Below are 55,319 nucleotides of genomic sequence, written 5' to 3'. Positions count from 1 at the left end.
AGCGGGTCAGGGAGCGGCATTTGGGGCAAGCCGTGCATCCCGGATCGTGACCTTCGATCCGCAGGGGTCCCACGTGCGCCGAGGCCCGGTTTCGCTCACGGCGAACAAGCGGTCAAGCCCTCGGCTAGAGCCGGTCGACGACCTGGACGTGACCCGGCGCGTACGAGGCGAGACGCGCCAGCAGCTGCTGCGGCTCGGGCGCGAAGTCCTTGCAGCGCACCGCGAGATCGAACCCGGCGACCAAACCCTCCGTGGCGCGGTTGGCCTCGCGCAGCACCGAGCGGCCGAGGAACCCGGGCCGGTCGGAGCCGCCGCGTCCGAGGTAGTTGTCGGCGGCGAACAGGAGGTAGGAGGTGCCGCGCCGCTTGGCGCCGACGTGGATCGCGGCGAGCTCCTCGACGTTGCTCCACGGAATGAGGAGGCTCTTGCCGAAACCGGGGCGCACGCGCAGCCCGAAGTGGTTCACCATGAGCTTCGGCGGACGCACGAGCGGCACGAGGAAGCTGGTGGCGCCGATCACGGCCATGACCGTGAAGAACCCCGGGAGAGCCGCGACGGGGTTCGGCTCGCCCGAGTCGAGAGTGCCCGGCTCGGTGCGGACGAGCATGAACAGCGCGAACACGACCGTGGCGCAACCGAGCGAATAGAGGACCAGGGAAGAGATCCGACGGGTGGGTGAACTGCGCTCGACGACGACCCATTCCGAGCTCCTGCGCACCGCTCACCTCCGACACGCAACTTTAGCGAGGCCGGTCGACTCCCGCCACGGGCGCGATCACCATGCGTCGCCGCTTCACCCCGGATGCGCCGGCACACCGGTTCTAAGCTGGCCCAGCATGTACCCCGCACCGACCTCGACCCCGACACCCGACGCGACCCCCGTCCCCGTCGGCCGCCGCATCGCCCGCAAATGGGTGCTCTTCGGAGCCGCCGGCGTCGCGCTCGCGCTCTACGGCGTGCTGAAACTGGTCACGGCCATCATCAACCCGCTCCGAGTCGCGGACCCGATGGAGTCAATCGCGACGGGCGCGATCCTCATGCTGCTCTTCCCGATGCTCGCGTTCGTCTGCCTCCGTCACGCCCGGCGGCGCAGCGACCTCTCGATCAGCACCGACAACGCCGGTCTGTGGATCAGCGACGGCGACGCCCACGCCGTCGTTCCCTGGAACAGCGCGGCCGCGATCGGCCTCCACGAGTACTCGCTCAACGGCGCGACCTCGCCAGCCTTCAGCTACACGTCCTGGTCCATCGAGCTGCGCCTGCACCACCCGATCGACCGCGACGACCCGCTCCTCGAACGGTTCGTCCTGCCCGCCGGCCCACCCCGATACTTGATCCGGCTGCCGCGCGGCACGCACGTCGAGGCGATGGCCGCCGTCGATGCGCGCGTCCCTGAGCTGTGGCACGGCCTGTTCGGCTCGGTCGCCTGACACTTTCGGGTGACATGGCGGCCGCGGGCGCCGGTTCTTGTCGTACCTGCGCGGGAAAGTCGGCGCTACATTCCCCTCTCGTGGTGGGTGGGGGCTAGGGACGGCATGGGTCTGCGAGGCGGTTCGGGGCATCGGGTTTCGGGGCGGCAGTCGTCAACCCGCGCGCAGCCAGACGGCCGCGTCCGGCGGCAGCTCGGCCGGGACGCCCACCGCGCCGATGAGGTCGGCGCTGGCGACCAGCGGGGTGCCCTCCGGGAGCGCCACCGGGTGGTCGGTCAGGTTCACCATGCAGGTGAAGCCGGGGTCGCGCTCGAACGCGAGCACGTCCGGTTCGCTTACCAGCCAACGCATGTCGCCGTCACCCAACGCCTGCTCGCTTCTGCGGATGCGCAGCGCGAGGCGGTACAGCGACAGCATCGAGTCCGCGTCGCCCAGCTGCTTCGCGGCCGTCAGGTCCCGCCAATCCGGCGGCTGCGGCAGCCACGCGCCGCCCTTGCCGAACTCGTACGGCGGCGCGTCGCCGCCCCAGGGCAGCGGCACCCGGCAGCCGTCCCGGCCCAGGTCGCGACCATCGGTCCGGCGGAACACGGGGTCCTCGCGCAGCGCATCCGGCAGGTCGAAGACTTCCGGGAGCCCCAGCTCATCGCCTTGGTACACATACACACTGCCCGGCAGCGCCATGCTCAGCAGCGCCGCCGCCCGCGCCCGCCGGGTGCCCTGCGCGAGGTCGGCCGGCACGTCGTGCACCCGCTTCATGAACGCACTGTCCTTGCGACCGTAGCGAGTCACGTGTCGGGTCACGTCGTGGTTCGACAGCACCCAGGTCGGCGGCGCGTCCACCTTCGCGTGCGCCGCGAGGGTCTGGTCGATCACCGAGCGGAGCGCCTCGGACTCCCACGCGCATTTGAGGAACGCGAAATTGAACGCTGTGTGCAGCTCGTCCGGGCGCAGGTACATGGCGAACCGCTCCGGGTCGACCACCCAGATCTCGCCCACGAAGACCCGGTCGTTCCCATACTCGCCCAACACGAGTCGCCAGTCCCGGTAGATCTCGTGCACCTCCGGGCGGTCCTTGTCGGGCTCGCCGGGCTCGTCGTCGAAGGTCGGCACCCCTTCGAACCGCCCGCGCTTGTCCGGCAGGCCCGCCTGCTTCACCAGGCGCGCCGCGACATCGATGCGGAAGCCGTCCACGCCCCGGTCGAGCCAGAACCGCAGGATCGAGCGGAACTCCTCCCGCACCTCCGGGTGGTCCCAGTTGAGGTCGGGCTGGGAGGCGTCGAACAGGTGCAGGTACCACTGGCCGTCCTCCACTTGCGACCATGCCGGTCCGCCGAAGCGGGACTGCCAGTTGTTCGGCTCGTCCCGGAAGTGGAACCGTTCGCGTGCGGGCGAGCCCGGCTCGGACCGCAGCGCCTCCTGGAACCACGGGTGCTGGTCGGAGGTGTGGTTCGGCACGAGGTCCACAATGATCCGCAGCCCGAACTGATGCGCCGCCCCGATGAGCCGTTCGGCGTCCTGGAGCGTGCCGAACGCCGGGTCGATCGCCCGGTAGTCGGCCACGTCGTACCCGCCGTCGGCCATCGGCGAGACGTACCACGGACTGATCCACAGTGCATCGACGCCGAGCTCCCGCAGGTAGACGAGCCGCGATTCGAGGCCGGCGATGTCGCCGATCCCGTCGCCGTCACCGTCCGCGAAACTGCGCAGGTACACCTGGTAGATCGCCGCGTCCCGCCACCAAGTCACAGTGCCTCCCAGTCGATCGTGCGTCGTTCGAGCCGCGACCGCTCCGCCGCGAACGCCATCCGGTGGCTGTCCAAAGAGGCCTCCAGGTCCGTCGCGGCCGTCTCGCCGCCCTCCAGCGACGTGATGAACGCGTCGATCAGCGCCTCGTCGCCGCCCGAATGGCCCTTGTCGTCCGGCTCCCCCTCGGCGTCCACCAGTCCCGCACTGAGCTCGAACACGCTGTGCCCCAGCGGAGGCCGTGTCTCGTGGGCGACCAACCGCGCCTCCGGCACCTCCGGCAGCACTGCCGTCGGCGAGAACAGGTGCACTTCGACGGTCCCCGTCCGCAGGTTCCCCGCGATCTCCCCCGCCGTCCCGGTCAGCCGCACGGTCCGCGTGTTCTGCCCGGTGAACGCCGAGGTCGAGAGCGTCGCGGTCAGGCCGCCGGGGAAGTCCACGACGGTCTGCTGGTGGTCCACCACGTCGTTGTCCGAGTGGAACACGCACCGCCCGTACGGCCCGGTCCGCAGCGCCGCGAGGCGGCCCTCCGGGGTCGGGTCGTCGCCGAGGAGCGCCACCGGCCAGCCGTCCTCGCCCGCAAGGGCATCGACGTAGTAGCGCGGGGCGTAGAACGGGCAGGATCCGGCGGCCGGGCACCCGTCGAGGCAGTGGTCCGGCGCGCCTTCGGGCGCGTTCTCGGGCCGGAAGTGGGTGAGGCTCCCGGCACTGGCCACAGAGGACGGGGACTCGCCCGCGAACCAGCGGATCATGTCGAGGTCGTGGCAGGTCTTCGCGAGCACCATCGGGCTGGAGGTGGCGAGGTTGCGCCAGTTGCCGCGCACGTAGGAGTGCGCGTAGTGCCAGAACCCGATGTTCTCCTCGACGCGCATGGTCATGAGCCGCCCGATCGCGCCGGCGTCGAGGAGCCTCCGGATCGCGAGCCAGAACTGCTGATAGCGCATTACGTGCCCGATCCATATGCGGGCCTTGCGGTCGCGTGCGGCGGCCGCGAGCGACTCGAGGTCCTCGGAGGTGGTCGCGGCGGGCTTCTCGAGGAGGATCGGCAGGCCGCTCTCGATGGCGGCGAGCGCGGCAGGCACGTGCAGGGCGTCGGGGAGCGCGATCACGATCGCGTCCAGGCCGATCGCGTCGGCGTCGGCGATGAGGTCGCGCCAGTCGGGGTAGCGGTGCCCGATCGGCACGTTCCCGGAGTCGGCGAGCCGTTCGCGCCGGTGCGGGATCGGGTCGGCCACGGCCGCAATGGAGGCGCGGTCGGGGTGGGCGAGGGCCCAGGCCCCGTACGCGTCGGAGCCGCGCGCCCCGGCGCCCAGGATTCCCAGTCGGATCGGCATGCGCCTCAACCTTTCTCTGCGCCGGAGGTCAGCCCGGTGACGAGCAGCCGCTGCGCCAGGAAGAACCCCGCGACCACCGGCACGGTGATCGCGATCGACCCGGCCATGAGCACCGTGGTCGGCACCGAGAACTCGGTGAGCTGCGCGATCCCGAGCGAGACCGTCCACCGCTCCCGGTCGGCCACGAGGAACAGCAGCGCGAACAGGTACTCGTTCCAGGCGATCATGAACACGTACAGGGCGGTGGCCGCCACGCCGGGGAGCGCGAGTGGCAGTACGACGCGGCGGATGAGCGCGAGCCGCCCGCACCCGTCGATCATCGCCGCCTCCTCCACCGAGGACGGCACGGCCATGAGGTAGGTGCGGAGCATGTACAGCGCGACGGGCACGGTCTGCGCCACGTACACGAACACCAGGCCCACCAGCGTCCCGGTGAGTCCGACCCGGCTGAGCAGCACGAACAGTGGCACCGCGAGCACGATCCCGGGGAGCAGGTACACGCCGAGGAAGACGACGTTCACGGTGTTGCGCCCGAAGAAGCGCAGCCGCACGGCCGCGTAGGCGCCGAGGACGCTGAAGAGGATCGCGAGGCCGGCGGTGGCGAGCGCGACCTGGAGGGAGTTCCCCATGTTCCCGCCGAGCCCGTACTCGACCATCGCGGTGGGGTAGGCCTCCATCGTGACCTCGTCGGGGGAGGGGAAGAGGTCCAGCGGCTCGGAGACCACGGACTGGAAGGGCCGCAAGGAGAGCAGGAAGCCGTAGAGCAGCGGCCCGGCAGTGACGAGCACGGCCATAGTGATAACGATCCAGCGGAGTACGCCGAGGACGCGGTCTTCAGTGGAGGGTCTGCTCATGCCTTCTCCCGTTTGATCATCCACGCGTACAGGGCGACCACGAACAGGAGCATCCCGGTCATGAGCAGGCCCGTGGCGCTCGCCGTGCCGATGTTGGCGCGCACCACCAGCTCCGAGTAGACCCGCACCGCGAGCACTTCAGTGCCGCCCGCGCCGCCGGTGAGGAGGTAGATGTCGTTGAAGTTCTGGAAGGACCACAGGAACCGCAGCACCGCGAGCAGCGCCATGACACCGGCGAGCTCGGGCAGCAGCAGGTGGCGGAAGATCCGCGTCTTCCCGGCCCCGTCGATCTGCGCGGCCTCCTCGATGTCCTCGGGCACCACTTGCAGTCGGGCCGTGATGAACAGGAACGCGAGCGGGAAGGTCTTCCACACCTCGAACGCGATGACGCACAGCAGCGCGACCGGCACCGCGAACGGCCCGAGGTCGCGGCTGGTCGTGGTGAGGAACGCGATCGGCTCGGCCCAGCCGAGCCATTCGGTGCCGACCGCGTTCACCAGGCCGTACCCGGGGTTGAGGAGCGTCTTCCAGATCGTGGCGGCCGCGACCACGGGCAGCACGTACGGGATGAGCACGAGCGCCCGGATGAGCCCGCGCCCGCGGAACGGGCGCCGCAGCGCGAGTGCGACCGCGAGCCCGACGAGCACCGCCCCGGCCGACGAGGCCGCCGCGTAGATCACCGTGGTCGTGGCGGCCGACCAGAATCGGGGCGAGCCCCAGACCGCGGCGACGTTCTCGCCGGTGAACTCGAGGTTGTCGATGTACAGGCGCGGGATGTCGACCAGGCGCACGTCGAGGAACGCGAACAGCACCACGGCCAGGAACGGCAGCACCGCGAACAGGAGCACCACGATCACGGTGGGGCTCACGAGGAGTCGGCCGTGGAGGTCCTCCCGCTGCGAGATGGTCAGGGTCCTGCGGCCCCGGCTCTCGCGCTGCGGAGCGGACGGCGCGGGGTCGGGCGGGGCCGCCGTCGCGGTCGGCGCGCCTTCGCTCATCCGCCCAGGTCCTGTTGCGCCGCTTCGACTGCGGCCGCCATCGACGCGGCGACCTCTTCGGGCGGGGCGCCGTCGAAGAGCGCCTCGGCCTCGGTGGCGAGGATCGTCTGCGAGAACACGATCCCGGCCAGTTCGGCGTCGTCGGTGCCCCAGCCCCAGCGCGTGAACTCCTCGGCCCCGGCGGCGAGCCGTTCGACCAGCTGCGGGCCGTAGATCTGCTCGATCGAGACCTCCTGCGTCCGGTCGTTGCCGAACGGCAGCGCCGACCACGCGTCGAGATACTCCGTCGACCCCGCCTCCGGGCCGGGCCGCACCGGGATGCGGCCCTCGGTCGCCGAGGCGAGGTTCTCCACGTAGCCGTCGGTGAGCATGAACTCTATGAACGCCTTCGCGTCCTGGATATTCGCACCGGCCGGGATGCCGTAGTTCGTCGTCTGTCCGTATTCGACCGGCGCTTCGTTCCCGACACCGGTGAACGTGGTCAGGTAGGCGGTGTTCTCGGCCAGGAACCGGGGGTTCTCCGCGCATTCGGGGCAGGTCACCGGGTTGTCGACGTCGAGCCCGGCGACCTCGTCGACGACGTGGGAGGAGAACAGCACCATCGCGGCCGAGCCGGAGAGGTACGCGGCCCGCGCGGCCTCGACGTCCACTTGCGCCGGACCGGCCGCTGCGGCGAGCCGCTGGTAGTGGGCCAGGCCCTCCACACACTCGGGCGAGTCGATCTGGACCGACCCCTCCGTGGCGAGCCTGCACCCGAACGGGAGCAGCATCGACTCGATGCCCTCCTGCGTGTACACATCCCCCGGAGTGGTCCCGATCGCGATGCCCGCCAACCCGTCCGAGTCGAGCGCTTCGGCCGCCGCCGCGATGTCCGCGACCGACGAGGGCGGCTCCAGCCCGGCGTCCTCGAACAGGTCGGTGCGGTAGGCGATGGTGTGGCCCCACCCGTCCGAGGGCACGGCGTGCAGGCTCCCGCCGATCGTGACCATGTCGAGCGCGGCCCCGCTGAAGGTGTCGGAGCCGAGGTCGTCGACGATCTCCTGCGGCGCCTCGTCGTCGAGCAGCCCCTGCGCGGCCCATGCGGCGGTGCTCGAAGGATTGTGCGCGATCACGTCGGGCACGTCGCCCGAGGCCGCCGAGGTCACGAGCGTCTGCCCGGCCTGGTCCGGTTCGAGTGGGACCATCTCGACCTCGATGCCGGTGGCCTCGGTGAACGCGTCGATGACCGGCTGCTGCGCCGCGATCCGCTCAGGAGTGGTGTACGGCGTCCAGAAGGTGATCGAACCGTCGCCTTCCTCGGATTCCTCTGGGCTGCAGGCGGATATGGCGAGCAGCAGCATCGAGGCCGCCACGCAGGTCGTCAATGTCCTCATAGCCGCTCCTAAGGGGCGAATCGGCGCGAACAGCGTCCAATCCGCACTATAGCGGCGATGAGTGGTCGGGCGGTACCCCTGTGTGCTCGCGAACCGAAGGTTCGCGTCGAATACGGCGGCAGGTCAGCGGTCGCCGGTGGCCATGGTGTTGACGATGGCCTCCGCCTCCTCGATGGTGTCGATGCCCTCGAGCTGGAGGATGCCCTTGGGGCTGAGGTTGCTGCTGCTGGTGACCTCGATCGACCGGCCCTCGACCATGATGTGCACGAGCCCGGGCCACCCGTCCTCCTCGGTGGCCGCGGCGGCGGCGGCGTTCCACGCCTCGACGCCCTCCTCGTCGAACACCACGTAGACCGTGGGCAGGCCCGCGGTCCCGTAGTCGAAGTCGAGGTAGTCGACGTGCTCGGCCCTCACGATCGCCGGGGCGAGTCGCACCTCGCCGAGGACGCCGTCGACCTCCGCGCACACGTCGATCGGTTCTCCGGGGTCGGCATCGAGGGTGACCGACTCCCCGTCGGTGTCGGGGTAGCGGGCCTCGCAGTCGGCGCTGGTGGTGCCGAGCGCTTCTTCGGTCATGCGGAACTCGAGCTGCACGCCGTCCTCGACGTTCATGGCGGTGTCGCTCGACGGGGGAGCGCCGCCCGCTTCGACGCCCCCGCACGAGACGAGCGCGGGGGCGACGAGCAGCGCGAGCAGGGGGACGAGTCGTTTCACGGGGGTCCGCCTTTCGGAGGGGACTCCAGAATAGGCAGTGGACCCGCGCGCCTTCAGGCCGCGAGACGGGGTGTGGTCTGGGCGAGGGTGACCTGCCACCGATCGGCGTTCTTGACCATCACCAGGGTGAGGGCGCCGGTGGTGGGGAGGCCGCCGGCTTCGTCCCGTTCGTCGTGGACGGTCTTGATCGCGCTGACGAGCGCCACATCGGAGCGCGGGAAGCGGATGTCCTCGATGTCGAGCGTGGTGCGCACCTGCGCCAGCGGCGACGCGAGCGCGGCCGTCATCGCCTGCGTCAGTTGGTCTTTGCCCAGCACGCGGCGGCCCGCGATGTTGACCACCGCGGTCTGGTCGGTGTGCAGGGCGAGGAAGGGTCCGGGGTCGTTCTGGTGCCGCTGGTATTCGGCGACGGTGGCTGCGATGGCGGTGGTCTCGTTCTCGGCGTTCATCGTGGTGCCTCCTTCAATCTTCTTTAGGAGCGATTCGCTCCGTTTGAATCTATACCGGAGCGATCCGCTCCGCAAGTCCGGGTACCATGACCCGCATGACAGTCGAACGCCGCCGAGCCCCCCGCCAGGCCGAAGCCGAACGCAACGACCAGGCCCTGCTCGACGCCGCCCGCGCCGTCCTCGCCACCGACGGCGCCCACGCCTCGGTCGCCGCCATCGCCAAACACGCGGGCGTGGGCATCGGCAGCCTCTACCGCCGCTACCCGACCAAGGACGCGCTTTTCCTGCGGCTCTTGGACTTGGTCCTCGACCAGTACCTGGAGGCCGCGGAGGCCGCACTGGCCGACCCCGACCCCTGGAACGGACTGGCCGCGTACGTCACCAGGGCCATCGAGTTCGCCGGCTCGCTCAGTCCCATCGCCGGGACGCTGGCCCTCACCGAAGAGATCCAGGCCAAGAACCGCCGCGCCGACACGGCGGTCGCCGCGGTCATCGACCGGGCGCACACGGCCGGGGCCCTGCGCCCGGACGCCACGGTCATCGACGTCGAACTCCTCATCGAGCAGCTCGGCAAGTCCCCGCTCATCGAGCAACTCGCGAAACAGGGCCGAACCGACCTCGCCGAAGCCGCGGCCGCCGCGAGAGCCCGCATCACCGCGATCGCCCTCGACGGCCTGCGCGCAGCGGACAACCCGAAGCTGCCCGGCGAAGCCCCCGGATACGAACTCTTCACCGAACGTTGGAAGCAATGAAAAAGTACGTGCTCTTCGATCACGACGGCGTTCTGGTGGACACCGAAGGCTGGTATTACAAAGCCGGAGAACGTGCTTTGGCGGACGTCGGGTTCACCTTGGACAAGGAGCAGTACATCCGGGACATGAGTCAGGGCTTGGCCACGTGGGCCCAAGCCAGGGCCGCGGGCATCGATGAGCCGACCATCGACAGGCAGCGCGAGGTCCGCAACGAGTACTACCAGGAATACCTCAGGACAGAAGCCATCGAGATCGAGGGCGTCGTCGAAGCTCTCGAGGAGCTGTCGAAATACGTCCGCATGGCGATCGTGACGACCGCAAGACGTGCGGATTTTGCGATCATCCATGAGAATCGCCAGATCAGAAGGTTCATGGATTTCGTCCTTGTCCGCGAGGACTATGAGCTCGCCAAGCCGCATCCGGAACCGTACCTGACCGGATTGCAACGCCTCGGGGCCACCAAAGAAGCGACCTTGGTCGTAGAGGATTCGTCGAGAGGTCTGCGATCAGCCGTAGCGGCCGGCATCGACTGCGTCATCGTCCATAACGACTTCACTGAAGGCCAAGACTTCTCGCAGGCGAGCCATCGAATCGAAACGCTCATCGAGTTGAAGGGCGTCATCCTCGACCGCGTGCTCTGACGGCCGAAGGGGATCGGGACCGGTCCCGGAGTCGGTTCCGCACACTGGGTCTCCGGTCGGTCGGATGGCGAGAGGCGGTGCGTGATGCACGACTTCCGGCGGTTTCCCATCTACAACACGACGTTCGCATCGGACCACACGGCGGGCGCGGTGTTGATGGGCATGCTCGGGATCTGCTCGGGATCGCTCGGCCTCACCGCAGACGGGGTGCCGGTGTGGGCCGCGCTGTTCATCGGTGTCACCGTGTTCGCTTTGACCGGCATATTTCTCGGCCTGACGCGGCAGATGTACACGGGGACCAGTGCCGAGTACCTGACCGTCAGAGGGCTCCTGCGTACAAGGCGGACACCATGGAGCGACATCCAGTCCATCGAGGTCGTCCGCGATCGGCGGGGTCAGGATTGGGTCGTCGTCCGCGACCGGAACGGGCGGAAGACGACGTTGCCGTACCTGACCACCGCGACGGTTCCCGGTGTCGAAGAGGAGGCTTCCAAACTGCGGGGGCTGTGGGTGGAGTTCCGCGGCGAGGACTGGGTCGCGGGTCGACAGGACGAATAGCGGACTGGCCGCGCCCATTTGGGCACAGCCGCCGACCAAGCCCCGGGAAATTGATCGAGCCCTGGGCTCGGTTCACCAGCTGATGCGGTCGATTTCTTCGATGTTCGCCGCGCGGAGGTCGGGGCGCCAGACCACGAGTGAGACCTCGGCGCAGGTGAAGGAGCCGAAGTCGGCGGTGGTGCGGGCGTCGACGTAGGCGGCGACCTCCGGTTCCGGAACGGCCGTGCGCGGCACGAGCAGTGAGACGTGCGCGTTGTCGCGGTACCGATCGCCGTCGCCGCCGGCCGGCCCGAGGTTCCCGAACGGGACGCGGGCGTCGCGCAGACGGCGCCGCAGTTCGAGGAGGGTCGCGTTCGGGTAGCCGCGAACGTACAGGCCGCCCCGCGATCCGCCGAGGCCCTCGAAGCGCGCCTCGATCGGGCCGAGCCCTTCGACGGCTTGCTTGAACTGTCCGAGGTAGTGGTCGATCTGGGCCTGAGGCACCGTGTCCTGGTAGCCCTCAACGCTTCTCACCGTCGAATGGAGGTCCTCCGGGCGATAGTTCAGATGTGTGCCGCGGCACCGCGCGGCGATCGCCTCGGACTCGGCCGCGATCCTGTCGGCGAACGGGCCCTCGGCCCGCACGACGAAGCTCAGCCCGAAACGCGGAACGCCGTCGCGGGGAACGGGATCGACTTGGAAGGTGCCATCGGTGAACGCGGCCTTCCCTTCAGCCCACTGGACTTCGTAGTTCGCTCGCAGCGCGGGGAGGTCGGGTTGGACGAAGGACACGGAACCTCCAGTTCTGAGCCGCTCCCAGGAGAACGCTGTTGAATCGGTGTTCGGCGCTCACATTCTAGTCGCGGCGTTCCCCATAGTGCCCCAGCGACTTTCGGACGCGGAGACTGCCACACTGAGGGCGTGATCGAGCTGCGCGCGCTTTCCAGCGAAGACTGGCGCTTGTGGAGGGAGCTGCGGCTCGCCGCGCTAGCCGAGGCGCCCTACGCATTCGCCTCCCGCTTGGCGGATTGGCAGGGCGACGGCGATCGGGAAGAGCGCTGGCGGTCCCGTCTCGCGATGCCGGGTTCGCACAACCTCGTCGCCGAGGTCGATGGCCGCCCTGTCGGCATGGCGAGCGGTGTGCCAACCGGCGATGCGATGACGCGGGAGCTGATCGCCATGTGGGTGAGCCCCAAGGCAAGAGGCGCCGGCGTCGGTGACGCGCTGATCCTTGGAGTGGCGCGGTGGGCACGCACTTCTGGTGCGGCGCAACTGCGGCTCGCCGTTTACGAGCGCAACGCGGCGGCCAAGGGCCTCTACAAACGGAACGGCTTCATCGACCTCGCTGCGCCATCAGATCCGGATCTGGGTGCCGATCGGGTCATGATGAAGCCGCTCGACGATCGGATCTGATTGGCGGGCAGGAAAACGGCGGTGAATTCGAGGCTCGAGTCTCAGACGAGGCCGCGCTTTTCGCGTTCGGCTTCGAATCGGGGCCTACTGGCGCGGGCCCCGGTCCATGAAGAACTCGGCGAGCGCGTCGGCGAGCGCCTCGGGGTGGGTCAGCGGGATGGCATGTCCCGCACCGGGAATCTCCCGGAGCTGTGTGGTGGTGACGTTGTCGACCACCTGCCGCACGCCCGCGGCGACGTTGGGCGCGGGGTTCGATCCCTGCACCACCAGCACCGGAGCCGTGATCCTGCCGAGCAGGGCCGGGTCCTCGGGGACCGGGCCCACCTGTTGCATCTGCTGCCCGAAGAAATCGAGCATTGCCGGGACGTACCGCGCTGTGGCCCCGAAGTAGCCGATGCGTTCCGCAGTGGCGATGTCGTTGTCGTCGAACACGAAACCGGCGAACGCGCGGACCGCGTCGGCGCCCCCTCCCCCGCCGGCCAGCTCGGCCATGAGGGCGATTGCGGCGCCCATGGCCGCCTGCTCCTGCTCGTTCATCAGGCCCGGCATGCCGGGCTCGACGACCGCCAGCGCTGCCACCGCGTCCGGCCGCGTGCCTGCCGCGGTGAGCGCCATACCGGCGCCGAGGGACCAGCCCACCAGGCCGGTGGCCTGCGGAACGCTCCTAACGTAGGCCAAGAGGTCGTCGACCACTCGGCCGAAGCCGAGGTCGGGATGGTCGCTGCTGCCGCCGCGGCCCCGCAGGCTCGGCAGGTGGCAGGTGAACCGATCCGTCAAATGCGGCACCAGCGCCTGCCAGTCGAGCTCGCCATCACCGATGATGCCGTGCGCGAACACCAAAGGCGGGCCTTCGCCGCTCACGCTTCCCGCGATGGTGGCGCCGTCAGTGGTGGTCACAGTGTGGGTGTGCTGGCTGCTCATGTGCCTTCTCCAGTCGCGCGAAACGATGGCCCCGACCCGGGGTGGCATGACTCCAGCATCGCACCGTGGCGGATGGCGCACGAGTGATACGTGGGTTTTCGGCGCGATGATGGCGCAGGAGTGGTGAAAGTCAAAGTGACCGTTAACTAGACACTTTTGGCACGAAGGGGATCTCATGGCGTGTCGGGGATGCGGTTCGCATGAGTCTCAGGTAACGCTTGTTGCACGCGCAGTGCGCGGAATCCGAACTTACAAGCGAAGAAAGGCGGCCCTGACCAAGGACTGCGAATCGAGCGGCAGGGGGCGGTGCTGGGCAGCAGCAGTGCACCAGAAATCATCTACTTGACCGACGAGGCGGCGCTTCGACGGGTGGTCGGAAGCTTGGAGGTTATGCAGGGGCAATACCGGCAATTGCTGGATCTGAACGAGCGCGACAACATCGATATGCTGGTGATACCGTACGCCGCAGGTAACTACCCGAGCATCCTTGGCCCATACAGGATCATGTACTTCGCCGACGGAGTCTTCCCCACGACGGTCTATCTAGAATCTCTCCACGGGAGCCACTACGAGGATGCTGGCAAGATCGTCAGCCACTGTGAAGGGGCCTTCGACCAGACGAGGCAGGCACCGCCCGCCGTCCCGATAAGGAGTTCATAGATGCAAGCAACCTCCTGGCGTAAGTCCCGTCGCAGCAGCGACAGCGGTGACCAGAACTGCGTCGAGTGCCGCCGGACCTGGCGCAAGTCGAGCCGCAGCAGTAATAGCCGTGCTGACCAGAACTGCGTGGAGGCCAGGACCTTCGAAGGCCAGTTCCAGGTCCGCGACTCGAAGCTCGGCCACGACTCCCCGGTCTTCGACCTCGCCCCGCCGAGTTCGCAACCCTCCTGCGCGCCACCACGACCCGCTTACCGAAGCGCAAGCGAACCGGCCCCCGGCATCGCCGGGGGCCGGTTCGCGCAGATCGGCGTCCGAGTCGTTCAGTCACTGCGGCCTGGGCGCCACTCGGATGCCTCCTTGATCATCGTTGCGGAAGCCCACCACCACATGAGCGCACCGACAATCAGCACAAGCCCGCTGCATGCCAAGAGCAGGCCTGGAGTGATCAAGTTCTGACCCATTGAGGTCAACGGTCGGGTCACCCAGACTCCTACGGCGAACCCGCCTACCGAAGCCATGAACAGGGGCGTCCAGACCGCCAATGCGGCCATGTTCCGAAACACTGTTGTCCGACCGGTCACCGCTACCAGAGGCGAGAGCGCTCGGCTGCTGCGGATGAATTCGCCTGCCGCTCCCACTGCGGCGACACCGGCCAGGACCATCAAACCGATCGCTCCGAACAATCCGACCCAGCGGGCTTGATCGCGATGCGGAACGGCCCCGGTCAACCAGGACTCGCCAGGGGCCTCAACGCTGACCCCCGTCGTGAACACCTTGCCTGCGGATTTGACATCGGCGACCGATACCTCGCCTCCGTTCGGGGTGAACCCGAGCATGAGTGCATCATGTTCTGCCACCACCACCGGGACGTCGGCCTCCTGCACGGTCAGCGAGAGGTCGCCGAAGCGGAACCCGCTGACCCAGTTCTCAAGCCGTTGGTCGACGAGAGTCCCGGTCAGCTGTGCGACCTGCCCCGCCGGAGGGCAAGGCAGGCTGAGCACTTCGAGGCTTTGGCAGTCACCGTAGAAGCTGATCGAAGTGTCCTGCGTGCTGTCGACCGTTGCGGCTACGAAGTCGAGACGGCCCGTCAGATCCACGAGAAAGCGGTCTGCTTGGGGCTCGGTGGGAGCACCATTGGCCGAGACCTGGACCATCTGATAGCCGTATCGGTCCAGGTACTGCTGCGCGCTCACTGCCTGCTCGGAGAAGAGTCCCTGGTACCCGAGGACGAGGCATAGGAGAACCGCGCCCGTCGCGACACCACTGATCTGCCTGGCGGTCGCGCGCGGATGGGCAACTATGCGGCGTCCGATGATCAGCAGCGACGGCTTGTTCCGCGTACGGCCGATGCGCTCGACGCGGCTCGCGAGCCAGGCTGTGCTCACCGCTATCGCTGAAGGAAGGGTCGCTATCACTCCTGCGACACCGATGAGGTTTGAGAGCGCGTAGCCGGGGGTTCCCGCGAACAAAGGCGGCAGAACCGTTGCGACGCAGATGAACACGGGGCACAGCGTCGCCCAGAGGAGGAGCAGGCGAGGCCGGCGTGCTGGTCTCGGACGATTCGAGCGGCGATCGGTTGCTCGCGCGCCCAGGATTGCAGAGACGAGCAAGACCATCGCCCCGGCCGATACAGGACAGAGCACCAGTAGCCACCAACCCTGGAGAAGGTCGCCACGTGCGATGACGAACTCCGCGTAAGGCACGGTGAACTCGAAGGATGAAGCGGCGATGATCGCGATAGCGGAGCCGATGGCGCCGATTGCGACCGGGAGGGCCGACTCACCAAGTGAGATCAGAAATCGACTGCGTCTGTTGCCTCCCAGCACGGTGATCAGATGTTCCCTGCGGTCGCGCAGTGCAGCACCGGTTCGTACCGCGACAACGGTCAGCAGCGCTGAGGGGAGCAGCAGCATCGCGAGCGCAATGGCGATCAGCCCGCCGATGGAGAAGTCCTGTTCGATGAGGAGCCAGTGAACGCCCCAGGCATTTTCCGGGTCTCCGCCTGAGTCGAAACCGACCACGCGCAGCGGGTCCCCGTTCACGGTGTCCAGCCCGCCGACCGGTCGTACGTACGCCAACTGCTCGCCAGGGTCGGCCAAGGAGTCGGTATCGATCAGGCCGCCGAACTCGCCGTACCGGTCGGCAATCCCCTCGTCTGCCCCGGCGGATGCGAGTCGCGGTGAGAGATAGGCCTGTCCAGGCTCGGGCCAGTCGGTGAGCCCAGGAGGCAGCGGTGCATCGGGACCGACCGGGTCGAGATAGAAGACTTGGAACTGGCGGTCGTTCTCCAACTCGTCGAATGCGCTCTCCATGAGCAGCAGACCGGTCTCTGGAGCGTCGGGTTCAGCTAGCGTCGGCACGCCCTCGCCTGCGCGGTCCAGTCTCGCGGCGCTTGCGATGCCGATCGCGGCGATTGTCGCCAACGCGAGGGCCAGCGTGGTGGTGGCGGCGGCGAGTGCGGCGAATCGTATGCGCCCGGCCTCTGCACGGCGGCCTGCGGCGAACCCTATGACCAGAAGTTGCCGGGTGAGTTTGTGCGCGTTGGTCATTGACCTTGCTCGCTCTCGGCAGCCACTTGGAGCGAGCCTTGCGCAATCGTCAGGACTCGGTCAGCTCGGGAGGCCACTGATCGATCGTGGGTCACGACGAGGAGTGCGCATCCTTGTTCAGAGGGAAGACTGAAGAGGAGGTCGGCCACCTTGTCGCGATTTTCCTCGTCCAATGCGCCGGTGGGCTCATCTGCGAGCAGCAGCAGTGGTTTGTTGATCAGCGCTCGTGCCACGGCGACGCGCTGCCGTTCTCCTCCCGACAATGTCTCCACTGTGGGGGAGTCGGGTACACCGAGTCGCTTGAGGAGATCGGATGCCCTGCTCTGGGCTTCGGCTGCATCCCCTCCTGCCAGCATGGCGGCCAGCGCCACATTGTCTTGTGGGCTGAGTTCAGGGAGCAATTCACCGAATTGAAACACCATGCCGATGGCACGTGCCCTGAGTCGAGCCAGTGCAGATATGGACATGTCAGCGATACTCTCGTCGTCGAGTCTCACCACACCGGAATCCATCGGGAACAGGCCGAGGATCAATGAGAGCAGCGTAGATTTGCCAGATCCGCTGGGGCCGAGGATGGACGCCGATTCTCCCTGCGAGAGCGTCAGCTCGAGTCCATCGAAGAGCGCGCGGTTTCCGATCGAGTAGGAGAGCCCGCTGATCGCGAGCACGGGATTCGGCAGTTTGGACATGGTTGGCACTCCCCTTAGTCGCGGGAGTGGGCCAGGATCGCTCCTGGCCCACTGGATTTCAAGCTCCCCCTGATCGGACGGGTGTCACGTGACGATCGCGCCGATCAGATGGTGGCGGCGATCAGGTGTTCTTCCAGTCGGAGCAGTTGTCCGGCGAAAGCGGCCGAACGTTGCAGGCTCGGATCTTCTCGATGCCGTCGTCGTACTTCCCGCTCGTCACCGAGGAGTTCTTCCCCTCGGTCGCCGTGATCGTTCGCATCGTGTTGCTGCCGTTCACGTAGAAGTCGGAGTTGGCCTCATTCGCGTTCTGTGAGGTGTCGGTAACGGTCACCGTCGTGTCGGTTGAGTTGGTCGTGGCCCGGGAGCCCCAGGTCTCCGCGGTCGCCGCCAGGACGGGGGAAGCGGAGCCGAGGATCGCGAGGGCCGCGACTGCGACAGCGGTGCGCTTCGCCCAGGGGTTATTGCTGGTCATGCTATGTTTGCCTTTCTTCGGGGTGGGCCATTGGACTGGCCCTTCCTGTGGGGGGATGGGCGGCTTTGCGGTGCGAAAGCTCTGCCGCTCATCCCGGTCGAACCTACAGAGACCTATTTGGAACATCAAGGTCCTGGCCTGAACCTGCCATCGCGCTTGGGGACGTAGGGGGCCCCACGTTCAACGCAATAGTTGGTAGCCTCTGGTGACGCAGCGCGACTCGGGAATCTCCGACATTTCCGGATTGTGCCTGTCCGGCGATAGCTCGGCGTACTGGCCCGCATCGACGCCTGAACCGATGCAGCGGCTTCGCCGCCAATGGGGCGGGCTTGATCAGGGGCGCTGCGCCGTTGTTGCAGGTGCGGGTCGACGTCCTAACCCATCGGCACTGAGTTCCGGTCGACTTCAATCCTCATGGGTCGCACCATATCCGGACAGTGAACGGCCCCCGGCGAAGCCGGAGGCCGTCGTTGCTTTGTTGGGCGCCTTTGGCCGGCCCTTAGCTGGGCGGCGGCGTCAGTCCGAGCTGGCGCATGAACTCGCCTTCGTCGAAGTACAGATGATGCTCGGTGATCATGCCGTCCTTCACGGTCGCGATGTCGCAGCTGCGGAGCTTGACGCGCTTGCCGGTAGCCGGGATCGTCTCGCCCGTGGGCGTCTTCATCTCCACCGTGTTGGTGCCCTCGAAGTAGCCCTCGTCGACGGCCTTGCCGTCGGCTTCCATCCTGCTGATGTGCTCGTAATGGCCGTCCGGGAAGGCGTCCATCAAGTCGTGCCAGTACGCGGTGATCTCGTCGCGGCCGTGGAGCACTCCCGCGTCGGGAGTCATCACCACGGCGTCCTCGGCGTAGAGGCTCATCGCCCCGTCGAGGTCGTGCTGCTCGATCGCCGTGTTGGTCAGCCTGTCCAGTACATCTCTTGCCTGATTCATCAGTCCCACCCCCTTGAACCCCGATTGTGCACCGCACCATCGAGTGCAAAGGCGCCCTTGGGAGAATCGGTCGAGCGGACCGACCTGAACGCACCTCTGCGGCGCCTGCGAGGTTCGATCGCGGACGCCCGGAAAGTACGGCTATCGGGGGCAACGCGAAGGGGCGCGGGCAATGCCCGCGCCCCTTCGCGAATGCACTTACAGCATCGGGTGGCGGATGATGTTCTCTTCGCGGCCCGGGCCGACGCCGACGACGCTCACCTGGGCGCCGCAGAGCTCTTCGAGCCGCTCGATGTAGGTCTGCGCGTTCGCGGGCAGTTCGTCGAACTTGCGGCAGTGGGAGATGTCCTCGAACCAGCCGTCGTGGTACTCGTAGATCGGCTTCGCGTGGTGCACATCGGTCTGCGTCATCGGCATCTCCTCGACGCGCTGACCGTCCACTTCGTAGGCGACGCAGATCGGGACGCGCTCCAGTTCGGACAGCACGTCGAGCTTCGTCACGAAGAGGTCGGTGATCCCGTTGACCCGCACCGCATAGCGACCGAGGACCGCGTCGAACCAGCCGCAGCGGCGGCGGCGGCCGGTGGTGACGCCGTACTCGCCGCCCTTCTTGAGCAGGAACTCGCCGAACTCGTCGAACAGCTCAGTCGGGAAGGGACCGGAGCCCACGCGGGTCGTGTACGCCTTGATGATGCCGATCGCGGTCGTGATCTTGTTCGGTGCGATGCCGGTGCCGACGCAGGCGCCGCCGGTGGTCGGGTTCGAGGAGGTCACGAACGGGTAGGTGCCGTGGTCCACGTCGAGCATGGTCGCCTGCGCGCCTTCGAGGAGCACGTTCTTGCCCGCGTCCAGCGCCTGGTTCAGGATCAGGCGGGTGTCGGCGATGTACGGCTTGAGGCGCTCGGCGTACTGGAGGTACTCCTCGACCACGGCCTGCGGGTCGATCGCCTTGCGGTTGTAGACCTTCACGAGGATCTGGTTCTTCTCGCGGAGGATCTGCTCCAGCTTGATGGAGAGGATCTTCGGGTCGAGCAGGTCCTGCACGCGGATGCCCTGGCGCGCCACCTTGTCGGCGTAGGCCGGGCCGATGCCGCGGCCGGTGGTGCCGATGCGTGCCCCGCCGAGGTAGCGCTCGACCACGCGGTCGAGGGCCCGGTGGTGGGGCATGATCAGGTGCGCGTCGGCCGAGAGCTTCAGGTTGGAGACGTCCACGCCCCCGGCGATGAGCTCGTCGAGCTCGGCGAGGAGGAACTTCGGGTCCACGACCACGCCGTTGGCGATGACCGGGACGACCCCCGGGGTCAAGATGCCCACGGGCACCAGGTGGATGGCGTACTTCGTGCCGTCAGGGGTGACGACCGTGTGGCCGGCGTTGTTGCCGCCCTGGTAGCGCACGACGTAGTCCATCTCGGCGCCGAGCAGGTCGGTTACCTTGCCCTTGCCCTCGTCGCCCCACTGCGTTCCGACGACCGCGATCGCTGGCATCTGCCCATCCTCCCGGGAAGTTGATCACCCGATTACTTGGTAAGCCTACTTGCATTCATTTATGCGGGGTCTCACCAGGCCTAAGCACTATGAATCGGGTCCCCGTCACACCGTAAGGTGGCGGCTGTGAACGTAGTCGTGTTGACACTCGTGGAGTCGAACTGCGCGAATCCCGGGCCGCGCACCCAGGCGCTGCATCTGGTGGACGAGTTGAAGGCGCGGGGCGCGATCGTGCGCACCGCCGAGGCCTCCAAACCCGAAGAGGTCGACGCCGCTCTCGCGGATCCCAACGAGCGCATCGTACTCGCTGTGGATACGGACGAGCAGGTCAACGCGGTCATGGCGCGGTTGGTGCGCATGGCGGTCCCGGCTCCGAGCAAGCGGCCTGAGGGCCTGCCCGAGGGACGGACCATTCCGGACCTGCCCGCGCTGGCGATCCTGCCGCTGGGCGCCGCGCCGGGGATCGTGGCGCGGCTGGGCCTGCCCGAGAAGCCGGCGGAGGTCGCTGCGGCCGTGGCCGAGGGAGTGGTGAAGCACACTGATCTGCTGCGACACGACGGCGGCGGCGTCGCGGTCGACGGCGTGCGGCTGGGCGGCGGGGACCGGCCTTGGCGCGGGGTCGTGAACATCGACGATGTCGTTCTCGCGGACGGGAGCGAGCAGATTCTCGCCTGTGTGGTCGCGAACGCGGACGGCTACGCGGCGACCGAGGACATGGTGCTGGCCGAGCCCGACCCGGCGGACGGGAAGGTCGACGTCGCGGTGGCGGTGCCGGTGACCGTGGGGCGCTTGCGGAAGAAGCTGCGCATCGAGGTGCGCCGGGCCCGGGGGCGGGCCGTGGCGGTGCACCCGGAGGACACGGTGACGTTCATTCAGGACGGGCTCGTGGGCGAGCTGGGGCGCAAGCGGACTTGGTGGATCGAGCCGGGCGCGGCGGGTTGGTACGTCGGCGCTTAGCGAGTTTGGCGTTTCCTGGCGCTAGCCTTCAAAACGGACATTCACCGCACCCCCGGCGACAACCCTGACGCCGGGGTGTGACAACGCACGGTTTCTGGAGCGGTTCTGCCTGCTCACGGGGGCTGCGATTGAAACGATTCGAGACGGCCGCCACTTTGTAAAACGGGGCGAAAAAGCTGGTCAATGGGGTTGATGCCAACTTCGGCTTCCCGTAGCCTGGAGGGCGCACCCAACCCTCCCCCAGTGAAGGAGCTCCCCGCATGGCGATCGTCTATGGCGGTGACTACAACCCCGAGCAGTGGCCCCGCGAGATCTGGGCCGAGGACATGCGCCTCATGCGCGAAGCGGGCGTCAACCGCGTCAGCGTCGGCATCTTCTCCTGGGCCCTGTTGGAGCCCGAAGAGGGCCGCTACGAATTCGCGTGGTTCGACGAGGTCCTCGACCTCCTCGCCGCCAACGGCATCGAAGCCTGCCTGGCCACGCCAACCGCGTCCCCGCCGCCGTGGTTCGCCGCGACCTACCCCGAAGCGGTCATGGTCGACGCCGAGGGCCGCCAGCTCACCCACGGCTCCCGCCAGGCCTTCGACCCCTCCTCGGACGTCTACCTCGCCAAGGCCCTCGCCATCACCGAGAAGATCGCCGAGCGCTATGCCGACCACCCGGCGGTCGGCCTGTGGCACCTCCACAACGAGTACGGCTGCCACAACGCCCGCTCCTACACGAAGGCCGCGACCGCGAAGTTCCGCATGTGGCTGCGCGATCGCTACGGCGACCTCGACGGGCTCAACGCCGCGTGGGGCACCGCGTTCTGGTCGCAGGCCTACTCGGCTTGGGACCAGGTGTACGCGCCGCTCCCGACGCCGACGTTCGCGAACCCGGGCCAGGTGCTGGACTGGAAGCGCTACTCGTCCTGGCGGCTCAAGCAGAACTACAAGGCCGAGGCCGCGGTCATCCGCAAGTACTCGGACAAGCCGATGACCACGAACTTCATGACCGGCTCGCACCCCGAGATCGACCTGTGGGAGTTCAGCGACGCCGTCGACGTCGTCTCGACCGACCACTACCTGGTCGGCGAGAACGCCCACGTCAACCTCGGCTTCGCCGCCGACTACGCGCGCTCGCTCGGGAACGGCAGGCCGTGGATCCTCATGGAGCACTCCACCTCCGCCGTCAACTGGCAGGGCCGCAACCGCGCCAAGGCCCCCCGCGAGATGCTGCGCAACTCGCTCGCGCACTTCGCGCGCGGCGCGGACGCCATCATGTTCTTCCAGTGGCGCGCCTCGAAGCAGGGCGCCGAGAAGTGGCACTCGGGGATGGTCCCGCACGCGGGCACCGACTCCAAGATCTGGCGCGAAGTCGTCGAACTGGGCGCGCGCCTGGGTGAACTCGCCGAGGTCGAGGGCTCCACGGTGAGCGCCGACACGGCGATCCTGTGGGACTTCCCGAACGCGTGGGCCCAAGAGGACGAGTCGCGCCCGACCAGCGAGATCAAGGCGCAGGCCGTGTTCGACGTGTACTACGCGGCGCTGTGGCGGGCGGGCATCACCGCCGACGTCGCCGAACCCGAAGGGGACCTCTCGAAGTACAAGTTCGTGGTCGTCCCGGCGATCTACCTGCTGTCTCGCAAGGGCGCGGAGAACCTGCGGCAGTTCGTGAACGGCGGCGGCACCGTGCTCGTGACCCCGTATTCGGGGATCGTCGACGAGACCGACACGGTCTACCTCGGCGGCTACCCCGGCGCGATCCGCGACGTGCTCGGCGTGCGCACCGAGGAGTTCTACCCGCTCATCGGCGGTTCGGTCGAGCTCGCTTCGGGCGGGACCGGCACGATCTGGAGCGAGGCGGCGGCATCCACCGGCGCCGAGGTCCGCGACACCTACGCCGACGGGACCCCGGCCTGGCTGGTCAACCGCTTCGGTGAGGGCACCGCGCACTACCTGACGACGTTCCCCGACGACGCCACGCTCGACCGGATCGTGGCCGCCGCGGCCGAGGACGCGGGTGTCGCGCCGGTGGCCGAGGCGCCGGTCGGCGTCGAGGTCGTGCGCCGCGCCCACGAGGACGGCCGCAGCTGGCTGTTCTGCATCAACCACACGGACGAGGACGCGAAGGTCAAGACCGCCGAGGGCGTGATCGACGTGCCTGCGGGCGAGGTCGTCGTGCACCGCGAGCACGCCTAGTCGGATTCGAGGGAGCGAAGAGCTCGCCTGACCTGTTATCGAGGCGCCCACCGGCTTCACCGGTGGGCGCCTCGAACACGTCTAGCCCGATTCGACGGCCGAATCCTGTCGGACCCGGCCTCGGCGACCCTTCCGCCAATTGGCGCAGTGTCCGATTTGCCTAGACCCTCCATTCACGTTCGAACCGTCAAACCTGAAGCGGCAGAAGGGCATTCACCCTTCGACCTCTGTCGTCTCACAGCCGTCCAGACGGCTGTGGCCGTCCTCGCCACCTGATCGAAATCCGATCGTTATCTATATGAGGCACGCTGGAGAACGCCCGCGCCGTCACCGCGGCTGGGCGACGCTCAGCGCAGACGGAGGTGGGGTGCAATGGCGGCGGAGTACTCGAGTTTCGTAGCCATCGGCGACAGTTTCACCGAAGGGGTCGGCGACCCCGATCCGGCCGGCGACGGGTACCGCGGCTGGGCCGACCTGTTCGCCCTCCACGCCGCCGAGCAGTGGCCGGCCTTCGCCTACGCCAACCTCGCCATCCGCGGGCGGCTCTTCGACCGCATCGTCGACGAGCAGGTCGTCCCCGCGATCAAGCAGAGCCCCGACCTCGTCTCGTTCGCCGCAGGCGGCAACGACGCCCTCCGCCCCGGCTTCAACCCCGTGCAGCTCTCGACCCGCGCCCACGAGGTGGTCCGCCTCCTCAAGGCCTCCGGCGCCGAGGTCATCCTCTTCACCTGCGCCGACATCACCCCGCACATCCCCGGCATCTCGGTGCTGCGCAAGCGCTTCGTCGCCACCAACGACGCCTACAAGCGCGTCGCCAAACGCCACGACGCGATCCTGATCGACCTGTGGGCCGACCGCGCGTTCGAGGACCCGCGCCTGTGGTCCGAGGACCGGCTGCACCTCAACACGTACGGGCACCAGCGCGTCGCCTACGACGTGTGCGAGGCGCTCGGCGTCGAACCCGACCCGGCCTGGACCGAACCCCTGCCGAACCAGCCGCGCGTGCGCCGCGAGGTGAACGGCGTCAAGTGGGCCGGCAAGCACTTCGCCCCCTGGGTCAAGCGCCGCCTCACCGGCAAATCGAGCGGCGACACCGTCGACCCGAAGCGCCCCGAACTGACCAAGGTGAAATGATGCGCCTCCCGACCCGAACCGAGGAACGCTGATGGGCCTGCTCTTCAAACTCCTGGCCGTCATGGTCATCATCATGACCTGCGCCTTCTTCTTCGGCATCCTCTTCCGGAAGGGCCGCGGCAAGTAGCGTCCCCAAGCGCTCCTCGCATTCTTCCTCCGCCGCTTCGGGGGTGGGCGTGGCGGATGTCGGACCGACAGGGCATCATGGTTCATTGTGGGACTCCTCCAGCGTCTGTTGGGGCGCCGGGACACACCTGATTCAGTGCCAGATCCCGCCGCCCAACCTGAACCTGCCTCCGAGCCCGAGGCTTCGCCCGAACCGAGCGTCTCCTCTGGTGCCCTAGACGATGCCGCCCCCGAGAACAGCCCGGAACCCTCGCCGGAGGCTGCGGAGGAGGACAGCATCGCCACACAGGCGCCAGCGACCGGCGGCCTCAGGCTCGTGCCCGCGCTCGAACCCGAATACGAGCCGGAGCCCGAACCCGAAGGCCCGATCCTCACGGCCGTGCCCGATCTCGACCCGGAACCCGATCCCGACTCGCACCTCGACGACGAGCCGTCCGGCGCCGAAGTCCTCAAGCAGCCCTCCGAGATCAGGCCCGAACCGGAACTAGAGGCGATCTTCGTGCCCGAGCGGCCCCGCCGTGAACTGCTCACACTGGACAAGCCCGAGCCGCCGCGCCCGCCGACCACCGGCCGGGACGAGATGATGCCGCGCATCGAGGACGACGAGTCCCTCGACATCGCCGGGTCGCCCCGTGCCGAACTGCGCGCCGCCGGGCTCCGCGTCCCCAAGATGCACCAGCTCGTGCGCCGCGGCGACACCGCCATGTGGGCCTTCGCCGTCCGCCCCTCCGAAGCCCTGGGCTGGTGGCTCGACATCCGCCAGTCCGCCGAGCAGACCGGCTGGATGCCCGTCCTCCTCGGCGCGGCCGAGGAATGGCGCGACAACGGCGAGGCGATCATCCACGAAGGCGACGACGAACTCACCCGCGCCGACGAGATCAACGCCGCCGAGCTCCTGCACGACAAGGCCGCCGAAGCGGGCGAGCCGGCCCGCGGCGTCCCGATCCTGCCGCGCCGCGGCGACACCGACTTCGCCACCCCGCAGGAGCAGGGCCTCCTCGGGCTCGTCCAGGCCGACGCGGGCTGGAAGATCCCGGCCATGTTCCCGTGGAAGGGATCCACGAACTGGGAGCTGTACGGCGCCGAGCACGCCGCGGTCCTGCACAGCTGGAACCGCCGCTTCGAAGCCGAACTGGTCGCCATGACCTACGACGTGATCGAGCTCTACGTCCCGCACCCGCCGTCCGCCGAAGAGGCGATCGCGGTCGCGGGCGAGGTCTACGCGTACTGCCCCGAGCTGCTGGACTCCGGAGTGCCTACTTTGGAAGACCTGGCCGAGCACATGATCAGGTCGAAGGCCTGGTACTTCAGGTGGGCATAGCGTGTAGCGCCTTCGCGCGCTGTGCCGACCTCGGCGCAGCGCGAGACCGATCGCACCGGACCCGGTGACGCCGCCCGGCAAGCCGGGCCGGTTCCCGGACCGTTCACGCCGTGAACGCCGCCCCGCCGGTATCGCCGCCGACTGACGCGGCCCCGCCGGGCCGCAAAGGCAGCGTCACCTCCAGGACCCACCGGCCCCCGGCGTCCCGACCCGCCACCACCGCTCCCCCCAGGAGCCGCACCCGCTCCGCCATGCCTTCGAGCCCGCGGCCGTAGCCCCCGCCGCCGCCCGTCACCGGATTCGCGACCCGCAGACCCAACCGGTCCTCCCCGACCTCCACCTCCAGCTCGACGGCGGCCCCCGGCGCATGCCTCAGAGCATTCGTGATCCCTTCCTGCGCAATGCGGTACGCCTCCCGCGACACCGCAGGCGCCACCGACTCAAACTCACCCACCACCATCACCGCGACCACCGTGCCCGCCGCCGCGGCCCGGTCGCACAGCGGCCCCAGGTCCGCGAGGGTGGGCGCCGCAGTCAACGGCGCGGGCTCCTGCCGGAGCGCGCCCAGCGCCCGGTCGAGGTCGTCCAAAGCCGACCGGGAGGACTCCTCGATCGCCGCGAGCGCGAGCCGCGCCGATGCGGGGTCGGTCTCCAGGACCTGCCGGGCCACCGCCGCCTGGATGGTCGAGGTCGTCAGCGTGTGCCCGATGGCGTCGTGCAGCTCCCGCGCGAGCCGGTTGCGGGACGCGACCCGGCGGGCCTCCTCCTCGGCTCCGGCGAGGCGTTCGGCCAGGCCGGGCCCGAGGAGACGCCCGGCGAGTCGGCGCATGAGCGCCGCATACGCTGCGGCGCAGTAGATCAGCGCGACCACCAGCCCGACCGCGACCGCGAGGGTCCAGGCCCCGGCCGTGCCCGGGCGGACCTCCACGGGCACCAGGATCGTGACGGTCTCGCCGCCGTCGAGCCACACCACCGGCAGCGCCAGCCCGACCAGCGCCACCGCCGTGGCGAGCATCAGGGCCGCACCCGCGAAGGTCCACAGCAGGAACCAGGCCTCCGTCGAGAAACGCCGCGCCGCAGCCGGTTCGGGCAGGCCCGCCCGCAGGAGCCGGTTCGCCGTGCGCACCGCCGCCCGCCGCGAAGCCTTGGGCAGCCCGGCCGCTGCGATCGCGGCACACCCGGCCGCCGCGAGTACCGACCCGGGGACGGGACCCGGCCACGCCGCCGCGAGCACGGCCGCGACCAGGACACAGGCCAGGCCCGCCGCCGCCGCGGCGAGGAAGGCGTGCGTCCACCCCAGGAGGGCGATCGGGTCGCGCAAGGGGCGCAAGAGCTGTCGCATGGAGCCGAGTCTGGCATCCGCGGCGCGCGGGCGACTCCCTCCGGAGAGGGAGGCGCGATTCCCCACCGCTCGGGAGGCACGGGCGCGGCCCGGCGGCGAGCGTTGGCGGCGACATCGTTTCGAGAGAGGACCTCCCCGTGGAGTCGAGAACCAAGGGCGTCATCGCCTTCATCGCCATATCGTTCGGCCTTGCCTGGGCCGGCATGTTCGCCTCGGTGCTGCTGTTCGGCCTGTCGCTGGTCAACCCGCTCGTGCAGGTCGCGGGGATCGCGTTCACTCCGGCGATCGCCGCGTTCGTCGTCCGCAAGTGGGTCACCCGGGAGGGCTTCGCCGACGCGGGGATGCGGCCGCGCCTGCGCGAGCAGTGGCGGCTGTACCTGGCCGCGTGGCTCGGCCCCCTCGGGTTCGCCGCCGCCGCGCTGGCGGTCGCGGTGGCATTGGGCGTGTGGGAGTTCGATGCCGCGGCGTTCGCGCTGCTGCCGGGCGTGCCCGCGTGGGCGTCGATCGCGGTGCTCCTGGTCGTGGTCGTGGTGCTGACGCCGGTCTACTGGGGCGAGGAGTTCGGCTGGACGAGCTATCTGCGGCTTCGGCTCCTCCCCGAACGACCGCTGATGTCCACTGTGCTCACCGGACTGATCTGGGCCGTCTGGCACTACCCGCTCGCGTTCCTCGGCTACATCGAGTTCGCGAACGTGACGCTCGGCCTCGCGATCTGGACCGTCTCGTTCCTGTTCCAGGAGGTCATCCTCAGCTGGCTGCGCATGGCGAGCGGATCGGTGTGGACGGCCAGCCTCGCCCACGCGGGCAACAACATGGTGCTGGCGCTGATCGTCGGCATCGCCGTCGGCGAGGACCGGGTCAACACCGGCGCGCTGCTCGGCCTCGTACCGATGGTCGCCGTCGCGGCCTGGCTCCTGCTGAGCGGGCGCCTCGCGGCGGACCGGCCCGCCGACGCACCGCTGGAGCGCGAGCCGGTCGCCGCCGCGCGCTGACCGCGTTCTCGCTCTCACGAGGGAGGCGGACGCGAAGGCGGGGTGGCATCATCGGGCGGTGACCACCCCGCCCGTCTCCGTGCTCATCGCCGACGACGATCCCTTGGCGCGCACCGGACTGCGCACGCTCCTCGCCGCCCAGCCCGGCATCGAGCCGGTCGCCGAGGCCTCCGGCGGGACGCAGGTCCTCCCGCTCGCGAAGCAGTGGCGGCCCGACGTCGTGCTCATGGACGTGCGCATGCCCGACCTGGACGGGATCTCCGCGACCCGGCTGCTGCGCGAGTCGCTGCCCGAGCCGCCGCAGGTCCTCGTCATCACCACGTTCGAGAACGACGAGTACGTCTACGAGGCACTGCGAAGCGGCGCAAGCGGATTCGTGCTCAAACGGGCCGACATCGGCCAGATCGCGCTGGCGATCCGGGTGGTCGCGCGCGGCGACGCGCTGCTGTTCCCCGAGGCGATCCGGTCGCTCGCGGCGTCGCACGCCCCGCCGCCGGGCAACGCGCACGGCCCGGTCGCGCTGACCCGGCGCGAGGCGGAGGTGCTGCGCCTGGTCGCGGAGGGCCTGTCGAACCAGGCGATCGCGACGCGGCTGTTCCTCGGCCTGGAGACCGTGAAGACCCATGTGGGCAGTGTGCTCACCAAGCTGGGGGCGCGGAACCGGACCGAGGCGGTCATCATGGCGTACGAGTCCGGTTTCGTGCGCCCCGGCGACCGCCGCTAGTCCGCTCTGCGGCTGGCCTCCATGCGCGGGGCGAGGCCGTCGAGGAAGCGGTCGACGGCGTAGCGCATCGCGTCATGGCCGGTGATGTTCCAGGCCTGCGGGTCGGAGAAGCGCGCGACGTGCTTGAAGCGGCCTGACGCGATCGCGCGCTCCAGATACGGCCCCTGCGCGCTCCACCATTCCTCTTCGGCGGTCTCGGGGGCCTCGTCCACGCTGTCGCGGATCAGGTACTGGCGCGCGGTGCCGGTCACGATGTTCATCACGGCGGTGACGACGAGGTTGATCTCGACGTCGGGCAGGTCGTGCGCGCTGAAGGCCGCGAGCGAGAAGTCGTAGCCCGCCATCGAGTCCGGGCCGAGCACCGGCCGCTTCTGGTTGATCTCCAGGAGCCACGGGTGCGCTTCGTAGATCCGCCACGTGCCCTCGGCGAGCAGTTCCAGGCCCTCGCGCCAGTCCAGCTCTTCGAGGTCGGGCGCGTCGTCGCCGATCCTGGAGAGCCGGTCGACCATGAGGTCGATGAGTTCCTTCTTGCCCGGGACGTACCGGTAGATCGTCATGGCGCCCACGCCGAGTTCGGCTGAGACGCTGCGCATCCCGAAGCAGCTGCCCTCGCGGTCGGCGACCTTGACGGCGGCCTCCACGATCCGGTCGACGGTGAGCTTCGGCTTCGGTCCTGGCCTGCTCGGCTGCGGCCCGAACTCGCGCCAGAGCAGCTCGAGGCTTCGTGTGGGGTCGCCCGCCCCCGTCTGTGGTGTCGCCATAGGGGCCTCATGGTATCGCGCTTGCTAATCGGGTACGCTGTATGCTATTACTGGGTACAACGTACCCGATTGAAGGGGACCAGTCAATGCCTACCACCACCGTCGAGGCCAACAACCTCGGCAAACGATTCAAAGACACCGCCGCGCTCGACGGCTTCAGCATCACCGCCGAGGCCGGAACCGTCCTCGGGCTCCTCGGCCCGAACGGCGCGGGCAAGACCACCACCGTCCGCATCCTCACCACCCTGCTGCGATACGACAGCGGCACCGCGACCGTCGCCGGGTTCGACATCGCCCGCGACGCCCGCCAGGTGCGCCGCCGCATCGGCCTCACCGGCCAGCAGACCGCCGTCGACGAACTCCTCACCGCCCGCCAGAACCTCGTCCTCTTCGGCAAGCTGTTCCGGCTCGACAAGACCCGAGCCGGCGAGCGCGCCGACCAGCTCCTCGCCCAGTTCGGCCTCGCCGATGCCGCCGACCGCCAGGCCAAGGGCTTCTCCGGCGGCATGAAGCGCCGCCTCGACCTCGCCGCCAGCATGATCCTCGCCCCGCAGGTGCTGTTCCTCGACGAGCCGACAACCGGCCTCGACCCGGCCGGACGCCGCGAGGTCTGGGACGCCGTCTCCGGCCTAGCCGCCGACGGCACCACCGTCGTGCTCACCACCCACTACCTCGACGAGGCCGACCGCCTCTGCGACCGCATCGCCGTGATCGACCACGGCCGCAACCTCATCGACGACACCCCGGCCGGGCTCAAGCGCCGCATGGGCGCCGACCGACTCGAGATCATCGCGACCGACCCGTCCGATCTGCCTGCCCTGCACGGGATCATCAGCGCGGTCGCCGACGGCGAGACCGTCACCGACGAGGGCGCCTCCAGCGTCTCGGCGCCGGTCAAGGAACCGGTCCCGGCACTCACCGCCGCGGCGACCGCGGTGCAGGACAAGCGCCTCACCGTCGCCGACATCGGCCTGCGCCGCCCGACGCTCGACGAGGCCTTCCTCGAACTCATCGGGGAGACCAAGAAGGAGGACCAGCAGTGACCACCCTCGCGCCGCTCCCCGACGAGACCTTCGCTGGGCGTCTGAAATGGACGATCCACGACTACCGGACCATCGTCGGCCAGGAGTTCACCCACCTGGTGCGCCAACCGGTGAACTTCGCCTGGCAGCTCGGCTTCCCGATCGTCATGGTGCTCTTGTTCGTCTACGTCTTCGGCTCCGCCATGGACGTCACCGGCGAAGGCGCCGGGGTCGACTACGTCGCCTACGCCATGCCCGGCATGTTCGCCATGACCATGGCCTTCGGCTTCACCAACACCGCCTGGGCTGTGGCCGAGGCGAAGCAGAAGGGCTTCATCGACCGCGTCCGCTCGATGCCCATGGCCTCCTCCGCGGTCGTGGTGGGGCGCAACATCGCCGACACCATCCACGCCGCCGTCGACCTGCTCGTGCTCTTCCTCATCGCGCTGGTCATCGGGTGGCGCTCGGGCGGTACGTTCTGGGAGACGCTGGGCGCCTTCGCGATCCTGCTGTGGCTGCGGTTCGCCCTGATCTGGGTCGGGGTCTGGCTCGGCCTGCTGGTCAAGAGCGTCGAGCAGGCCGGGAACCTGTTCGCGATCGCCTTCCCGTTCGGCATGATCTCCTCGGTGTTCACCCCGCCCGAGCTCATGCCCGGCTGGCTCGGCGCGATCGCAGCCTGGAACCCGGTGTCCGCCACCGCGACCGCGATCCGCGAGCTCTTCGGCAACCCGAGCGCCGTCGGCGACTCCTGGCCCGAGCAGCACGCCCTGACGGCCGCGATCATCTGGCCGGTGATCATCACCGCGATCTTCCTGCCGCTCGCGGTCCGCAAGTTCCAGAACCTCGGTCGCTAGCCGAGACCACAAGAGCCTGAGGGAAACAGGAAGCGGGGCCGCCCGATGGGCGGCCCCGCATCGCGTTCGTACCGACACCGCCAGTACAGGCGTGCGCACGCTCGCTAGCATCACTGTCCATGACCTTCACCGCCCCCACCCCTGACGCCGGCGTGCCCCAGCCGCCCACCCGTCCCAACGAGGTCTTCCGCTTCGTCTCGCAGCCTTCGGCGATGAAGGGGGCGGCCAAGCACTGGCTCACGGTCCTGCTCCTCGACGCCGGCGTCACCGTCCTCGCCCTCACCGCGATCTTCACGACCGACTACTCCCCGGTCGCACTGTGGATCGTCACCGCCTTGGGCGCCATCGGGTTCCTCATCTTCCTGCTCCTGTGGACCGGTGCCAGGACCGTGCAGGGCTGGACCGGAGACGACCTCATCGACCTCCTGGTCGTGCCCGAAGGCTTCGTCACCCAGGGCGGCCTCGACATCTCCTGGGAGGAGGTCGCGAAGATCGAAGCGGTGAAGTTCTCCCCGAACGCCCCCAAGAAGATGACCCGGGCGGAGGCGGCGGGATACGCCGCCGGCACCGCGATCGTGGACTGGCACGGCGCGAAGACGACGGTCAACATCCACGTGTTCGACGCCAAAGCCCTGATCGAACGGCCGGCCACGAAGACGCAGAAGCTCGCGATCATCGACGCGATCGGCAAACGCGAGGGCTTCGTCGCCACCCAGCTCGGTTTCCGTTCGGGCGAGGAGATGAACCCGCTCCTGCAGTACCTGCGCCAGGCCTGCGCGCAGCATGGCAAGCCGTTCGAGTTCCGCGAGTCCGACACCGGCCTCTGAGCCCGGCACCGTCGACCGCCGCCCCGCAGCACCGGGCCCGCGCCGCCACCTGAGTGAGCGGTTCGGGCCCGCTAGCGTTTTCGGGCACCGGGGCGCAATACGCGCGATTCGCACGGCATCGAAACTCTCGCCTGTCTCAATTTGATATCGAAGTGCGTCCGCGCCGTTGGAGCGTTTCCACCACTGTGCACGGTATCTGTCTTCTGCAAGGACGCTATGGACGGTCATTCCGGATATCGGTGTTCTGTAATCGCCGGCGAGCTGCGATAGCTTGAGAACATCGCGAGACCGCGCACTCCGGCGCGGCGACCCCGCACGTACCCCCGCACTCGCGCACCGGCATTCGGAGCCCGCCCGATGGGAAGGCCCCACCCCTGCAAAAGCACCGACGAGGTGTGTCATCCCTCGAATCGAAAGCTGCATTGAAATGACCAAGAGGCGACATCTACCCGCACTCATCGCCACGGCGGCCCTTGCCACCGCCGCCTGCACCGACGACGAGACCCCGGAGGGCGGCGACGGGGACGACGAGTTCCCGCGCGGCGAGACCCTGTACTCGACCGGCACCGCCTGGGGACCGCCCGGCGACTTCAACCCGATCTCGGCCGGCGGGGTCACCGGCCTCAACGGCCTCGGCTACGAGTACCTCTTCGAGTTCGACACCGTGGCGCAGCGACTCAGCCCCTGGCTCGCCGAGTCCGGCGCCTGGATCGCCGCGCTCGAGTTCGAGGTGCTCCTGCGCAGCGGCATCAAGTGGAGCGACGGCAAGCCGTTCACCGCCGCCGACGTCGCGTTCACCTTCGAGCTGGGCAAGATCGAGGGCGTGTCGTACGGAGGCGTCTGGGACTGGCTGGAATCGGTGGAGGTCGTCGACGACCTGACGGTGAGGTTCCGCTTCCGCGAAGCGCGCCAACAGGAATGGGACAACATCCTGTACACCAACGAGATCGTCCCGAAGCACGTCTTCGAGACCTACACTGCGGACGAGCTGCTGGGCGGCCCGCTCGACGCGAAACCGGTAGTCACGGGCCCCTACGAGGTGCACAGCTTCGACGACGAGCAGATCGCGTGGGTCAAACGGGACGGCTGGTGGGCGACCGAGGCGCTCGACCTCGAGGTGCGCCCCAAGTACATCGTGGACCTCGTGACACCCGCCAACGCCGACATCCTCCACATGCTCGTCGAGGGCCGCTTGGACCTGGCCAACAACTTCACCCCCGGCGTCGACGACTTCCTCACGGGCGACCCGGAACTGAGCACCTACTACGACAAGGCGCCGTTCATGGCGCCGGTGAACACGGCCATGCTCATCCCGAACACCACGCGGAAACCGCTCGACGACCCCGCGTTCCGCCGCGCGATGGCCTACGCGATCAGCCCGGGCGAGATCGTCGACGCCGTCTACGGCGGCATGGTCAGCGAGGCGCATCCGACCGGCCTGCTGCCGATCTGGGAGCGCTACTACGACGCGGAGGCGCTTCGCGAGCACGGTTTCGTCTTCGAGCCCTCCAGCGCGGTCGAGATCCTGGCGGCGGCCGGATACCAGGACGCGGACGGCGACGGCTTCGTCGAGACCCTCGACGGCGAGAAGATCGAAATGCAACTCGTCGTCCCGGCCGGCTGGACCGACTGGGAGGAGGCCGCCCGCGCGATCGCCCGCGACCTGAGCGACGTGGGCATCAATGTCACCGCTTCGTTCATCGACGCCGCCGAGGTCGACGCCGCCCGCGGAACCGGCGACTTCGACCTGCTCATCAACAACTCCAGCTGGGTCACGAACTCCCCGTGGAGCCACTTTCAGTACCTGTTCGAGCTGCCCGTGCGCGACACCCAGAGCCTCTCGAACTTCTCCCGCTGGGAGGACGAGCTCGCCTGGGAGCTCACCCAGGAGCTCGCGACCCTCGCCGCCGACGACCCGCGCTACCCCGAGGTCATCGCCGAACTCCAGCGCATCGCGATGCGCGACCTCCCCGCCCTCCCGATCTGGTACAACGGCGCCTGGTCCCAGGCCTGCAACGCGGTCTGGACCGGCTGGCCCTCCGGCGACGGTGACGAGCCCGGCGTCTACCCGAGCTTCTGGAGCGAGATGTGGGGCCTCGGTGCGGTCCGGATGCTCACCGAGATCGAAAGGGCCGATTGACGACCCGACGCCCCCGTAACCTCGCGGTGGGCCGGGCGAACGCTCGGCCCGCCGCAGGGAGTGACCTAGAACACGACGCTGGTTTCCGGCAGAAGCGATGAATCCGCCCCGCTCGCAGAGTCTGATCATCATCAGCACCATGATCAGCAGGGCAGGGGAACCATATGAGCCAGCTTCTCAGAGTCCAGAACTTCACCGTCTCGGCTGACGGGTTCGGTGCCGGCGAGGGCCAGAGCCTTGAGCGGCCGTTCGGCCACGCCGATCCCGGGCAGCTCATGTCCTGGGCCCTCGCCACGGCGAGCTTTCCCAATCGCACCGACCCCGGCGGGAGCCGCGGCCTCGACGACTACTTCATCCGCGACTTCGCCAACAACATCGGCGCGGAGATCATGGGTGCCAACAAGTTCAGCCCCCATCGCGGCCCGTGGGAGAACTACGACTGGCAGGGCTGGTGGGGCGATGAGCCGCCCTTCCACACCCCGGTGTTCGTCATGACCCACCACCTGCGCCCCTCGTTCACGCTGTCGGACACCACCTTCCACTTCACCGATGCCGACCCGGCCGCCGTGCTCGAACAGGCCGGGGAAGCGGCGCAGGGCAAGGACGTCCGTCTCGGCGGCGGGGCCACCGTGGTCCGCGAATTCCTCGACGCCGACCTGGTCGACACCATGCACGTCGCCGTCGCACCGGTCGAACTCGGCTCCGGAACGCGGCTCTGGGAGTCCCCGGACGAACTGACCGACCGCTTCAATCTCGAAATCGTGCCCAGCCCGAGCGGCGTGACGCACCACCTGTTCTGGCGCAAGTAACCCGGCGCGAGCGCACCGCGCTCGCACGAGGACGGGCCCGCACCGCCACCCGAAAGCGGTGCGGGCCCGCTACTCCTCAAGAAAGGGCGCTTCGTTCGCATACCGGTGCCTGCAAACCGGTCTGGGCTCAGGGCTGTGGTCCGGCTCCGCTGAGCCTCTCGACGAGCCGCCATACCCCGGTTGACGGGTTCAGGTGAGTCTCTCGGTGCCCTGCTTCCAGTTTCTTGGCTCGCTTGATCGCATCCGTTTGGTGAGGATGGAAGTCCTCGCAGCGCAGGGCGCTCTTGTCGTAGTCGGGGAGGTGTTTTTGCGGGCGTCGACGCGCATCCTTTTGATTCAGCTCCGAGCCGCAGTCTTCGAAATGCAGCAGGAGCCATAGCTCAAAGCAAGGGCATGAGACGGCCAGCTGGATCAGCTTTCCTGCGGTTGCGATCGCACGGTGGAAGGTTCCGCCGTCCTTGTAGTCGTCTTCGTCGACGCGTGGTTGACGACCGTGAGCGGATCCTTGTTCTTGGTGACGATCTTGACGTGGGGAATCGTCGGCGAGGACTTGCCCCTGAACTGTTCGAGGTACTGTCGCTCGGTTTCCTCGGCGTCGATGACGACCAGGATCTTGTCTCGACGTTCACGCTGCCGCCAGCGGTCGGGGCGAGTCTTGTTCCGGGGCAAAGGCCTACTCCGTCTTGTTCGCCGCCGCCACGATGTCGACCAGCGATTCAGGATGAATGTCGGGAACGCCGCCATAGCTGCCGCCGAGGTAATGGCGTTCGAGGTTGTGCTCCTTACGGGGCTTGAAGGAGGTCAGCGGGTACAGCTCGCTGGCACCGTCCCCGTGCTTCTCCACGAACCAGACCTCGTCGCGTTTGAGGATCGGCTCACCGAAACTCGTCCCGAGAAGGGTCGCATCGTGGGTCGAGAAGATCAGCTGCGCGTTCTTCGGATTGGTGCGCGGGTCCTGAAAGAGCTCGATGATCCGCGGGATTATGCGCGGGTGCAGGCTCGTATCGAACTCATCGATCACGAGCGCGGCCCCATCACGAAGCGCATCGAGGATACGCGCCATATAGAGCAGAAACGCGATGGTGCCCCGAGACTCGTCGCCTTCCGAAAGGGGAGCGCCTCCCGACCGGTGGATAAACTCGACGCGGCGGTAGCCGGGGAACACTTCCCTCGTGGCGCGGGAGGTGTCGACGCCTGTGGCAAGAGACGTGGCGCTCGGCTGAAGCAGTCTGTAGACGAGCATGTCCTCGGTGGCTTGTGCGGCTGCGGCCCTTTCACCCGACTCCGGGAGGCCATCGAGATAGACGACATGAGCTTCGACAACCCGCATGTCAATGATGCCGAGGTCAGCGACCTTAGCGAGCTTTACTAGCACCGGATGACGTTCGACGGCGTCCGGAAGCTCGTTGTGGAACTTCAGGAAACTTGGGTCGATTCGTGGGTTCGTCGATCGGAGTCCGGTCTGGAGCCACTGCCAGAACGGCTGCCATTCAGTGGCTTTGAAGGTGTCGGCCATGCCGAGTGTCGGCGTATCTGACGGTGTCTCTGACGAGAGCGACTGCAGAGCCGACCGATTCGTCATGCTTGCCCCGATGGTGATCTTCTCGCCGACGCGGTCGAGGAGGACGCGCTTTCGGCCCTGGGGGTAGGCGTTCAGATGCTCGTGTTCGACGCCTTTCGGCGAAACCGAGAGGTGGTACTCATACCGGACGCCGTCCAGTTCACTTTCGATTTCATAGGTCGTCGGCCGATCGATCGAGGTCTGGTCCAGGCGGAACGGCCGGTGCAGTGATTCACTCCAGCGGCCTGCGATGCGATTCGCGAACGAGAGCGCTTCGATCAGGTTCGACTTGCCGGAGGCGTTGGCGCCGTAGACCGCTGCAACCGGCAACGAGGTGAAATCGCTGCCGCTGCGGCTGGGCAGCATCGACAGCTCCTGCGGGTCTCGAAGCGACTTGTAGTTGGACACCTTGAAGCTGATCAGCATGCGAACACCTCCTCCTTCAGAGGCTATCACGCAGAAAAACTGCACAGAATGAATTGAAAGCTCTGAATTCTAGTGGGAGGGCCCGCACCGCCACCCGAAAGCGGTGCGGGCCCTGATTTCCCCGGCTCCGGAGGAAAGTCCTGTTACCAGGCGATCCAGGCCTCGGGGGCGTATTCGCCGCCGAGTCGGTTCGCTTGGAGTCCGGCGTTCGAGAGCGTCCACAGTTGATCGCCGATCACCAGAGAGCGCAGGATCTCCCAGCTGTACGGGTCGCCTCCGGCGGCGCTGTGGTCGATCTGGGCCGCCTCGGTCAGCGTGTCGTCGCCGATGTTCAGCACCACCGCATGGGCCTGGTACTCCCAGTCGAGCACCGGCAGGACCGCGATGCTCTCGTCCTGCCAGTACAGGAAGGCGTGGGGATCCCACAGCACCGACGAGTCGGCGCCTTCGCGGTAGTACTGGTCGAGGACCGTCGCCTCATCGGCGCTCGTGTCGAACAGGCTCGCCTGGAGGCCGGTGGTCTGGCCGTCTTCGGTCGCCTCCTGGCCTACGCCGAGCAGGCGGTCCGGGCCGACCGGGTGGAGGTAGCCGGAGTAGCCGGTGATTTTCAGTTCGCCTGTCACCACGGGGTTCTCAGGGTCGGTGAGGTCGATCGAGTACAGCGGGTCGGTTTGACGGAACGTCACCACGTAGCCGGTGTGGCCGATGAAGCGGACGGCGTAGATCTGTTCGTCCACACCGAGATCGGTCACCGATCCGGTCTCGGTCAGGGCGTCCTCGCCGACCGCGAACACCGTCACCGTCGACTTTGACGGCTCGGCCGCCTCGTCCTCGACCGGGGCGCCGCCCCAGAGGCAGTCGGCGTTCGGCGGGCAGCCGCCCCAGCCCCAGAACTGCTCGTTCTCGGTGGTCGCGATGCGCAGGTGCCCGTCGTACTCGCTCATCGAGTACTGGTTCAGCAGGCTTCCGGCCACCGCCGCCTCGCCCGCCATGCGGGCCTTGCCGTCCTCGAACACGAAGCGGTAGATCTCGCTCTCGCCCTTGGGATCCGACTCGTCCCAGGCGTAGTCGAAGTGCGCGAGGTAGAGGCTGTCGGGAGTGCCGTGGACGGTCTCGCCGTCGGCCATCACCGTCTGCGGCGAGGCCTCGGTCCAGTCGCCGGCGGCGGGCAGCGCGAACACGCTCACCGAGGAGCCGGAGAAGCGCTCAGGGTGCGCGACCTCCGCGCAGTCGACCTGGTGGTCTTGGCCGTTGACGCTGAACTCCGGCAGCCAGTCCTCGATCTCGGTCTCGCGCAAAGCGTTCGCGAGGTCCTCGTCGTCGGCGTCCTCTTCCCACATGGATGCCCACACGGCGTCGATCTGCGGCTCCGAGCCCACGGCGAGGCGCACCTCCCCGTCGACCAGGCGAGCGTCCACCATGGATCCCTCCATGGTGAAGGTGTCGAGCACGTCGAGGGTGGTCGGGTCGAGTCGGTCGAGGCGGAACTCCGTGTAGTAGCCCTTCTCGGCCTCGTCCTCGTCATGGCTCTGCGTGTACATCAGCAGCAGGGAGGACCCGTCGAGGAACAGCTTGTGGTCCCAGGATTCGCTGTCCAGCTCGCGCTCGGCCACCACTTCGGCCGAGCGGGTGTCGGCCACTCGCAGGTTGTTGCCGACGACGCTGTAGACGAAGGTCCCGTCGGTCTTCACGATGTCGGGCTCGTCCACGCCCTCGACGGCGTTGTTGGTCTCGGAGAAGGCGTCGTCGCCGGCGGCCTGCGCCGGTGCCTCGGCGCTGGTGGCTCCGGCATCGGACTCGGCCGCGAAGTCCTCGGTCCCGCCGCCTCGGGCGACGTCGTTGAACTCCCAGTTGCTGAACGCGGCGATGGCCGCGTCCTGGATGCCTTCGAGCGCGGCGTCGCAGTTCTCGAAGGCGGTGAGCTGAGCCGAAACGGGAACCCAAGGGATGGTGCCGATGTCGGGATCAGGGGATTGAGAGGTGCACGCGGCCGCGGCGGCCAAGGACGCCGCCGAGGCGCATGCGATGAGGAGTTTGGTCTTCATGTCTCTTCGGACGCCGGGGCGCGGCGAATGGTTCCCGACCAGAAAAGACGGGCCCGCAGGCGTCCCACCCTCGGCGCTGCTTGCGAGCCGTAGATTGGCAGGGGCCCCGGGCCCGTCCGTGTTCGGACGGCTCACCCTTTAGTGCCGCCCGAGGTCAGACCGCTGATGAGGTGGCGTTCCGCGAACGCGTAGAAGATCAGTGCCGGAAGCATCGCGAGCATGACGAACGCCAGGACCTTCGCGGTCTCGGTCGCATACTCGCCCTGGAACTGCGTCACGCCGAGCGGCAGCGTCTGCCAGGTCGGCTTGCTGAGCACCACCAGCGGCAGCAGGTAGGAGTTCCACGAGCCGACGAGCGCCAGCACCGACACGGTGGCGAGTACCGGCCGCGACATCGGGAGCAGGATCTGGAGGAAGAACCGCCAGGGCCCGGCCCCGTCGATGGTCGCGGCCTCCTCGACCTCGGCGGGGATCTGCCGGAAGAAGCTGCGCAGGATGATGATCGTGAGCGGCAGGCCGAACGCGGCCTGCGGGAGGATCACGCCGAGCGGGCTGTTGAGCATCTCGAAGGTGCGCAGGATGATGAACAGCGGCAGCACGGCCACCGCGAAGGGGAACATCATGCCCGCCGCGAACAGCGTGAAGAGCCCTTCGCGGCCGCGGAACTGGAAGCGCGCGAACACGTACGCGACGGCCGCGGCGGCGGCCACCACGATGAACGTCGTCGCGAGCGCGATGAACACGGAGTTCCCGAGCTGGCGCCAGAACGTCGAGTCGATCATGACGTCCACATAGTTCTGCCAGTTCCAGGGGCTCGGCAGCCCGAGCGAGTTCTCGCGCAGCTGCTGGTTGTCCTTGAAGCCGCCGAGGAGCGCGAACAGGATCGGGGTGGCCACGAAGACCGCCGCGGCGAACGCGGCCACGTAGAACCCGGTGTTGCGCAGCAGTTTCCCGCGTCTGGTGTTGACGCTCATGCACGGCCTCCGTTCGTGATGGAGCCCTGAAGGTCTCGGCCGAGCACGTACCGCTGGTAGATGAGGGCGAAGACGAGGCTGACGAGGAACATGGCGATCGACAGGGCCGAGGCGTAGCCGATCTGGTTGCGCACGAACCCTTGCTCGTACATGGTGATCGCGAGGGTCTCGGACGCGTGGAACGGTCCGCCCTTGGTGAGCACGTAGACGAGGTCGAAGAGCTGCACGGTGCCGATCACCGAGAGGAACACGGTGATGCGGATGGTCGGGCCCATGAGCGGCAGCGTGATGTGCCGGAAGAGCTGCTTGCCGGTGGCGCCGTCGACCTTGGCGGCCTCGTAGAGCTCTTCGGGGATGTTCTGGCGGCCCGCCAAGTACAGGATCATGTGGAAGCCGAAGAACTTCCAGGTGAGGATGCCGAAGAGTACGAAGATGACGATGCCGCGGTCGGAGAGCCAGCCGATGCGCCCGTCGAAGCCGAGCCCGGCGAGGAGGGAGTCGGCGAAGCCGCGGCGCGGCGAGAAGATCAGTCCGAAGAGGACGGCGGTGACGGCCTCGGTGAGGATGTACGGCACGAAGAACAGGAGCCGGAACGCGGTGCGTCCGGGGAAGTTCTGGTGCAGGAGCATCGCGAGGCCGAAGGCGAGCGGCAGCTGCACGGCGATGGAGAGGATCGTGATGAGGGCGATCCGCCACATGTCGCCGAGGAACACCTCGTCGCCGATGAGGGCCTTGAAGTTCTCCAGGCCCACGAACTCGGTGGGCAGGCCGCCGAGCCCGTTCCACCGGAAGAACGCGGTGTAGGCCGCGAACAGGACCGGGAAGAGCACGAAGAGCGAGAAGAGGATGAGGGCCGGAGCGATGAACACGGTCAGCGTGCCGGCGCTGGGACGGCGGCCTCGGCTCTTGTTGCGGGGAGCGCCCCCGGCGCCGGCGGAAGCCGGCGCCGAGGGCTTGGTGCTCACTGCTGTCACTGCTCGGCCGCCCAGGCCTCGTTGACCATGGCGACGAAGTCCTCAGGGGTGAGTTCGCCGAGGATCAGGCCCTGCGAGGCGTCGTTGATCGTGGAGCCGATCGACGGCGGGTACGCCTGGTCGAGGTACAGCTGCGTGTCGGTGGCGGTGGCCATCGCGTCGATCACGGCCTGCTGTTCGTGGTTGGGCTCGGGCAGGACCGCTTCGGGGTTCGCAGCCACAGTGGACATGTTGCCGTCCTTGACCGAGCGGGCCTGGTTCTCCTCCTCGAGGAGGTAGCACATGAAGTCCTCGATCTCGTCGGGCGCTTCCGAGCCGGCCGCGAAACCGCCGCCGCCGCCGAGGAACTCGGTGGCCGTGCCCGGCCCGCCGTCGACGGCGGGGAACGGGAAGAAGCCGAGGCTCTCGCCGATGCCCTCGGTGCCCGAGGCGTCGCGCTGGACCTGCGGGCCCCACTGGCCCATGAGCTCCATGGCGGCGATGCCCTCGCCCATGTGCGCGGCCTGGCCGTCGGCCTCGCCGTACGTGGCTGACTCGAAGCCCTCCTGGAAGGGCTCCATGGCGGCGAGGTCGGCGAGGAGCTGCCCGGCCTCGGCGAACGCCGGGTCGGAGAAGTCCTTGGACTCGGCCGCGGCCGCGAGTCCGTCGAGGCCCGCGAGGCGCATCACGAGGTAGGTCCAGTAGTAGTGGACGGGCCACTTGTCGCCGCCGCCGAGCGCGATCGGGGTGATCCCGGCGTCCTTGAGGATCTGCACGTCCTCGGTGAATTCGGCCCAGGTGGTCGGCGGGGTGGTGATCCCGGCCTGCGCGAACAGGTCCTTGTTGTACCAGAATCCGACGACGCCCTGGTCGAACGGGATCGCGTACAGCTTCCCGTCGATCGTGTAGGCCTCCAAGGCGACCGGGTTGACCAGGTCGAGGCAGTCGAGCCCGGAGATGTCGCGCACGAGCCCGGCCTCCACCTGCTCGGCGAGCACGCCGCCGCCCCAGGTGTTGTAGAGGTCCGGGAGGTCCCCGGCCTGCGTCTGGGTGGCGAGGCGGGTCTTGAAGTCCTCGACCTCGATGGCGGAGACCTCGACGCTCTGGCCGGACTCCTCTGACCACTCGTCGGCCATGGCCTGCCAGGTGGACTTCATCGGGTCTTCGTTCTGGATGTGCCAGAAGGTGACGTCGGCGTCGCTCTCGCCGCTGTCGCCGCACGCGGCGGCGCCAAGTGCGAGCACGGCGGCCGTACCTGCGGCCACCAGCGCTCTCGGCCGGAGCAGGGGATTTCGCATCGTTGCTCGTCCTCTCGAGGGATGAAGGGTGCTCCGAAACTTTCGGGATAAGTATCGGAAACTTTCGATGCGGTCATAGTACCTTCGGGACGGATGAATGTGAAGAGGGTCTCTGTTGCCGCTTCGCAGTCCGGGACAGGACGGGATCAATGCTGCGGAATGCCAGAGTTTTTAAGGCGCAGAACGCGAGAAGGCCGCCCCGGCGAACCGGAGCGGCCTTTCAAGCTTTGGAGCGGGTGACGAGAATCGAACTCGCCTCTCAACCTTGGGAAGGTCGCATTCTACCAATGAACTACACCCGCGAACTCCGCTGAACGGAGCCGATCGAAGTATACAAGGCCGCGGCGGCGGGGCCGGGAGGCCCCGCCGCCGCGGTCATGGTCACAATGTCGCGAGTGCGGCGGTGATGTCGTCGTAGAGGAGTCCGACGTTGGCGTACACGCCCGGGTTGCCGGCCTCGGCGCAGCCTTCGCCCCAGCTGACGACGCCGACGAGCACGCCGTCGGCGGAGACGAGCGGCCCGCCCGAGTCGCCCTGGCAGGAGTCCACTCCGCCGTTGGCGAGGTCACCGGCGCAGATCATGCTGTCCGCGATGAACCCGGAGCCGTAGGCCTCCGCGCATTCGTCGTCGGTGACGTACGGGACGTCCACATAGAGCAGTTCCTGCGAGCCCGAGCCGGACTCGGTGGTGCCCCAGCCGGCCACGGTCAGGGTGCCCCAGTCCTTGGTGTCGGCGTCGGCGAGCGGCACGGTCACGGCGTCCGGGATCGGCTCGGCGAGCTTGACGAGCGACCAGTCGTTGACCATGGTCCCGCCGTCGAAATCGTCGGCGACCTTGATCTCGGCGACCTCGTACACGTCGGTCTGGGTGATGTCGTTGTTGCCGTGGCGGATCAGCATGTCCGCGGCGGCGGTGCCCTCGGTGCAGTGGGCGGCGGTGAGCACGACGTCGGCCTCGATGAGCTGGCCGCCGCAGTAGTTGAAGGAGGGGTCGCTCGCATCGGCGAGCGCGACCATCCAGGGGAACTGGCCTTCGTCGGCGGGCTGGCCGCCGATGATCTTGGCGTCGACGTCGCCGTTGGTGCTGTTGTCTTCGGCGTAGGCGCCGGTCGCGCCGAGGGTGAGGGCGGCGGCGCCGAGGCCTGCCGCGACCACGGCTCCGATGCGGGTGAGGGTCTTTCTGCGGTTCTGCACGCGCAGGTCCTTTCGCGATGGGGTGTCGAGAAGCGGCGGCGTTGTGAGCTGCCTTCCGGTGACCCTACGGGAAAAGCCCTCATATTCATATATTCCCGGCAGAGCCGGTATTTCAGTGAATATGACCGAATTTACGTACCTGTCATGCTAATGGGGACAGAGGAGTGCTAAGCGTCCTTTTCGGTTCGCGGTGGTGATCCACATCGAACGGCATGCGGAAGGGCCGGGGAAACGGAGTCCGCCCGGCCCTTCCGTTCCCGCTATTCGTCGAGGCTCAGCTGCGCGATCGCGAGGGCGATGTCGTCGATCTGGGCGCCGACGCTGGTGTAGACGCCCGGGTCGGGGTCGGCGTAGCAGTCGGAGCCCCAGCTGACGATGCCGGCAAGGACCTTCTGCCCGGCGATCTCGGCCATGAGCGGCCCGCCCGAATCGGCCGGGCAGGCGTTGACCTCTGCGCCCTCCTCCAGGACGCCCGCGCACATCTGGGTCTCGGGGGTGAAGCCCCATTTCCCGGCGAGCTCGGTGCACTCGGCGTCGGTGATGTAGGGGACCTCGGCCCAGCGAAGATTGGACGAGGTGCCGGTGTGGCCCCGGACGCCCCATCCGGCGACCTCGAAGTCCGTCCAGTTGTCGAGGTCGGCGGGCGCGAGCGGGATGGGCTGGGCGCCGAGGATCGGCTCGGTCAGTTTGACGACGGCCCAGTCGTACACGAGGTCGTAGTCGTAGTCGGGGGCCACGATGTAGTCCTCGATCTGATAGGTGTCGGTCTCGGCGTGTTTGACAGAGCCGTGGCGGACCTCGATGGTCTCGGCGCTGCCCTCGTCGAAGCAGTGGCCGGCGGTGAGGACGAGGTCCGGCGCGATGAGCGAGCCGCCGCAGAAGTGCGAGCCGTCCTCGGTCCAGGACAGCGAGACCATCCACGGGTACTGGCCTTCTTCGGCTCTCTCGCCGCCGGCGATCTTCGTCTCGACATCGCCTCTCGGTTCGGGCTCTTCGGCGAAGGCCCCGGTCGTGCTCGCCACGAGGGCGGCGGCGCCGAGTCCGGCGGCCGCGAGCGTGCCGATCCGGACGAGGCGCTTCCTGCTGCTGCGCATGCGCATCCTTTCCAAGTGTTCGGGTCCGACGGAACCGGGCGGGCCGCGTGTCGCACGCGGTCCGCCCGGTCGCTATGAGTGAATCGGACCGCCTGCCATGCGGCCCTGAGGGTTCGGGGCCTCACCCGGCCCCGGGGTGGTTACTCCCAGCCTGCGAGGACTTCCTCGATGGCGTCGTTGAAGTCGGCGACCTCGCCGTACACGCCCGGGTTGCCGGCCTCGGCGCAGCCGTAGCCCCAGCTGACGATGCCGACCAGGACCTGCTCGTCACCGGCGGGGGTCATGATCGGGCCACCGGAGTCGCCCTGGCAGGAGTCGACCCCGCCGTTCTCGATGTCGCCGGCGCACAGCATGGACGCCGCGTCGACCTCGTCGGGGTAGGCCGCCTCGCAGTCGGCGTCGTTGACGAACGGCACCTCGACCCACTGCGCGATCGGCGGGAAGCCCTCGCCGGTGTCGCCCCAGCCGGCGGTCTCGAGGGTCTCGAACTCGGTGGGCTCGGTGCCCAGCGCGATCGGCTCGACGTCGACCGGCTCGGCGAGCTTGAGCAGCGCCCAGTCGTTCGCCATCGCTACGGGCGCGTTGTAGTCCTCGGCGACGTGGAGGTCCGCGACGGCGGTCTCGACGACGTCCTCGGACTCGAGGTCGATCGAGCCGGAGAAGACCACGAGGTCCTCGGCGGCCGAGTCCTCGACGCAGTGAGCGGCGGTGAGAACGACGTCTTCGGCGATCACCGAGCCGCCGCAGAACTGCCGGTCGTACGCCGAGCCCTCACCGGGGGAGCCGAGGCCGACGAGCCAGGGGTACTGGCCCTCTTCGACGGGCTGGCCGCCGATGATCTGTGCCTCGAAGTCGCTCGAGGGCTTGACGGGCTCTTCCGCGTGGGCGGCGATGCCTGCCCACGCGATGGCGGCGGCGCCGGCCACGGCGCCGAAGCCGGTGCCGAGGCGGACCAGGTTCTTCCTCTTCCTGTCCACTGTGAATCCTTTCGGGGTGGATGTGAGGGTTAGGCCGTTTGGCCGTCCTAGACCGAAAGACGCAGTGAGAGAGATTCATGGTTGCTCACGGCTAAAGAACTTTTTCAGCGAATAATGGCAAAAGTCGCTCAGGGAAACGGAAACGGCCGGACAGGCGAACGCCTGTCCGGCCGGAAATCGTTGTCCCGCAAGACCTTCTATCCGCGCTCCGAGCGCAGCTCCTTGCCCAGGTGGAGGGAGCCGTCCGTGCAGGCGTAGTGCCCGAACGGGGTCACGGGGAGGTAGCCGAGGGCTTCGTACATGGCGACGGCCTCGGGCTGGCGCGGGCCGGTCTCGAGGATGACGCGCTTGCGGCCGGCCGCGGCGGCCGAATCCTCAACGGCCGCAACGAGGAGGCGGGCAAGGCCGCGCCTGCGGGCGGTCTCGCGCACGTAGACGCGCTTCATCTCGGCGTCCTCCCCATGAGTGCGCCAGCCGCCGCAGCCGGCGGGCTCGCCGGCCTCGTCGTAGGCCACGATGAAGTCGCCGTTCGGCGGGTGGAAGTCGTCCTCGCCCAGCTGCGTCTCGTCGCCCCCGCCGTAGCGGCGGACGTACTCCTCCTGGATCTCGGCGCAGAGCGTCTGCGCCACAGGGCTGTCGAACCGGGTCCTCGAAAGCGTGTACTGCACGCGTCCAACTTTGACATGGCGGCCGTGACCGCGCCAGCGCCTTTGGTCACGCAGGGTGCGGTCCGGCCGCGGTCCGCGGGCGCGCGCTTACGCGCCACTGCTGCTTGCGCAACGGGGATCGGGTGCCCAGTTCAGGACGGTTCGACACCCTCCGATCGGCCGAGGTGTCAACGGGCCGTTCGGCGTTCGTATCCGGCCGAACGCACAGACTTGGCCATCACCCGTTCGTCGGTGTCCTCCACGCCCGGTAACGCGCCGCGGACCATTACGATCTTCACATCGGCGATGGTCGAATCGGGTCCGGCATTCCGGGCGCCCCATCGACGACGGTCGAAGTCTGGTGCGACGATCCCGGCACCGCTTCGCCCTCGAACGCACGCGGGCGTGCGCATCCCTCCGGCTTCGGCCGGGCGCGCCCGGGGCACGGCCCAGGCCGTGTCCGAATCCGGACCACCCGCGCAGGAGCTTCTGCGAACGCGCGGGCGACCCGGCCGCGATCCGGTAGGAAGGAGGCATTCACCCACATGCGCACAATGCTGCGACGGAGGCCCCAGATGGCACGCGCTGACCGCTGGCAGGGCTGGTCGGCGCCCTCGGTGCGGACGGCGTTCACCGCCGCGTTCGCTGTCGTCCTCGTCCTGGTCGGACTGCGGCTGACCGTGCGCGACGACTCGCATGCGATCTCGTGGCTGGCACTGCCTCCCCTGGCGGCCTCGGCGTTCCTGCCGTGGCGGTGGGTGGCCGGGGTCGGGCTCGCGAGCATGGTGGCGGCCTTCACCTACCTGTGGATCCTGCATGACTTCGCGATGGACGGCGTGGTCTCGCACGGCGTGGACTTCCTGGTCGTGGCCGTGGCCGTGGTGATCTCGGTGGCGGTGGCGATCGTGCGCGAGCGCGACGACGAGCGGATGAAGCGGCTGACGCAGCTGGCCTCGGTGGTGCAGCAGGCGATCCTGCGGCCGATCGGGGAGCGGCTCGGGCCCTTCGACATCGCGGCCCGGTACGTCTCGGCGCGGTCGGGCGCGGACATCGGCGGGGACCTCTACGAGGCCTTGAACACCGATTACGGCGTGCGGATCATCATCGGCGACGTGCGCGGGAAGGGCCTGGACGCCGTGCGGCTCTCCTCGACGGTGCTCGGTTCCTACCGGCACGTGGCGTTCGAGCGGGCCGAGCAGCGGTGCATGGTCAACGACCTTGACCACGCGGTGGCCCGCAACGCCGGCGACGAGGACTTCGTGACGGCGATCCTGCTGCAGGAGCGCGGCGGGACCTTGGAGATCGTGAACTGCGGGCACCCGCCGCCCATGCTGGTGCGCGACGGGGTGGCCACGTACCTGGAGCCCGAATCGATGGCGCCGCCGCTGGGGCTGAGCCCTTCGGCGCGGGAGCTGACGGTGCGGCTGCAGCCGGGGGACCGGATCTTCCTGTACACGGACGGCCTGGCGGAGGCGCGCAAGGACGGCGAGTTCTTCCCGATCCGCGAGCGCGCTTGGAGCCTGATCGGCCACGGGAACGTGGGCGACGGACTGGCCTCGCTGGAGTCGGCGCTGCGCCGCTGGGTGGGCGGCCCGCTGACCGACGACATCGCGCTGCTGCTGCTGGACTACCGACCGGACAGCGGCGAACGCTAGGAACTAGGCGCCCGTCGCCTGCCCGATGCGGCAGCGGCGCAGCCGCTGCATGCGCGAGACCGTGCGGCGGCGCTTGGTGAGCCGGACCGGGAGCCGGCGGCGGAAGTTCACCGGGCCGCCTCTTCGAGGGACACGGCCGCGGGGAAGGGCACGCGGAAGACGCGGTGCAGCACGGGGCGCGCGCGACGGTGGCGGCCGATGTAGGCGGGTCGTGCGCGTGAGGCGATGCGGTCGGCGACGGCTCGGATCATGGGGTGCTCCCGGTGGTTCGCACAGGCGGTCGGTCACACGGTTCAACGAGGCACGGGTGCGCAGGTTACGGCAAACCCGCCGAACTGCCGGAACGCTCACCCGATCGAAGGAACGACCCCAGGCCGGGGCAGTCGGGGATCCGACTGGACTTCCTTGTTTCCGGACTTTTCAACAGACCTTCGGCGCGGAATACTTGAGCTACCTACTGACGGGTAATATGATGGGGGTTACCACCGAGTAATGGAGGACCCGCAATGACGCACTTCCGCCACAACCTCCGAGACCTGGAGTTCAATCTCTTCGAGGTCTTCGGAGCGGACAAGATTCTCGACAATCCGGCCTACGCGGACCTGGACGAGGCGACCGCCCGCGAGATTCTGGCCGAGCTGGCACGCCTGTCCGAGGAGGAGCTGGCAGCCAGCTTCGTCGAAGGCGACCGCAACCCGCCCGTCTTCGACGCGGCCACCAACTCGGTGCATCTGCCCGAGGCGTTCAAGAAGTCCTACAAGGCGTTCATCGACGCCGAGTACTGGCGCCTCGACCTCCCCGAGGTCCTCGGCGGCACCTCCGCGCCGCGCATGCTCTGGTGGTCCCTGGCCGAACTCGTGCTCGGCTCCAACCCGGCCCTGTGGATGTACGCCGCCGGCTCCTCGTTCGCGCACAGCGCCTACCGCGAGGGCACCGACGAGCAGAAGGAATGGGCGAAGCTCTTCATCGAGAAGGGCTGGGGCGCGACCATGGTCCTGACCGAGCCCGACGCGGGCTCCGACGTCGGCGCCGGCACCACCAAGGCGTACCAGCAGCCCGACGGCTCCTGGCACATCGAGGGCGTCAAGCGGTTCATCACCTCGGGCGACCAGGACATGACCGACAACATCATCCACTACGTCCTGGCCCGGCCCGTCGGCGTAGAGGGTGTCGGCGGTCCCGGCACGAAGGGCCTGAGCCTGTTCATCGTGCCGAAGTTCCTGTTCGACCCGGCGACGGGCGAGCTCGGCGAGCGCAACGGCGTGAACGTCACCAACATCGAGCACAAGATGGGCCTCAAGGTCTCCGCGACCGCCGAGCTCACCTTCGGCGAGAAGTCCCCCGCGAAGGGCTGGCTCCTCGGCGACAAGCACGAGGGCATCCGCCAGATGTTCCTCATCATCGAGTACGCGCGGATGATGGTGGGCACCAAGGCCATCGCGACGCTCTCCTCGGGCTACCTGAACGCGCTCGACTACGCCAAGAGCCGCATCCAGGGCGCCGACCTGCTGCAGTCCACGGACAAGACCGCGCCGCGCGTGCCGATCATCAAGCACCCGGACGTGCGCCGCTCGCTGCTCATGCAGAAGAGCTACGCCGAGGGCCTGCGCGCGCTCGTCGCGTACACCGCCTCCTGGCAGGACAAGGCCCTGCTGGCCGAGGCCGACGGCGACGAGGACGCGGCCGAGACCGCGAAGAAGATCAACGACCTGCTGCTGCCGGTCGTCAAGGGCTGCGGTTCGGAGCGGGCGTACCAGCTGCTGAGTGACGAAGCGCTGCAGACGTTCGGCGGATCCGGGTACCTCCAGGACTACCCGCTCGAGCAGTACGTCCGCGACGCGAAGATCGACACGCTGTACGAGGGCACCACCGCGATCCAGAGCCTCGACTTCCTGTTCCGCAAGATCATCAAGGACAACGGCGAGTCGCTCATGGTCGTCGCCGGCGAGATCATGGAGTCCACGCAGGACGGCCACGCGGAGCTCGAAGAGGTGCGCGGCAGGGTGCTGCGCGCGCTCGGCGACGTGCAGGGCATCCTCGAGGCGCTGCAGCCGGCGCTCATGGCCGCGATGGGCGACGAGCCGCGCGAGCTGTACAAGGCCGGGCTGCACTCGCGGCGCCTGCTGCTGGCCGTGGGCGACCTGATGGTCGGCTGGCTGCTGCTGCGCCAGGCCGAGATCGCCCAGAACAACCTCGACGCGGGCGCGGACGACGACTTCTACCGGGGCAAGGTCGCCGCGGCGAAGTTCTTCTCCAAGGAGGTCCTGCCGCGCCTCACCGCCGACCGCAAGGTCGTCGAGGCCGCCGACCTGACGGCGATGGACCTGCCGGACGAGGCGTTCTAACACTTTCGAGTGATAGTGCCGTGGCGGGGCCCACTCGGGCCCCGCCACGGCGCGTTTTCTGTCGGACCCGGCTGCAACGCTCGGCCCCAGACTTCTTTCCCCTCTAGTGGCGGGTGGGGGTTTGTGGACGGCCTTTGTAGCCTGCGCCACGACAAGCCTCAGACCAGCGCACGCAGTTCGCGGACGGACAGAACCGGCCGAAGTCGAATCAGCTCGCGGTCGGGCCGAACTGGCCGAAGTCGAAGTAGACCGGGTCGTCGCCGCTCGTCATCTCCGCGAGCGCCGCGTCCAACCCGTACAGGGTCCCCCGCAGGAACTGCAGGTTCCGCCAGGTCGCCGCGTGGAACTCCAGGTACTGGACCGTGGCGTTCTCGGCCGCGCCCGGCGCGGTCCCGAACGCCGGGGCCCGGCTCAGCGTCCCGGTCGCCAGCACCGGGAGCACCTCGTTCTCCAGCTCCTCGATCAGCTCCAGCAGGAACTGCCGGTACTCGCCGATCGCCTCGGGGTCGAACACCCGATCCGCCATGGTCGCTCCTTCCGACGGCAAGCCGTCTAGTTGTAGGGGTCCTCGTTCGGTTTGGTGTAGCCCCAGACGTTCCCGGTCTCGCGCCGCGCCAGGTTCTGCGGGCCCTCGTCGTCCTTCTCGTCCTTCTTCTTGTCCGAACCCGAACGCTCCGAAGGCTTCCCGCCCCGGCCCGGCGCACCGCCCGCGCCACCGGAAGCTCCGGGGAACAGCCCGCCCTTGGCGCCGCTCGCCGAACCGGTGGTCGTCGGCGTCACCGCCGGACCGAAGAGCCCTTGCGGCACATTGCCTGCGGGGCCCGGCGATCCCGGCAGCATGGGCGCGCGTCCGCCGCCGGAGTACGAGCCGCCCCCTGAACCGGAGCCGAAGCCGCCGCCGCTCGCGAGACCGCCCGACGGCTCGTCCTCGTCGGCTTCCTCGCTCTCCCAAGGCGTCTCCTCGGCGAGCACCGTGCCGTCGCCGTTCGGCGGCACCGGGCTCGGGTCCTCGGTCGTCTGCGGTGCGACCGGGGCGGCGGGCTGCTCCGCCTCCGGCACCGTCAATTCCATATAGGACGTGTCGGCGGCGCTGGGGTACGGCCGGTCGTCGCCCGTGGTCCGCACCGCCTCCAACTCCGCGCTCTGCCCGGCGAGCTTCTCCGCGATGGCCTCGTCGATCGCCGCCTGCCGCTCCACATACGCCGCCAGCTCGGCCGCCACCCGCTCGGCGAAGACCTCCCTGGCCTCCTCGCCCGCGAGCGCCCGCACCTCCGACACCAGCGTCCCGAGTCCCAAGAGCTGCTGGCCCACCCGCTCCTCGATGAACTCCCGCACCTCGGTCGCCAGGCCCGTGTCAGCCCCCGCCAACTCCAGCGCCTTCTCCGCCTCATCGCAGGTCATCTGGATGCAGTCGCCGTGCCACCAGGCCGGGCGCACATGCAGCGCCACGAGGTTCGACCATTCCCCCTCGGTCCCGACCAGCGGTGCGGGATAAGGGATCTCGCCCGAGTCGCCGCCCTGGAGCGTGTAGATCGCCGACTCCCGGCTCGCCAACTCCGCCACCGTCGCCTCGATGTCGTCGAGCGCACCCTCCACCAGGATCCGCGCCTCGTCGGCCTGCGCCGCGAACGCGTCGAAATCCTCCCCGGCCCAGCCCTCGGCGAGCTGAGCCAGCTTCGACTTGAACCGATCCGGCCACGTGCCGACCTTCGACCCGACCTCCTCTGTCCAACCGGTCCGCAAGTGCTGCAAAGAGAACGCGTCGGCGTCCTCGGGCCGGACCGCGGTCACCGCGGCCCGGAAGTCCGCTTCGGTCGGATACGCCATGCCCTCGCACCGCGGCTTGAAGCGCTCCCGCTGCCCCTCCACCGGCACCGCCGAGGCCAACTGCACCCAGTCCTCCTCTGCCGGATGCGCCACCGGGTGCGGGCACTGTGCCGACGAGCAGCCGGCGCGGTCGCCCGAGCCCATCGTCGCGGTGTCGCCGAAACCGAGCGTGAACTCGAACGTCGGCAGCTCCAGAAAACCGGTGTCGGCGGACCCGTCCTCACCGCTGGCGAACAGCTCATCGGTCATCGGCGGCACACCTCCTCCTCGCGTTGCAGACCCGTCCCGGGCCTTCGATTGCGTGTGCGGCCCATGGAAAGCCGAGTCGTCACGAATCCGTCATGGGTTGGTCAAGCTCGCGCCGGGACCGAGCCGTGACGAAGCGCGCGACAGTACTCCTGACGCCGCCGGGCGTCCGCCCGCAAGGGCGTCGACACCTCGTAGAAGGAGGAGCCCATGACCGTGCACATGGACGTTGAAGATGTGCGAACGGGCGGCACCGGCCTGCGCGGACTGGCACCGAACAGCCAAGCCGCATCCAGGCGGGTGGAGCGCCCGGCGGCGACTGCGGCCGAGAAGAACACCGGTTTCGCCACCGGTGAAGCGGGCCGCCGCTGGCAGGCGGCCCTCTCAGCCGTCACCACCGGCGTCGAGCACCGCCTCACCTGGCAGGGCGACCAGGTCGTCGGCAGCGCCGACGACCTCGACACGGCCGACAAGGAGATGAGCTCCCGCTTCGGCGGCATCCAGAGCCAGATCACCCCCGTCCCGAAGCCTTAGGAGGACACCATGCCCAGTTACCAGGACGCGCTCTCGGCCCACCCCTCCGAGTTCCTCACCTACGCCTCGGAGATGACCGCGGCGGCCACCGACCTCGCCACCCAGCAGACCGAATACGGCGCCAAGGTCTCCGAGATCAACAACCACTGGCGGGACACCGCCAACGACGCCTTCAACGGCGAAGTCGGCAACGTCAACGCCCACCTCACCCAGGTCATCGGCGAAGTCACCGCCACCGCGGGCAGCCTTGCCGCCACCGCGGGGCAGATGCTCCTGGAGTGCACCGGCCTCAAAGCCGCCGACGCCGCGCTCAAGGCCGTCGGTTTCAACATCCAGCCCGCGCCGATGGTGACGCTCGGCCCGGCGCAGCGCACCGCGATCGCCATGGCCGGCCCGTTCGGCGCGGTCATCGAAGCCGGACTCCAGGCCCAGGCAATGGTCGGAACGCTCGGCCTCCAAGCCCTCACCTCCCTCATCAACGCCGCCGACTCGACTGCCGGAGCGGCCCTCACGCAGGCGGCCGAACTCCTGAAGCCCTTGGACGACAAGTGGAACCCGGCCGGGGACATGGAGTCCCACAAGGCCGCCGAAGACCATTCCACCGCTGCCACAGAGGGATCCGAAGAGGAGTCCGCCTCTGAAGAGGAGGAGGAGAAGCAAGAAGAGCAGCAGGAAGAAAAGGAGTCGACCGAGCAGCAGGACCAGCAGCAGGAACCGACCTCACCGGAGAGCCAGCAGCCCACCACCCCGGAGACTCCTCAGGGCATGGAGGACATGGCCCAGCCCGAGATGCCCGAAGTCGACAATCCCTGGGACGCTTCCGAACTCGAAGACTCCGATGACCTCTCCGGCGGCCTCGCCTCCGGTGGCGGCGGCCTCGGCGGCGCTCCGGGCGGCGGCCTCGGCGGTATGCAGTCCGGCGGTGCGCCCACCGGCGGCGGCGTGGGCACCGCGACCGTGGTCGGTGCTCCGGCCGGGGGCGCCCCGACCGGCAACGCGGCCAAGGCCGGCGCGGCCGGCGGCATGATGGGCGGCGGTGGCGGCCGCGGAGCGGGTGGCAATACCGGCGACGAGGTCGAGCGCGAATCGTTCCTCCTCGAGGACCCGGACGAGGACGTCTGGGGCATCAAAGCCGCCGACGACCTTTACGAATAAGCGCGCAGATGACGAATCGGTATGAACCCGGAACCGGCGTCAAAGTCGCGGGACGCATCTACGCCGGGCTCGTGGCCTTCGGCTTCGCGATCATCTGCTTCATTTGCGCGGCCAACTCGGGCGGCGACGACGAGGTGACATGCGGCGGTCAGGAGATGGAGGCCGACGACACCTGCGTGACCTTCGGGAACGGGGACTCGTATGAACAGGACTACGACGAGGTGGCCGACGCCGAAGACAGCCCGTTCGATCGAGTGGCAGGCGTGATCGGCGGCATCATCGCCATCGCCTTCGGTCTGTTCGCGCTGTTCGGCCCGGACCCGGACTCGAGCCCGAGCGGTGCAGTCGCGAGAAGGCCATCTGCCCGGAAACCGGCCGAGGACGTGACCGACGCTGAACTCGTCTCACTGGCCGCGGCTTGGCAGAAGCAGTCGGGTGCGCCGCTCCTGCCGATGACCTTCAAGGGCCGCGACATCGAAGTCGTCGTCAGCGGCGCCGACGTCTCGGCTTGGAGCACCGCTCGGCCAACCGGCGGCTTGGCCGAACGCCGTCTCCGGTTCCGGCTCGAATGGAGCGAGATCGCGGCACTCGAATACGACAGGGACGGGACCGGCGCCATGCGCGCGCTCGTCGCGGTCGGCCGCGGCGACGGGTCGCGAGAGCCGCTTGCCGACGCCGTGCAACTCCCCGCGATGCGCATCCACGCAATGGCCGCGGCGATCGAGTCCTACAGCGACGGTCGGGTGAGGCTGAGGTAAGACTCCGCCACGAGTCCGCGTCCCGCACGGGAGCGTCGGTCTCTGACCGGCCATGCGTCAACCGTAGTTGACGATCGAGTGATCGTCAACTACGGTTGACGCATGGAAGATGGATTGACCGCACTGGCGGAGGACGAACCCGACCCCCTGCGGGGCCTGCAAGTCGTGCGGCGCATGCGAACTGAGGCCGAACGCCTCGAATCGGTCATGGTCCGCCGCGCCCGCAACAATGGCTCCAGCTGGGCCCAGATCGCCACGGTCCTGGGCGTCTCCAAGCAGGCGGTCCACAAGAAGCACGGCGGCAAGGGCCGCTAACCGCAATGCCGTTCAGTTAGTGGGGTGGTCGGGTTGTCAAGCCTGGTCTCGCCCGGTAGGTATGGAGCAAGGGGCTCTTGGTAGAACGGTTGTGCTGCAACCATGTTCATCATCCCGAGGAGCCCCTTGCCTGCTCATACTGTCATAACGCGTGTCATTCGTGCTGCGGGCGGGGCCTTCG

Annotated in this window: 54 protein-coding genes, 1 tRNA gene and 1 pseudogene; 24 read left to right on the top strand and 32 right to left on the bottom strand. The window is 68.4% G+C overall.

What is annotated here, in order from left to right:
• Nucleotides 1–124: 124 nt before the first annotated feature.
• A complete protein-coding gene (locus tag ACFO8M_RS09835) occupies nucleotides 125–718 on the bottom strand; it encodes a hypothetical protein (RefSeq protein ID WP_387974048.1) in 594 nt (197 codons plus the stop codon).
• 118 nt (nucleotides 719–836) lie between these two features.
• Between ACFO8M_RS09835 and ACFO8M_RS09830 the strand changes: the two genes are divergently transcribed.
• A complete protein-coding gene (locus ACFO8M_RS09830) occupies nucleotides 837–1,430 on the top strand; it encodes a hypothetical protein (protein WP_387974045.1) in 594 nt (197 codons plus the stop codon).
• Nucleotides 1,431–1,583: 153 nt separating this feature from the next.
• On the opposite strand, the gene ACFO8M_RS09825 is transcribed toward ACFO8M_RS09830, so the two are convergent.
• From ACFO8M_RS09825 to ACFO8M_RS09795, 7 genes are all read right to left on the bottom strand, one after another.
• On the bottom strand, nucleotides 1,584–3,176 hold the full coding sequence (locus ACFO8M_RS09825) for a glycoside hydrolase family 13 protein (protein ID WP_387974042.1): 1,593 nt from the start codon (nucleotides 3,174–3,176) through the stop codon (nucleotides 1,584–1,586).
• On the bottom strand, nucleotides 3,173–4,507 hold the full coding sequence (locus ACFO8M_RS09820; protein ID WP_387974038.1) for a Gfo/Idh/MocA family protein: 1,335 nt from the start codon (nucleotides 4,505–4,507) through the stop codon (nucleotides 3,173–3,175). The genes ACFO8M_RS09825 and ACFO8M_RS09820 overlap by 4 nt, the downstream gene beginning before the upstream one ends.
• Nucleotides 4,508–4,512: 5 nt before the next feature.
• A complete protein-coding gene (locus ACFO8M_RS09815; RefSeq protein WP_387974036.1) occupies nucleotides 4,513–5,361 on the bottom strand; it encodes a carbohydrate ABC transporter permease in 849 nt (282 codons plus the stop codon).
• Nucleotides 5,358–6,359, bottom strand: a complete 1,002-nt coding sequence (locus ACFO8M_RS09810) for a carbohydrate ABC transporter permease (protein ID WP_387974033.1) — start codon at nucleotides 6,357–6,359, stop codon at nucleotides 5,358–5,360. Before ACFO8M_RS09810 ends, ACFO8M_RS09815 begins: the two co-directional genes overlap by 4 nt.
• Nucleotides 6,356–7,732, bottom strand: a complete 1,377-nt coding sequence (locus tag ACFO8M_RS09805) for an ABC transporter substrate-binding protein (protein WP_387974030.1) — start codon at nucleotides 7,730–7,732, stop codon at nucleotides 6,356–6,358. The genes ACFO8M_RS09810 and ACFO8M_RS09805 overlap by 4 nt, the downstream gene beginning before the upstream one ends.
• 123 nt (nucleotides 7,733–7,855) lie before the next feature.
• Nucleotides 7,856–8,446, bottom strand: a complete 591-nt coding sequence (locus ACFO8M_RS09800; RefSeq protein WP_387974027.1) for a hypothetical protein — start codon at nucleotides 8,444–8,446, stop codon at nucleotides 7,856–7,858.
• A gap of 53 nt (nucleotides 8,447–8,499) precedes the next feature.
• A complete protein-coding gene (locus tag ACFO8M_RS09795; protein WP_387974024.1) occupies nucleotides 8,500–8,895 on the bottom strand; it encodes an SgcJ/EcaC family oxidoreductase in 396 nt (131 codons plus the stop codon).
• A 95-nt stretch (nucleotides 8,896–8,990) separates the two neighbouring features.
• Between ACFO8M_RS09795 and ACFO8M_RS09790 the strand changes: the two genes are divergently transcribed.
• From ACFO8M_RS09790 to ACFO8M_RS09780, 3 genes are all read left to right on the top strand, one after another.
• Nucleotides 8,991–9,647, top strand: coding sequence for a TetR/AcrR family transcriptional regulator (locus ACFO8M_RS09790; protein ID WP_387974021.1), 657 nt, complete (start codon nucleotides 8,991–8,993; stop codon nucleotides 9,645–9,647).
• Nucleotides 9,644–10,288 carry an HAD family hydrolase gene (locus ACFO8M_RS09785; RefSeq protein ID WP_387974019.1) on the top strand — a complete coding sequence of 215 codons (645 nt, stop codon included), beginning with the start codon at nucleotides 9,644–9,646 and terminating at the stop codon, nucleotides 10,286–10,288. The genes ACFO8M_RS09790 and ACFO8M_RS09785 overlap by 4 nt, the downstream gene beginning before the upstream one ends.
• 84 nt (nucleotides 10,289–10,372) lie before the next feature.
• A complete protein-coding gene (locus ACFO8M_RS09780; RefSeq protein ID WP_387974016.1) occupies nucleotides 10,373–10,846 on the top strand; it encodes a PH domain-containing protein in 474 nt (157 codons plus the stop codon).
• 72 nt (nucleotides 10,847–10,918) lie between these two features.
• Here ACFO8M_RS09780 and ACFO8M_RS09775 read toward each other — a convergent pair whose 3' ends face one another.
• Nucleotides 10,919–11,617, bottom strand: a complete 699-nt coding sequence (locus tag ACFO8M_RS09775) for a hypothetical protein (RefSeq protein ID WP_387974013.1) — start codon at nucleotides 11,615–11,617, stop codon at nucleotides 10,919–10,921.
• A 129-nt stretch (nucleotides 11,618–11,746) separates the two neighbouring features.
• On the opposite strand from ACFO8M_RS09775, the gene ACFO8M_RS09770 reads away from it, so the two are divergent.
• A complete protein-coding gene (locus ACFO8M_RS09770; protein ID WP_387974010.1) occupies nucleotides 11,747–12,238 on the top strand; it encodes a GNAT family N-acetyltransferase in 492 nt (163 codons plus the stop codon).
• Nucleotides 12,239–12,322: 84 nt separating this feature from the next.
• Here the strand turns inward: ACFO8M_RS09770 and ACFO8M_RS09765 are convergent, their stop codons facing one another.
• Entirely contained in the window at nucleotides 12,323–13,159 is an 837-nt protein-coding gene (locus ACFO8M_RS09765) for an alpha/beta fold hydrolase (protein WP_387974007.1), read from the bottom strand.
• 282 nt (nucleotides 13,160–13,441) lie between these two features.
• On the opposite strand from ACFO8M_RS09765, the gene ACFO8M_RS09760 reads away from it, so the two are divergent.
• Both ACFO8M_RS09760 and ACFO8M_RS09755 read left to right on the top strand, forming a co-directional pair.
• Nucleotides 13,442–13,819 (top strand): Scr1 family TA system antitoxin-like transcriptional regulator, encoded by a 378-nt coding sequence (locus tag ACFO8M_RS09760; protein ID WP_387976315.1) that lies wholly within the window; start codon nucleotides 13,442–13,444, stop codon nucleotides 13,817–13,819.
• Nucleotides 13,820–14,011, top strand: a pseudogene (locus ACFO8M_RS09755) (DUF397 domain-containing protein); the annotation flags it as partial.
• Between the two features lie 128 nt (nucleotides 14,012–14,139).
• On the opposite strand, the gene ACFO8M_RS09750 reads toward ACFO8M_RS09755, so the two are convergent.
• The 5 genes from ACFO8M_RS09750 to ACFO8M_RS09730 form a co-directional block, all read right to left on the bottom strand.
• Nucleotides 14,140–16,368: a hypothetical protein gene (locus tag ACFO8M_RS09750; RefSeq protein ID WP_387974004.1), complete on the bottom strand. Its 2,229-nt coding sequence runs from the start codon at nucleotides 16,366–16,368 to the stop codon at nucleotides 14,140–14,142.
• Complete coding sequence (locus ACFO8M_RS09745; protein WP_387974001.1) at nucleotides 16,365–17,057, bottom strand: ABC transporter ATP-binding protein; 693 nt, start codon at nucleotides 17,055–17,057, stop codon at nucleotides 16,365–16,367. The genes ACFO8M_RS09750 and ACFO8M_RS09745 overlap by 4 nt, the downstream gene beginning before the upstream one ends.
• A gap of 121 nt (nucleotides 17,058–17,178) precedes the next feature.
• Nucleotides 17,179–17,529 carry a hypothetical protein gene (locus ACFO8M_RS09740; protein ID WP_387973998.1) on the bottom strand — a complete coding sequence of 117 codons (351 nt, stop codon included), beginning with the start codon at nucleotides 17,527–17,529 and terminating at the stop codon, nucleotides 17,179–17,181.
• A gap of 499 nt (nucleotides 17,530–18,028) precedes the next feature.
• Complete coding sequence (locus tag ACFO8M_RS09735; protein ID WP_387973995.1) at nucleotides 18,029–18,460, bottom strand: ester cyclase; 432 nt, start codon at nucleotides 18,458–18,460, stop codon at nucleotides 18,029–18,031.
• Nucleotides 18,461–18,658: 198 nt separating this feature from the next.
• A complete protein-coding gene (locus ACFO8M_RS09730) occupies nucleotides 18,659–19,945 on the bottom strand; it encodes an adenylosuccinate synthase (protein WP_387973992.1) in 1,287 nt (428 codons plus the stop codon).
• A 126-nt stretch (nucleotides 19,946–20,071) separates the two neighbouring features.
• Between ACFO8M_RS09730 and ACFO8M_RS09725 the strand changes: the two genes are divergently transcribed.
• The 4 genes from ACFO8M_RS09725 to ACFO8M_RS09710 all read left to right on the top strand — a co-directional run bounded on the left by ACFO8M_RS09725 (nucleotide 20,072) and on the right by ACFO8M_RS09710 (nucleotide 25,663).
• Nucleotides 20,072–20,902, top strand: a complete 831-nt coding sequence (locus ACFO8M_RS09725; protein ID WP_387973989.1) for a hypothetical protein — start codon at nucleotides 20,072–20,074, stop codon at nucleotides 20,900–20,902.
• A gap of 260 nt (nucleotides 20,903–21,162) precedes the next feature.
• The gene (locus ACFO8M_RS09720) at nucleotides 21,163–23,082 is read left to right on the top strand and encodes a beta-galactosidase (protein ID WP_387973986.1); all 1,920 of its coding nucleotides are present in this window, start codon (nucleotides 21,163–21,165) and stop codon (nucleotides 23,080–23,082) included.
• A gap of 372 nt (nucleotides 23,083–23,454) precedes the next feature.
• Nucleotides 23,455–24,216 (top strand): SGNH/GDSL hydrolase family protein, encoded by a 762-nt coding sequence (locus ACFO8M_RS09715; RefSeq protein ID WP_387973983.1) that lies wholly within the window; start codon nucleotides 23,455–23,457, stop codon nucleotides 24,214–24,216.
• 262 nt (nucleotides 24,217–24,478) lie between these two features.
• The gene (locus tag ACFO8M_RS09710; RefSeq protein WP_387973980.1) at nucleotides 24,479–25,663 is read left to right on the top strand and encodes a DUF4253 domain-containing protein; all 1,185 of its coding nucleotides are present in this window, start codon (nucleotides 24,479–24,481) and stop codon (nucleotides 25,661–25,663) included.
• A gap of 103 nt (nucleotides 25,664–25,766) precedes the next feature.
• Here ACFO8M_RS09710 and ACFO8M_RS09705 read toward each other — a convergent pair whose 3' ends face one another.
• Nucleotides 25,767–27,005 (bottom strand): sensor histidine kinase, encoded by a 1,239-nt coding sequence (locus ACFO8M_RS09705; protein ID WP_387973977.1) that lies wholly within the window; start codon nucleotides 27,003–27,005, stop codon nucleotides 25,767–25,769.
• Nucleotides 27,006–27,142: 137 nt separating this feature from the next.
• Here ACFO8M_RS09705 and ACFO8M_RS09700 point away from each other — a divergent pair, with 137 nt between their 5' ends.
• Together ACFO8M_RS09700 and ACFO8M_RS09695 are read left to right on the top strand one after the other, a co-directional pair.
• Nucleotides 27,143–27,997 carry a CPBP family glutamic-type intramembrane protease gene (locus ACFO8M_RS09700; RefSeq protein WP_387973974.1) on the top strand — a complete coding sequence of 285 codons (855 nt, stop codon included), beginning with the start codon at nucleotides 27,143–27,145 and terminating at the stop codon, nucleotides 27,995–27,997.
• A 58-nt stretch (nucleotides 27,998–28,055) separates the two neighbouring features.
• Entirely contained in the window at nucleotides 28,056–28,721 is a 666-nt protein-coding gene (locus ACFO8M_RS09695) for a response regulator (RefSeq protein ID WP_387973971.1), read from the top strand.
• On the opposite strand, the gene ACFO8M_RS09690 is transcribed toward ACFO8M_RS09695, so the two are convergent.
• Nucleotides 28,718–29,482, bottom strand: coding sequence for a TetR/AcrR family transcriptional regulator C-terminal domain-containing protein (locus ACFO8M_RS09690; RefSeq protein ID WP_387973968.1), 765 nt, complete (start codon nucleotides 29,480–29,482; stop codon nucleotides 28,718–28,720). The two genes, ACFO8M_RS09695 and ACFO8M_RS09690, sit on opposite strands and share 4 nt — an antisense overlap.
• A gap of 86 nt (nucleotides 29,483–29,568) precedes the next feature.
• On the opposite strand from ACFO8M_RS09690, the gene ACFO8M_RS09685 reads away from it, so the two are divergent.
• The 5 genes from ACFO8M_RS09685 to ACFO8M_RS09665 all read left to right on the top strand — a co-directional run bounded on the left by ACFO8M_RS09685 (nucleotide 29,569) and on the right by ACFO8M_RS09665 (nucleotide 35,134).
• Nucleotides 29,569–30,525: an ATP-binding cassette domain-containing protein gene (locus ACFO8M_RS09685; protein WP_387973967.1), complete on the top strand. Its 957-nt coding sequence runs from the start codon at nucleotides 29,569–29,571 to the stop codon at nucleotides 30,523–30,525.
• The gene (locus tag ACFO8M_RS09680) at nucleotides 30,522–31,358 is read left to right on the top strand and encodes an ABC transporter permease (RefSeq protein ID WP_387973964.1); all 837 of its coding nucleotides are present in this window, start codon (nucleotides 30,522–30,524) and stop codon (nucleotides 31,356–31,358) included. Before ACFO8M_RS09685 ends, ACFO8M_RS09680 begins: the two co-directional genes overlap by 4 nt.
• Before the next feature lie 119 nt (nucleotides 31,359–31,477).
• Entirely contained in the window at nucleotides 31,478–32,185 is a 708-nt protein-coding gene (locus ACFO8M_RS09675) for a hypothetical protein (RefSeq protein WP_387973961.1), read from the top strand.
• A 427-nt stretch (nucleotides 32,186–32,612) separates the two neighbouring features.
• Nucleotides 32,613–34,325, top strand: coding sequence for an ABC transporter substrate-binding protein (locus tag ACFO8M_RS09670; protein ID WP_387973958.1), 1,713 nt, complete (start codon nucleotides 32,613–32,615; stop codon nucleotides 34,323–34,325).
• A 164-nt stretch (nucleotides 34,326–34,489) separates the two neighbouring features.
• Complete coding sequence (locus ACFO8M_RS09665) at nucleotides 34,490–35,134, top strand: dihydrofolate reductase family protein (protein ID WP_387973955.1); 645 nt, start codon at nucleotides 34,490–34,492, stop codon at nucleotides 35,132–35,134.
• A gap of 127 nt (nucleotides 35,135–35,261) precedes the next feature.
• On the opposite strand, the gene ACFO8M_RS09660 is transcribed toward ACFO8M_RS09665, so the two are convergent.
• The 12 genes from ACFO8M_RS09660 to ACFO8M_RS09605 form a co-directional block, all read right to left on the bottom strand.
• Nucleotides 35,262–35,567 (bottom strand): RloB family protein, encoded by a 306-nt coding sequence (locus ACFO8M_RS09660; RefSeq protein ID WP_387976312.1) that lies wholly within the window; start codon nucleotides 35,565–35,567, stop codon nucleotides 35,262–35,264.
• Nucleotides 35,546–35,803, bottom strand: coding sequence for a hypothetical protein (locus tag ACFO8M_RS09655; RefSeq protein WP_387973952.1), 258 nt, complete (start codon nucleotides 35,801–35,803; stop codon nucleotides 35,546–35,548). Before ACFO8M_RS09655 ends, ACFO8M_RS09660 begins: the two co-directional genes overlap by 22 nt.
• A gap of 4 nt (nucleotides 35,804–35,807) precedes the next feature.
• On the bottom strand, nucleotides 35,808–37,121 hold the full coding sequence (locus tag ACFO8M_RS09650; RefSeq protein WP_387973950.1) for an AAA family ATPase: 1,314 nt from the start codon (nucleotides 37,119–37,121) through the stop codon (nucleotides 35,808–35,810).
• A gap of 143 nt (nucleotides 37,122–37,264) precedes the next feature.
• Complete coding sequence (locus tag ACFO8M_RS09645) at nucleotides 37,265–39,166, bottom strand: beta-propeller domain-containing protein (protein ID WP_387973947.1); 1,902 nt, start codon at nucleotides 39,164–39,166, stop codon at nucleotides 37,265–37,267.
• A 131-nt stretch (nucleotides 39,167–39,297) separates the two neighbouring features.
• A complete protein-coding gene (locus ACFO8M_RS09640) occupies nucleotides 39,298–40,140 on the bottom strand; it encodes a carbohydrate ABC transporter permease (protein ID WP_387973944.1) in 843 nt (280 codons plus the stop codon).
• Complete coding sequence (locus tag ACFO8M_RS09635) at nucleotides 40,137–41,114, bottom strand: carbohydrate ABC transporter permease (protein ID WP_387973941.1); 978 nt, start codon at nucleotides 41,112–41,114, stop codon at nucleotides 40,137–40,139. Before ACFO8M_RS09635 ends, ACFO8M_RS09640 begins: the two co-directional genes overlap by 4 nt.
• A complete protein-coding gene (locus tag ACFO8M_RS09630) occupies nucleotides 41,111–42,391 on the bottom strand; it encodes an extracellular solute-binding protein (RefSeq protein ID WP_387973938.1) in 1,281 nt (426 codons plus the stop codon). The genes ACFO8M_RS09635 and ACFO8M_RS09630 overlap by 4 nt, the downstream gene beginning before the upstream one ends.
• 228 nt (nucleotides 42,392–42,619) lie before the next feature.
• Nucleotides 42,620–42,693 (bottom strand) — tRNA-Gly (locus ACFO8M_RS09625).
• 79 nt (nucleotides 42,694–42,772) lie between these two features.
• Nucleotides 42,773–43,585: a S1 family peptidase gene (locus ACFO8M_RS09620; protein ID WP_387973935.1), complete on the bottom strand. Its 813-nt coding sequence runs from the start codon at nucleotides 43,583–43,585 to the stop codon at nucleotides 42,773–42,775.
• A 260-nt stretch (nucleotides 43,586–43,845) separates the two neighbouring features.
• Nucleotides 43,846–44,679 carry a serine protease gene (locus tag ACFO8M_RS09615; RefSeq protein ID WP_387973932.1) on the bottom strand — a complete coding sequence of 278 codons (834 nt, stop codon included), beginning with the start codon at nucleotides 44,677–44,679 and terminating at the stop codon, nucleotides 43,846–43,848.
• Between the two features lie 140 nt (nucleotides 44,680–44,819).
• Entirely contained in the window at nucleotides 44,820–45,656 is an 837-nt protein-coding gene (locus ACFO8M_RS09610; RefSeq protein ID WP_387973929.1) for a S1 family peptidase, read from the bottom strand.
• A gap of 197 nt (nucleotides 45,657–45,853) precedes the next feature.
• Nucleotides 45,854–46,324 carry a GNAT family N-acetyltransferase gene (locus tag ACFO8M_RS09605; RefSeq protein ID WP_387973926.1) on the bottom strand — a complete coding sequence of 157 codons (471 nt, stop codon included), beginning with the start codon at nucleotides 46,322–46,324 and terminating at the stop codon, nucleotides 45,854–45,856.
• Nucleotides 46,325–46,878: 554 nt separating this feature from the next.
• Here ACFO8M_RS09605 and ACFO8M_RS09600 point away from each other — a divergent pair.
• Nucleotides 46,879–47,958, top strand: coding sequence for a PP2C family protein-serine/threonine phosphatase (locus ACFO8M_RS09600; protein WP_387973923.1), 1,080 nt, complete (start codon nucleotides 46,879–46,881; stop codon nucleotides 47,956–47,958).
• 107 nt (nucleotides 47,959–48,065) lie between these two features.
• Here ACFO8M_RS09600 and ACFO8M_RS09595 read toward each other — a convergent pair whose 3' ends face one another.
• Nucleotides 48,066–48,209 (bottom strand): hypothetical protein, encoded by a 144-nt coding sequence (locus ACFO8M_RS09595; protein WP_387973920.1) that lies wholly within the window; start codon nucleotides 48,207–48,209, stop codon nucleotides 48,066–48,068.
• A 255-nt stretch (nucleotides 48,210–48,464) separates the two neighbouring features.
• On the opposite strand from ACFO8M_RS09595, the gene ACFO8M_RS09590 reads away from it, so the two are divergent.
• Nucleotides 48,465–50,303 (top strand): acyl-CoA dehydrogenase, encoded by a 1,839-nt coding sequence (locus ACFO8M_RS09590; RefSeq protein WP_387973917.1) that lies wholly within the window; start codon nucleotides 48,465–48,467, stop codon nucleotides 50,301–50,303.
• A gap of 208 nt (nucleotides 50,304–50,511) precedes the next feature.
• Here ACFO8M_RS09590 and ACFO8M_RS09585 read toward each other — a convergent pair whose 3' ends face one another.
• Nucleotides 50,512–50,829, bottom strand: a complete 318-nt coding sequence (locus ACFO8M_RS09585; RefSeq protein WP_387973914.1) for a hypothetical protein — start codon at nucleotides 50,827–50,829, stop codon at nucleotides 50,512–50,514.
• 26 nt (nucleotides 50,830–50,855) lie between these two features.
• Nucleotides 50,856–52,379 carry a hypothetical protein gene (locus ACFO8M_RS09580; protein ID WP_387973911.1) on the bottom strand — a complete coding sequence of 508 codons (1,524 nt, stop codon included), beginning with the start codon at nucleotides 52,377–52,379 and terminating at the stop codon, nucleotides 50,856–50,858.
• A 207-nt stretch (nucleotides 52,380–52,586) separates the two neighbouring features.
• Between ACFO8M_RS09580 and ACFO8M_RS09575 the strand changes: the two genes are divergently transcribed.
• From ACFO8M_RS09575 to ACFO8M_RS09560, 4 genes are all read left to right on the top strand, one after another.
• Nucleotides 52,587–52,910: a hypothetical protein gene (locus ACFO8M_RS09575; protein ID WP_387973909.1), complete on the top strand. Its 324-nt coding sequence runs from the start codon at nucleotides 52,587–52,589 to the stop codon at nucleotides 52,908–52,910.
• Between the two features lie 9 nt (nucleotides 52,911–52,919).
• Nucleotides 52,920–54,065, top strand: a complete 1,146-nt coding sequence (locus ACFO8M_RS09570; protein WP_387973906.1) for a hypothetical protein — start codon at nucleotides 52,920–52,922, stop codon at nucleotides 54,063–54,065.
• A gap of 8 nt (nucleotides 54,066–54,073) precedes the next feature.
• Entirely contained in the window at nucleotides 54,074–54,823 is a 750-nt protein-coding gene (locus ACFO8M_RS09565) for a hypothetical protein (protein ID WP_387973903.1), read from the top strand.
• A 102-nt stretch (nucleotides 54,824–54,925) separates the two neighbouring features.
• Nucleotides 54,926–55,138 carry a hypothetical protein gene (locus tag ACFO8M_RS09560; protein WP_387973901.1) on the top strand — a complete coding sequence of 71 codons (213 nt, stop codon included), beginning with the start codon at nucleotides 54,926–54,928 and terminating at the stop codon, nucleotides 55,136–55,138.
• The last annotated feature ends 181 nt before the right edge of the window (nucleotides 55,139–55,319 follow it).

Origin of the sequence: Glycomyces rhizosphaerae, assembly GCF_042647865.1 — a bacterium.
GTDB lineage: Bacteria > Actinomycetota > Actinomycetes > Mycobacteriales > Micromonosporaceae > Glycomyces > Glycomyces rhizosphaerae.
Note: the sequence above shows the minus strand (reverse complement) of the source record. Positions and strands in the feature narration are given on the sequence as shown.

Excerpts from the sequence above, each read along its gene's own strand:
- ACFO8M_RS09830 (WP_387974045.1), top strand. The coding sequence starts at position 837 with ATGTACCCCGCACCGACCTCGACCCCGACACCCGACGCGACCCCCGTC.
- ACFO8M_RS09820 (WP_387974038.1), bottom strand. The coding sequence starts at position 4,507 with ATGCCGATCCGACTGGGAATCCTGGGCGCCGGGGCGCGCGGCTCCGAC.
- ACFO8M_RS09815 (WP_387974036.1), bottom strand. The coding sequence starts at position 5,361 with ATGAGCAGACCCTCCACTGAAGACCGCGTCCTCGGCGTACTCCGCTGG.
- ACFO8M_RS09810 (WP_387974033.1), bottom strand. The coding sequence starts at position 6,359 with ATGAGCGAAGGCGCGCCGACCGCGACGGCGGCCCCGCCCGACCCCGCG.
- ACFO8M_RS09805 (WP_387974030.1), bottom strand. The coding sequence starts at position 7,732 with ATGAGGACATTGACGACCTGCGTGGCGGCCTCGATGCTGCTGCTCGCC.
- ACFO8M_RS09795 (WP_387974024.1), bottom strand. The coding sequence starts at position 8,895 with ATGAACGCCGAGAACGAGACCACCGCCATCGCAGCCACCGTCGCCGAA.
- ACFO8M_RS09790 (WP_387974021.1), top strand. The coding sequence starts at position 8,991 with ATGACAGTCGAACGCCGCCGAGCCCCCCGCCAGGCCGAAGCCGAACGC.
- ACFO8M_RS09785 (WP_387974019.1), top strand. The coding sequence starts at position 9,644 with ATGAAAAAGTACGTGCTCTTCGATCACGACGGCGTTCTGGTGGACACC.
- ACFO8M_RS09780 (WP_387974016.1), top strand. The coding sequence starts at position 10,373 with ATGCACGACTTCCGGCGGTTTCCCATCTACAACACGACGTTCGCATCG.
- ACFO8M_RS09765 (WP_387974007.1), bottom strand. The coding sequence starts at position 13,159 with ATGAGCAGCCAGCACACCCACACTGTGACCACCACTGACGGCGCCACC.
- ACFO8M_RS09750 (WP_387974004.1), bottom strand. The coding sequence starts at position 16,368 with ATGACCAACGCGCACAAACTCACCCGGCAACTTCTGGTCATAGGGTTC.
- ACFO8M_RS09745 (WP_387974001.1), bottom strand. The coding sequence starts at position 17,057 with ATGTCCAAACTGCCGAATCCCGTGCTCGCGATCAGCGGGCTCTCCTAC.
- ACFO8M_RS09740 (WP_387973998.1), bottom strand. The coding sequence starts at position 17,529 with ATGACCAGCAATAACCCCTGGGCGAAGCGCACCGCTGTCGCAGTCGCG.
- ACFO8M_RS09735 (WP_387973995.1), bottom strand. The coding sequence starts at position 18,460 with ATGAATCAGGCAAGAGATGTACTGGACAGGCTGACCAACACGGCGATC.
- ACFO8M_RS09730 (WP_387973992.1), bottom strand. The coding sequence starts at position 19,945 with ATGCCAGCGATCGCGGTCGTCGGAACGCAGTGGGGCGACGAGGGCAAG.
- ACFO8M_RS09720 (WP_387973986.1), top strand. The coding sequence starts at position 21,163 with ATGGCGATCGTCTATGGCGGTGACTACAACCCCGAGCAGTGGCCCCGC.
- ACFO8M_RS09715 (WP_387973983.1), top strand. The coding sequence starts at position 23,455 with ATGGCGGCGGAGTACTCGAGTTTCGTAGCCATCGGCGACAGTTTCACC.
- ACFO8M_RS09705 (WP_387973977.1), bottom strand. The coding sequence starts at position 27,005 with ATGCGACAGCTCTTGCGCCCCTTGCGCGACCCGATCGCCCTCCTGGGG.
- ACFO8M_RS09690 (WP_387973968.1), bottom strand. The coding sequence starts at position 29,482 with ATGGCGACACCACAGACGGGGGCGGGCGACCCCACACGAAGCCTCGAG.
- ACFO8M_RS09685 (WP_387973967.1), top strand. The coding sequence starts at position 29,569 with ATGCCTACCACCACCGTCGAGGCCAACAACCTCGGCAAACGATTCAAA.
- ACFO8M_RS09675 (WP_387973961.1), top strand. The coding sequence starts at position 31,478 with ATGACCTTCACCGCCCCCACCCCTGACGCCGGCGTGCCCCAGCCGCCC.
- ACFO8M_RS09670 (WP_387973958.1), top strand. The coding sequence starts at position 32,613 with ATGACCAAGAGGCGACATCTACCCGCACTCATCGCCACGGCGGCCCTT.
- ACFO8M_RS09665 (WP_387973955.1), top strand. The coding sequence starts at position 34,490 with ATGAGCCAGCTTCTCAGAGTCCAGAACTTCACCGTCTCGGCTGACGGG.
- ACFO8M_RS09650 (WP_387973950.1), bottom strand. The coding sequence starts at position 37,121 with ATGCTGATCAGCTTCAAGGTGTCCAACTACAAGTCGCTTCGAGACCCG.
- ACFO8M_RS09645 (WP_387973947.1), bottom strand. The coding sequence starts at position 39,166 with ATGAAGACCAAACTCCTCATCGCATGCGCCTCGGCGGCGTCCTTGGCC.
- ACFO8M_RS09640 (WP_387973944.1), bottom strand. The coding sequence starts at position 40,140 with ATGAGCGTCAACACCAGACGCGGGAAACTGCTGCGCAACACCGGGTTC.
- ACFO8M_RS09630 (WP_387973938.1), bottom strand. The coding sequence starts at position 42,391 with ATGCGAAATCCCCTGCTCCGGCCGAGAGCGCTGGTGGCCGCAGGTACG.
- ACFO8M_RS09615 (WP_387973932.1), bottom strand. The coding sequence starts at position 44,679 with ATGCGCAGCAGCAGGAAGCGCCTCGTCCGGATCGGCACGCTCGCGGCC.
- ACFO8M_RS09600 (WP_387973923.1), top strand. The coding sequence starts at position 46,879 with ATGGCACGCGCTGACCGCTGGCAGGGCTGGTCGGCGCCCTCGGTGCGG.
- ACFO8M_RS09595 (WP_387973920.1), bottom strand. The coding sequence starts at position 48,209 with ATGATCCGAGCCGTCGCCGACCGCATCGCCTCACGCGCACGACCCGCC.
- ACFO8M_RS09590 (WP_387973917.1), top strand. The coding sequence starts at position 48,465 with ATGACGCACTTCCGCCACAACCTCCGAGACCTGGAGTTCAATCTCTTC.
- ACFO8M_RS09585 (WP_387973914.1), bottom strand. The coding sequence starts at position 50,829 with ATGGCGGATCGGGTGTTCGACCCCGAGGCGATCGGCGAGTACCGGCAG.
- ACFO8M_RS09580 (WP_387973911.1), bottom strand. The coding sequence starts at position 52,379 with ATGACCGATGAGCTGTTCGCCAGCGGTGAGGACGGGTCCGCCGACACC.
- ACFO8M_RS09575 (WP_387973909.1), top strand. The coding sequence starts at position 52,587 with ATGACCGTGCACATGGACGTTGAAGATGTGCGAACGGGCGGCACCGGC.
- ACFO8M_RS09570 (WP_387973906.1), top strand. The coding sequence starts at position 52,920 with ATGCCCAGTTACCAGGACGCGCTCTCGGCCCACCCCTCCGAGTTCCTC.
- ACFO8M_RS09565 (WP_387973903.1), top strand. The coding sequence starts at position 54,074 with ATGACGAATCGGTATGAACCCGGAACCGGCGTCAAAGTCGCGGGACGC.
- ACFO8M_RS09560 (WP_387973901.1), top strand. The coding sequence starts at position 54,926 with ATGGAAGATGGATTGACCGCACTGGCGGAGGACGAACCCGACCCCCTG.